The organism is Tenacibaculum adriaticum (assembly GCF_008124875.1).
Taxonomy (GTDB): Bacteria; Bacteroidota; Bacteroidia; order Flavobacteriales; family Flavobacteriaceae; genus Polaribacter; species Polaribacter adriaticus.
The window spans coordinates 1,088,762-1,146,432 of sequence record NZ_VNIA01000001.1; the positions used below are offsets into that span (position 1 = coordinate 1,088,762).

The 57,671-nt window shown below is 30.6% G+C and carries 54 protein-coding genes and 2 tRNA genes (2 of these 56 running past the window's edge); 25 read left to right on the plus strand and 31 right to left on the minus strand.

Annotated features, from left to right (window positions below; all coding sequences use genetic code 11):
* Positions 1-456, minus strand: the beginning of a protein-coding gene (locus tag C7447_RS05110; protein WP_148869397.1) for a hypothetical protein. 642 nt of this gene lie to the left of the window's left edge; the window shows 456 of its 1,098 coding nt (coding positions 1-456); it begins with the start codon at positions 454-456; the stop codon falls past the left edge of the window.
* Positions 457-602: 146 nt separating this feature from the next.
* On the opposite strand from C7447_RS05110, the gene proS reads away from it, so the two are divergent.
* The 4 genes from proS to rpsT all read left to right on the plus strand — a co-directional run bounded on the left by proS (position 603) and on the right by rpsT (position 2,705).
* Positions 603-2,081 (plus strand): proline--tRNA ligase, encoded by a 1,479-nt coding sequence (gene proS / locus C7447_RS05115; RefSeq protein WP_148869399.1) that lies wholly within the window; start codon positions 603-605, stop codon positions 2,079-2,081.
* Positions 2,082-2,153: 72 nt separating this feature from the next.
* Positions 2,154-2,225, plus strand: a tRNA-Glu gene (locus tag C7447_RS05120).
* 121 nt (positions 2,226-2,346) lie between these two features.
* Positions 2,347-2,418: transfer RNA gene (locus C7447_RS05125), tRNA-Glu, on the plus strand.
* Between the two features lie 35 nt (positions 2,419-2,453).
* Positions 2,454-2,705: a 30S ribosomal protein S20 gene (rpsT, locus tag C7447_RS05130; RefSeq protein WP_148869401.1), complete on the plus strand. Its 252-nt coding sequence runs from the start codon at positions 2,454-2,456 to the stop codon at positions 2,703-2,705.
* An 85-nt stretch (positions 2,706-2,790) separates the two neighbouring features.
* Here rpsT and rodA read toward each other — a convergent pair whose 3' ends face one another.
* The 13 genes from rodA to C7447_RS05195 all read right to left on the minus strand — a co-directional run bounded on the left by rodA (position 2,791) and on the right by C7447_RS05195 (position 15,863).
* On the minus strand, positions 2,791-4,068 hold the full coding sequence (gene rodA, locus C7447_RS05135) for a rod shape-determining protein RodA (RefSeq protein ID WP_148869403.1): 1,278 nt from the start codon (positions 4,066-4,068) through the stop codon (positions 2,791-2,793).
* Positions 4,031-5,929 carry a penicillin-binding protein 2 gene (mrdA, locus tag C7447_RS05140; RefSeq protein WP_148869405.1) on the minus strand — a complete coding sequence of 633 codons (1,899 nt, stop codon included), beginning with the start codon at positions 5,927-5,929 and terminating at the stop codon, positions 4,031-4,033. The genes rodA and mrdA overlap by 38 nt, the downstream gene beginning before the upstream one ends.
* Positions 5,930-5,932: 3 nt before the next feature.
* Positions 5,933-6,436: a rod shape-determining protein MreD gene (gene mreD / locus C7447_RS05145; protein ID WP_148869408.1), complete on the minus strand. Its 504-nt coding sequence runs from the start codon at positions 6,434-6,436 to the stop codon at positions 5,933-5,935.
* Positions 6,429-7,202: a rod shape-determining protein MreC gene (gene mreC, locus C7447_RS05150; RefSeq protein ID WP_317128789.1), complete on the minus strand. Its 774-nt coding sequence runs from the start codon at positions 7,200-7,202 to the stop codon at positions 6,429-6,431. Before mreC ends, mreD begins: the two co-directional genes overlap by 8 nt.
* Before the next feature lie 64 nt (positions 7,203-7,266).
* Complete coding sequence (locus tag C7447_RS05155) at positions 7,267-8,295, minus strand: rod shape-determining protein (protein WP_148869411.1); 1,029 nt, start codon at positions 8,293-8,295, stop codon at positions 7,267-7,269.
* A gap of 79 nt (positions 8,296-8,374) precedes the next feature.
* Positions 8,375-9,901 (minus strand): bifunctional phosphoribosylaminoimidazolecarboxamide formyltransferase/IMP cyclohydrolase, encoded by a 1,527-nt coding sequence (purH, locus tag C7447_RS05160; RefSeq protein ID WP_148869413.1) that lies wholly within the window; start codon positions 9,899-9,901, stop codon positions 8,375-8,377.
* Positions 9,902-10,249: 348 nt separating this feature from the next.
* A complete protein-coding gene (locus tag C7447_RS05165) occupies positions 10,250-10,702 on the minus strand; it encodes a GAF domain-containing protein (protein WP_148869415.1) in 453 nt (150 codons plus the stop codon).
* A gap of 10 nt (positions 10,703-10,712) precedes the next feature.
* Complete coding sequence (locus C7447_RS05170; RefSeq protein WP_148869417.1) at positions 10,713-11,546, minus strand: pseudouridine synthase; 834 nt, start codon at positions 11,544-11,546, stop codon at positions 10,713-10,715.
* A gap of 49 nt (positions 11,547-11,595) precedes the next feature.
* On the minus strand, positions 11,596-12,507 hold the full coding sequence (locus C7447_RS05175) for a geranylgeranylglycerol-phosphate geranylgeranyltransferase (protein WP_148869418.1): 912 nt from the start codon (positions 12,505-12,507) through the stop codon (positions 11,596-11,598).
* Positions 12,508-12,523: 16 nt separating this feature from the next.
* Positions 12,524-13,450, minus strand: a complete 927-nt coding sequence (locus C7447_RS05180; protein WP_148869419.1) for a mevalonate kinase family protein — start codon at positions 13,448-13,450, stop codon at positions 12,524-12,526.
* 53 nt (positions 13,451-13,503) lie between these two features.
* Positions 13,504-13,998, minus strand: a complete 495-nt coding sequence (locus C7447_RS05185; RefSeq protein WP_148869420.1) for a toxin-antitoxin system YwqK family antitoxin — start codon at positions 13,996-13,998, stop codon at positions 13,504-13,506.
* Positions 13,999-14,019: 21 nt separating this feature from the next.
* Positions 14,020-15,102 carry a diphosphomevalonate/mevalonate 3,5-bisphosphate decarboxylase family protein gene (locus C7447_RS05190; protein WP_148869421.1) on the minus strand — a complete coding sequence of 361 codons (1,083 nt, stop codon included), beginning with the start codon at positions 15,100-15,102 and terminating at the stop codon, positions 14,020-14,022.
* Positions 15,103-15,137: 35 nt separating this feature from the next.
* On the minus strand, positions 15,138-15,863 hold the full coding sequence (locus tag C7447_RS05195; protein WP_148869422.1) for a LytR/AlgR family response regulator transcription factor: 726 nt from the start codon (positions 15,861-15,863) through the stop codon (positions 15,138-15,140).
* A 23-nt stretch (positions 15,864-15,886) separates the two neighbouring features.
* On the opposite strand from C7447_RS05195, the gene C7447_RS05200 reads away from it, so the two are divergent.
* From C7447_RS05200 to C7447_RS05215, 5 genes are all read left to right on the plus strand, one after another.
* The gene (locus C7447_RS05200) at positions 15,887-16,096 is read left to right on the plus strand and encodes a hypothetical protein (protein ID WP_148869423.1); all 210 of its coding nucleotides are present in this window, start codon (positions 15,887-15,889) and stop codon (positions 16,094-16,096) included.
* Positions 16,097-16,110: 14 nt separating this feature from the next.
* On the plus strand, positions 16,111-16,269 hold the full coding sequence (locus C7447_RS14760) for a hypothetical protein (protein ID WP_170245916.1): 159 nt from the start codon (positions 16,111-16,113) through the stop codon (positions 16,267-16,269).
* An 80-nt stretch (positions 16,270-16,349) separates the two neighbouring features.
* Positions 16,350-16,586, plus strand: coding sequence for a hypothetical protein (locus C7447_RS05205; RefSeq protein ID WP_148869424.1), 237 nt, complete (start codon positions 16,350-16,352; stop codon positions 16,584-16,586).
* Between the two features lie 53 nt (positions 16,587-16,639).
* Positions 16,640-17,263, plus strand: a complete 624-nt coding sequence (locus C7447_RS05210; protein ID WP_170245918.1) for a hypothetical protein — start codon at positions 16,640-16,642, stop codon at positions 17,261-17,263.
* 56 nt (positions 17,264-17,319) lie between these two features.
* The gene (locus C7447_RS05215; protein WP_148869426.1) at positions 17,320-17,613 is read left to right on the plus strand and encodes a hypothetical protein; all 294 of its coding nucleotides are present in this window, start codon (positions 17,320-17,322) and stop codon (positions 17,611-17,613) included.
* On the opposite strand, the gene C7447_RS05220 is transcribed toward C7447_RS05215, so the two are convergent.
* From C7447_RS05220 to C7447_RS05230, 3 genes are read right to left on the minus strand one after another with little or no spacing between them, the layout of a single operon-like run.
* Positions 17,614-18,825, minus strand: a complete 1,212-nt coding sequence (locus tag C7447_RS05220) for a BaiN/RdsA family NAD(P)/FAD-dependent oxidoreductase (RefSeq protein WP_148869427.1) — start codon at positions 18,823-18,825, stop codon at positions 17,614-17,616.
* Positions 18,822-19,748, minus strand: coding sequence for a GYDIA family GHMP kinase (locus C7447_RS05225; RefSeq protein ID WP_148869428.1), 927 nt, complete (start codon positions 19,746-19,748; stop codon positions 18,822-18,824). Before C7447_RS05225 ends, C7447_RS05220 begins: the two co-directional genes overlap by 4 nt.
* Positions 19,748-21,481 carry a hydroxymethylglutaryl-CoA reductase, degradative gene (locus C7447_RS05230; RefSeq protein WP_148869429.1) on the minus strand — a complete coding sequence of 578 codons (1,734 nt, stop codon included), beginning with the start codon at positions 21,479-21,481 and terminating at the stop codon, positions 19,748-19,750. The genes C7447_RS05225 and C7447_RS05230 overlap by 1 nt, the downstream gene beginning before the upstream one ends.
* A gap of 144 nt (positions 21,482-21,625) precedes the next feature.
* Between C7447_RS05230 and C7447_RS05235 the strand changes: the two genes are divergently transcribed.
* From C7447_RS05235 to C7447_RS05250, 4 genes are all read left to right on the plus strand, one after another.
* Positions 21,626-23,848, plus strand: coding sequence for a S9 family peptidase (locus C7447_RS05235; RefSeq protein WP_148869430.1), 2,223 nt, complete (start codon positions 21,626-21,628; stop codon positions 23,846-23,848).
* Positions 23,849-23,851: 3 nt separating this feature from the next.
* Positions 23,852-25,384: a peptide MFS transporter gene (locus C7447_RS05240; protein ID WP_148869431.1), complete on the plus strand. Its 1,533-nt coding sequence runs from the start codon at positions 23,852-23,854 to the stop codon at positions 25,382-25,384.
* 25 nt (positions 25,385-25,409) lie between these two features.
* On the plus strand, positions 25,410-26,987 hold the full coding sequence (locus tag C7447_RS05245) for a peptide MFS transporter (protein WP_148869432.1): 1,578 nt from the start codon (positions 25,410-25,412) through the stop codon (positions 26,985-26,987).
* A gap of 94 nt (positions 26,988-27,081) precedes the next feature.
* Positions 27,082-27,600 carry a thioredoxin family protein gene (locus tag C7447_RS05250; protein ID WP_148869433.1) on the plus strand — a complete coding sequence of 173 codons (519 nt, stop codon included), beginning with the start codon at positions 27,082-27,084 and terminating at the stop codon, positions 27,598-27,600.
* Between the two features lie 6 nt (positions 27,601-27,606).
* Here the strand turns inward: C7447_RS05250 and C7447_RS05255 are convergent, their stop codons facing one another.
* The 4 genes from C7447_RS05255 to C7447_RS05270 all read right to left on the minus strand — a co-directional run bounded on the left by C7447_RS05255 (position 27,607) and on the right by C7447_RS05270 (position 33,124).
* Positions 27,607-29,631 (minus strand): ComEC/Rec2 family competence protein, encoded by a 2,025-nt coding sequence (locus C7447_RS05255; protein ID WP_148869434.1) that lies wholly within the window; start codon positions 29,629-29,631, stop codon positions 27,607-27,609.
* Between the two features lie 78 nt (positions 29,632-29,709).
* On the minus strand, positions 29,710-30,561 hold the full coding sequence (locus tag C7447_RS05260) for a ChaN family lipoprotein (RefSeq protein WP_148869435.1): 852 nt from the start codon (positions 30,559-30,561) through the stop codon (positions 29,710-29,712).
* A gap of 107 nt (positions 30,562-30,668) precedes the next feature.
* The gene (gene lysS / locus C7447_RS05265) at positions 30,669-32,366 is read right to left on the minus strand and encodes a lysine--tRNA ligase (protein ID WP_148869436.1); all 1,698 of its coding nucleotides are present in this window, start codon (positions 32,364-32,366) and stop codon (positions 30,669-30,671) included.
* 254 nt (positions 32,367-32,620) lie between these two features.
* Positions 32,621-33,124 (minus strand): DUF456 domain-containing protein, encoded by a 504-nt coding sequence (locus C7447_RS05270; RefSeq protein ID WP_148869437.1) that lies wholly within the window; start codon positions 33,122-33,124, stop codon positions 32,621-32,623.
* A gap of 185 nt (positions 33,125-33,309) precedes the next feature.
* On the opposite strand from C7447_RS05270, the gene C7447_RS05275 reads away from it, so the two are divergent.
* From C7447_RS05275 to C7447_RS05290, 4 genes are read left to right on the plus strand one after another with little or no spacing between them, the layout of a single operon-like run.
* Entirely contained in the window at positions 33,310-33,678 is a 369-nt protein-coding gene (locus tag C7447_RS05275) for a BlaI/MecI/CopY family transcriptional regulator (protein ID WP_148869438.1), read from the plus strand.
* Complete coding sequence (locus C7447_RS05280; RefSeq protein ID WP_148869439.1) at positions 33,675-35,168, plus strand: M56 family metallopeptidase; 1,494 nt, start codon at positions 33,675-33,677, stop codon at positions 35,166-35,168. Before C7447_RS05275 ends, C7447_RS05280 begins: the two co-directional genes overlap by 4 nt.
* Before the next feature lie 8 nt (positions 35,169-35,176).
* The gene (locus C7447_RS05285) at positions 35,177-36,430 is read left to right on the plus strand and encodes a tetratricopeptide repeat protein (protein ID WP_148869440.1); all 1,254 of its coding nucleotides are present in this window, start codon (positions 35,177-35,179) and stop codon (positions 36,428-36,430) included.
* A 35-nt stretch (positions 36,431-36,465) separates the two neighbouring features.
* On the plus strand, positions 36,466-36,936 hold the full coding sequence (locus C7447_RS05290; RefSeq protein ID WP_148869441.1) for an energy transducer TonB: 471 nt from the start codon (positions 36,466-36,468) through the stop codon (positions 36,934-36,936).
* Positions 36,937-37,011: 75 nt separating this feature from the next.
* Here the strand turns inward: C7447_RS05290 and C7447_RS05295 are convergent, their stop codons facing one another.
* Positions 37,012-38,517 (minus strand): GH3 auxin-responsive promoter family protein, encoded by a 1,506-nt coding sequence (locus C7447_RS05295; RefSeq protein WP_148869442.1) that lies wholly within the window; start codon positions 38,515-38,517, stop codon positions 37,012-37,014.
* A 57-nt stretch (positions 38,518-38,574) separates the two neighbouring features.
* Here C7447_RS05295 and C7447_RS05300 point away from each other — a divergent pair, with 57 nt between their 5' ends.
* Positions 38,575-39,369, plus strand: a complete 795-nt coding sequence (locus C7447_RS05300; protein WP_148869443.1) for a DUF2797 domain-containing protein — start codon at positions 38,575-38,577, stop codon at positions 39,367-39,369.
* 14 nt (positions 39,370-39,383) lie between these two features.
* Here C7447_RS05300 and C7447_RS05305 read toward each other — a convergent pair whose 3' ends face one another.
* The 3 genes from C7447_RS05305 to C7447_RS05315 form a co-directional block, all read right to left on the minus strand.
* Entirely contained in the window at positions 39,384-40,010 is a 627-nt protein-coding gene (locus tag C7447_RS05305) for a hypothetical protein (protein ID WP_148869444.1), read from the minus strand.
* Between the two features lie 268 nt (positions 40,011-40,278).
* Entirely contained in the window at positions 40,279-40,725 is a 447-nt protein-coding gene (locus tag C7447_RS05310; protein ID WP_148869445.1) for a KTSC domain-containing protein, read from the minus strand.
* Between the two features lie 186 nt (positions 40,726-40,911).
* Positions 40,912-43,029: a carboxy terminal-processing peptidase gene (locus C7447_RS05315; protein WP_148869446.1), complete on the minus strand. Its 2,118-nt coding sequence runs from the start codon at positions 43,027-43,029 to the stop codon at positions 40,912-40,914.
* A 270-nt stretch (positions 43,030-43,299) separates the two neighbouring features.
* Here C7447_RS05315 and surE point away from each other — a divergent pair, with 270 nt between their 5' ends.
* Genes surE through C7447_RS05340 form a run of 5 tightly spaced genes read left to right on the plus strand, consistent with a single transcriptional unit; the run spans position 43,300 to position 46,509 of the window.
* Complete coding sequence (gene surE / locus C7447_RS05320; RefSeq protein WP_148869447.1) at positions 43,300-44,070, plus strand: 5'/3'-nucleotidase SurE; 771 nt, start codon at positions 43,300-43,302, stop codon at positions 44,068-44,070.
* A complete protein-coding gene (locus tag C7447_RS05325; RefSeq protein ID WP_148869448.1) occupies positions 44,058-44,345 on the plus strand; it encodes a hypothetical protein in 288 nt (95 codons plus the stop codon). Before surE ends, C7447_RS05325 begins: the two co-directional genes overlap by 13 nt.
* Positions 44,346-44,348: 3 nt before the next feature.
* Positions 44,349-45,461 carry a lipid-A-disaccharide synthase gene (lpxB, locus tag C7447_RS05330; protein ID WP_148869449.1) on the plus strand — a complete coding sequence of 371 codons (1,113 nt, stop codon included), beginning with the start codon at positions 44,349-44,351 and terminating at the stop codon, positions 45,459-45,461.
* Between the two features lie 3 nt (positions 45,462-45,464).
* Entirely contained in the window at positions 45,465-45,992 is a 528-nt protein-coding gene (locus C7447_RS05335; RefSeq protein ID WP_148869505.1) for a C40 family peptidase, read from the plus strand.
* Positions 45,993-46,011: 19 nt separating this feature from the next.
* Positions 46,012-46,509, plus strand: coding sequence for a C40 family peptidase (locus C7447_RS05340; protein WP_148869450.1), 498 nt, complete (start codon positions 46,012-46,014; stop codon positions 46,507-46,509).
* Between the two features lie 274 nt (positions 46,510-46,783).
* Here the strand turns inward: C7447_RS05340 and C7447_RS05345 are convergent, their stop codons facing one another.
* From C7447_RS05345 to C7447_RS05355, 3 genes are all read right to left on the minus strand, one after another.
* Complete coding sequence (locus C7447_RS05345) at positions 46,784-47,620, minus strand: sulfite exporter TauE/SafE family protein (RefSeq protein ID WP_148869451.1); 837 nt, start codon at positions 47,618-47,620, stop codon at positions 46,784-46,786.
* Between the two features lie 108 nt (positions 47,621-47,728).
* Complete coding sequence (locus tag C7447_RS05350; RefSeq protein ID WP_148869452.1) at positions 47,729-48,757, minus strand: methionine synthase; 1,029 nt, start codon at positions 48,755-48,757, stop codon at positions 47,729-47,731.
* A 27-nt stretch (positions 48,758-48,784) separates the two neighbouring features.
* Positions 48,785-49,831 carry a DUF1852 domain-containing protein gene (locus C7447_RS05355; RefSeq protein WP_148869453.1) on the minus strand — a complete coding sequence of 349 codons (1,047 nt, stop codon included), beginning with the start codon at positions 49,829-49,831 and terminating at the stop codon, positions 48,785-48,787.
* Between the two features lie 136 nt (positions 49,832-49,967).
* On the opposite strand from C7447_RS05355, the gene C7447_RS05360 reads away from it, so the two are divergent.
* Positions 49,968-50,453, plus strand: a complete 486-nt coding sequence (locus C7447_RS05360; protein ID WP_148869454.1) for an Lrp/AsnC family transcriptional regulator — start codon at positions 49,968-49,970, stop codon at positions 50,451-50,453.
* A gap of 272 nt (positions 50,454-50,725) precedes the next feature.
* Here the strand turns inward: C7447_RS05360 and obgE are convergent, their stop codons facing one another.
* The 3 genes from obgE to secDF all read right to left on the minus strand — a co-directional run bounded on the left by obgE (position 50,726) and on the right by secDF (position 56,012).
* Positions 50,726-51,715 (minus strand): GTPase ObgE, encoded by a 990-nt coding sequence (obgE, locus tag C7447_RS05365; RefSeq protein ID WP_148869455.1) that lies wholly within the window; start codon positions 51,713-51,715, stop codon positions 50,726-50,728.
* Between the two features lie 125 nt (positions 51,716-51,840).
* Positions 51,841-52,959 (minus strand): adenylate kinase, encoded by a 1,119-nt coding sequence (locus C7447_RS05370; RefSeq protein ID WP_148869456.1) that lies wholly within the window; start codon positions 52,957-52,959, stop codon positions 51,841-51,843.
* A gap of 80 nt (positions 52,960-53,039) precedes the next feature.
* A complete protein-coding gene (secDF, locus tag C7447_RS05375) occupies positions 53,040-56,012 on the minus strand; it encodes a protein translocase subunit SecDF (protein ID WP_148869457.1) in 2,973 nt (990 codons plus the stop codon).
* Between the two features lie 258 nt (positions 56,013-56,270).
* Between secDF and C7447_RS05380 the strand changes: the two genes are divergently transcribed.
* Positions 56,271-57,671 carry the 5' portion of a formate--tetrahydrofolate ligase gene (locus C7447_RS05380; protein ID WP_148869458.1) on the plus strand. 276 nt of this gene lie beyond the right edge of the window, so only the first 1,401 of its 1,677 coding nucleotides appear in the window; it begins with the start codon at positions 56,271-56,273; its stop codon lies off the right edge, out of view.

Sequence of the window (57,671 nt, forward strand, 5' to 3'; positions counted from 1 at the left end):
GTAGCCCCACCTGTTATATCCCCAAGGTCTGTACCAGTAAGGATTATCCCAACTATTATATCCGTAACCTAAATTAACATTGATAACAACATCGGTATCAGATTCATATCCCCAAGGTTCGTTTTCATTATAAGAGATTTGTGTTTGAGGTTCTTCTTCAATATAATCTTCATCCTCGTAATCGTCAGATTTATATTCATCGATATCAGTAATAATATCAGTTCCTTTTAAATCTTCTAAACGTTGTAATTCCTTAGTGAAATAATTATCGTTATACTCCTTATATTCTTTTTCGTCGGCTATAACAACTCTTCGTTGTGGTTGTTCAACATCTTCATCATATATTCCATCACTACCAGTAGCAGTTTGTGCTGTTCCGCAAGAAACTAACAACGTCACCATTAGAAATGATAAAATATAAAATGAAAGTTTGGTGTTGGTGTAAGGTGACTTCATATCTTTTGTTTTTAGGATGAATGTATTCATTTTGTACTTCTTATGCAAAAAACAATTTCTTTGTTGGGCTTATTGCCTTTTTAATGTAGTTTTGCAAACACAATTTACGCATAAAAACTTACAAGATTTATGCCAAACTTTTGATTATGAGTAAACATTTAACGAAAAGAACAGAAGATTATTCGAAATGGTATAACGAATTAGTTGTAAAAGCTGATTTAGCTGAAAACTCAGCAGTAAGAGGTTGTATGGTAATTAAACCTTACGGATATGCAATCTGGGAAAATATGCAAGCAGAATTAGATAGAATGTTTAAAGAAACGGGACATCAAAACGCTTATTTCCCTCTTTTTGTACCAAAAAGTTTATTTGAAGCTGAAGAAAAAAATGCAGAAGGTTTTGCAAAAGAGTGTGCAGTAGTTACACATTATCGTTTGCAAAATGATCCTGATAATCCAGGGAAGTTACGTGTGGATCCTGAAGCAAAGTTAGAAGAAGAACTGGTTGTTAGGCCAACTTCGGAAGCTATTATTTGGAATACCTATAAAGGATGGATTCAGTCTTATAGAGATTTACCTTTATTAATTAATCAATGGGCAAATGTTGTTCGTTGGGAAATGCGAACTCGCTTATTTTTACGTACAGCTGAATTTTTATGGCAGGAAGGTCATACAGCTCATACCACCAAAGCAGAAGCATTAGCAGAGTCTAAACAAATGCAAGAAGTATATGCCAATTTTGCAGAAAATTTTATGGCAATGCCAGTCATTAAGGGCTCAAAATCTGAAAGTGAAAGGTTTGCAGGTGCGGAAGAAACATTTACTATTGAAGCATTAATGCAAGACGGAAAAGCTTTGCAGGCTGGTACTTCTCACTTCTTAGGACAAAATTTTGCAAAAGCGTTTGACGTAAAATATACCTCTAAAGAAGGAAAACAAGAATATGTTTGGGCAACTTCTTGGGGAGTTTCTACGCGTTTAATAGGAGGGTTGATTATGACACATTCTGATGATGCAGGTTTGGTGTTACCTCCAAAATTGGCACCAATACAAGTTGTTATTGTTCCTATATATAAAGGAGAAGAACAATTAACTGTAATTTCAGAAAAGGTAAATGTGTTTGTTCAGCAATTAAGAAAAAAAGGAATATCTGTTAAGTTTGATGATAGAGATACTTTAAGACCAGGAGCAAAATTTGCTGAATATGAATTAAAAGGAGTTCCTGTTCGTATTGCAATGGGAAATCGTGATTTGGAAAATGGTACGGTTGAGGTTGCGCGTCGTGATACTTTTGAAAAACAAACAGTAAATCAAGATGATTTGGTTAATTATGTAGCTAATTTATTAGAAGAAATTCAAGATAATTTATTTAAAAAAGCCTTGGATTATAGAAATACCCACATAACAGAAGTTGATACTTTTGAAGAATTTAAAGATGCAATTGAAAACAAAGGAGGTTTTGTTTCTGCTCATTGGGATGGTACGATTGAAACTGAAGATAAAATTAAAGAATTAACAAAAGCAACGATTCGATGCATACCAAATAATGCAAAGAAAGAAGAAGGAATTTGTGTACTAACAGGAGTAAAATCAGGCAGAAGAGTACTGTTTGCAAAAGCATATTAAAAAAAACAAAAAAGATGTTGTGCAAATTAAAATCTGTTTTTATATTTGCACCCGCAATTAACAAATTGCAATGGTCCGTTCGTCTAGGGGTTAGGACGCCAGGTTTTCATCCTGGTAACACGGGTTCGATTCCCGTACGGACTACAAAGTTTTATCAATTTTTTAAAAGTGAAAACTTTTTATTTAATTGATAATTAAAATTGAAATTAATTGCAGATATAAAAAAGAATTGTATATTTGCACCCGCAATCAGAAGATTGTTATTGGTCCGTTCGTCTAGGGGTTAGGACGCCAGGTTTTCATCCTGGTAACACGGGTTCGATTCCCGTACGGACTACAAAGTTTTTATAAACGTTTAAGAATTTAGAAAAAATGGCAAATCATAAGTCAACATTAAAAAGAATAAGAAGCAACGAAGCAAAACGCTTAAGAAATAAATATCAGCATAAAACTACACGTAATGCTGTTAGAAATTTAAGAGCTACGACAGATAAGAAGGAAGCAGAAGGAATGTTTTCGACAGTTGTTTCTATGTTAGATAAATTAGCAAAGAACAATATTATTCATAAGAATAAAGCAGCAAATTTAAAGTCTAAATTGGCTAAATACGTTGCAGCTTTATAAAGAGTTTTAAGGTTAGTTAATAAAAAGCGCTCCAATTTATTGGAGCGCTTTTTATTTTGTGTGATTTTTTGATTAAAAAATATCTCTACCAGTCGTATTTTTTGTGAGCATCTAGTCTTATAAAAATAAATAGGAGTAAAGTGAAACCCCACAAGCCAGAACCGCCATAACTGAAAAAAGGAAGCGGTATACCTACAGTTGGTAATAAACCAATTACCATACCTATATTTACAATTACATGAAAAAATAAAATGGAGGCAATTCCATAACCATAAATACGTCCAAATTTATTAGTGTGTTTTTCTGCCAAATAAATTATTCTGTAAAGGAGAAATATAAATAATATTATAACTACACTACTGCCTAAAAACCCCCATTCTTCACCAACAGTACTAAAGATGTAATCAGTATGTTGTTCGGGTACAAAATCGCCTTGTGTTCTATCTCCTTGTAAATATCCTTTTCCTAAAAAACCCCCAGAACTAATTGTTAATTCTGATTGATATGAATTGTAGCCAATGTTTTTTGTATCTACTTTTCTTCCTAAAAGGACATCAAAACGATCCCGATGTCTTTGTTCAAAAATATTATTATAAGCAAATCCTACTCCTAAAATAAATAAACCTACAGCACCATAAATAAATAAGAATCGTAATCCGTTGAAGCGTAAAAATTGTTTGTTTTTGTATATCCCATACAGTATAAAAATTGTAATTAATCCAAAGCTAACCAATAAGATTATTTTAGAGCCAAAAAATAGTGTTAGCAAGAATAGTAAAATAGCTAAAAAGCCTAAAATTATGTAAGATAATGTTAGTCCCTCTCTATTCAAAACAAAAAAGAAAGACAAATAGATTAGTGCAGATCCAGGGTCAGGTTGAAGAGTGATAAAAAAAGCTGGCGTAAAAATGATGATAAATGCTTTTATTTGATTTTTCATCAGTTTCAAATTGTATTGTCTATCACTCATCAGTTTAGCAACTGCTAAAGCTGTAAATGCTTTTGCGAACTCTGAAGGTTGTATACCAATACCACCAAAGTTATACCATGAGGTTGCTCCATTAATGTTTTTACCGAATAAAAACAAACCTATAAGGGAAGTAATAGAAATAAGGTACAAAAGACTTGCAAACCTTTCGTAAAACTTAGAGTTAAAGAATAAAATGAATATGATTAAAGGAATACTCAAAGAAATCCAAAGAAGTTGTTTACCATATTTGGTAGACATATCAAATATTTCTTGAGAAGTATCAGTTGAAGATGCTGCATAAATATTCATCCAACCGAAACCGACTAAAACAAAGTATAGTAAAATTAACAACCAATCAAGGTTTAAGAATATGTTGTTCTTTTCCTGTCTCAAGTGAATCTGGGATTTGTAATTGTTTATTGTATATTTCTTGCAAACTCAAATTTAGCATTCGTTCTTCAATATGCTTGCGTTCTGTAGTTCCATTTAAATATTTTTCAATCATTAAACTTGTAATTGGAGCAGCTATGGTAGCACCATAACCACCATTTTCAACAAATACAGCTAAAGCTATTTTAGGGTTGTCTTTTGGCGCAAAAGCTATTAAAATTGAATGATCTTGTAGTTTTACCTTTTGTCCATTAATCTTGGTAAAATTTTCAACAGTACCGGTTTTTCCACAAATATCAATACCTTTAACTTGACTCCATTTCCCAGTTCCAGTTTTAAAAACATCACTCATGGCTTCAATAGCTATTGGGAAATATTTTGCGTCTACAGAAGTTTTTTTAGGAATTGTATACGCGGTATCTAATATTCCTTTTTTATTTATACTTTTAACTATATGGGGGGTATAATAAAAACCTTTATTAGCAATAGCTGCAGTAGCATTTGCTAATTGTATAGGTGTTGTTTGAATTTCTCCTTGACCAATGGCGTTTGATATTGTCGTGGTTGCTCCCCAACTATACTTATTTCTATCAGAATAGTATTTTGCATCAGGTATTAATCCTTTTTGACCTACGGGTAAGTCGTATCCTAGAAAATTACCTAAACCAAAGCTTTTAACATGGTTGCTCCATATATCAAAACCAACCTCAGTATCTTCATATTTATCGATAATTTTACGATATATAGTAGCAAAGTAGCTATTACAAGATTTAGAAATTGCTTTTTTTATTCGAATTGGTCTCCCAACAATTCCACAATGGCAGCCCATGAATTCATTTTTTCGATGACCATAACGATAACCATGATAGCATTTTACAGAGAAATTTTCGTCGATTACTTCTTCTTGTAAACCAATTAAACCATTAATAATTTTAAAAGGAGACCCAGGCGAATATACACCTTGTAATCCTCTATCGTAAGTTGGATTGTTAATTGTATCACCAAATAGTCTAGTTGAGTTTACAGAACGATCCCTACCAACCATCATGTTTGGATCGTAGGAAGGAGCAGTGATTAAAGCTAAAATTTCTCCAGTACTTGGTTCTATGGCTACAATACCTCCTCTTTTTCCAGTCATTAATTTTTCTCCATATTCTTGAAGATTAACGTCTATTGTTAATGTTAAATCTTTACCAGCAACAGCCAGAGTATCATATTTCCCTTTTTTATATCTACCAGTTATTTTGTTAAGATTATTTCGCTTTAAATGCTTTTTACCTTTAATACCTCTTAATTCTTTTTCGTATTGTTTTTCTACTCCCCACCAACCTATAAGTTCTCCTTGTTCATAATAATCACTATTCTTAGCAACACGCTCATTAACTTCACTAATATATCCTAAAACATTAGCTGCGGATTTTATTGGATAGTTGCGAATAATACGTTTTTGAATATAAAATCCTTTAAACTTATGTAATTTTTCTTGTAAAAAAGCAAAATCGTCTTTGGCTAATTGTTTTACGAATACAGATGGAAGCCAACGAGCATAGTTTTCTGCTTTTTTTACTTTATGGATAAAATCTTCTTTAGTTATTTTTAATAAAGAACAAAATTGAAGAGTATCAATAACTTTTACTTCTTTGGGAATAATCATTACATCGTATGATAGCTGATTCGCTACGAGTAATTTCCCATTTCTATCATAAATATATCCACGTTCTGGATAATCATATTCAATTTTTACCGCAGCACTTTGTATCGGATTAGAATTTCCACCACGTAGTATTTGTAGTTGAAATAATCTACCAATGTATATAAAACCAATTATGGTTATTAAAAAAAGGAGTAAAAAACTTCTTTTCACTTTTTATTGTTTTCGGCTAAATATAAAACTTCCTAAAAAATATAATACTAACGTAAAAATACTTGATAAAAGTGTGTTGGTTATAACATTTGAAAAATTATGAAAACTAAAGTTAGTTAAACTAAATAAAATGAAGTGATGAACGACAGTTAAAATAACTGTAAAATTGAAAATTTTACCAAAAGGTTCTTGTTCTAGTGTAAAGAAATCAAAATCAGTATCTGTTTTTTGAAAAACCATTCTGAAAATATAGATACGAATAAACGCTATAAATAAAGTAGCGAAAGCATGAATTCCTCCAGAATTTGAGAAAAAATCAACAAAAAGACCAAGTAAGAAAGAAAGAGTTAACAAGGAAAATCTTTTCTTTTTAAAAGGAAACAAAAATACAAATACTATGTACAAATAAGGGTTTACATAACCAAACAATAAAATATTATTTAAGATAAGTACTTGTAAAAACAACAAGAAAAAGAATAAAAAAGTTAGGTAAAGGGTTTTATTCATCTGGTGTTTTTTCTAAATTTTCAATTTCTTTTTTGTCTAAGTTTTTAATAATATAAACATATCCTAAGTTGCTCATGTCGTTAAATAACTTAATGTTAATAGTGTTTAAAGCAGATGCCTTTGTTGGAATATCCATTACGGTTCCTATAAGAATTCCTTCAGGAAAAATAGTAGATTTACCACCTGTAATAATAGTATCGCCAACTTTATAAACAGCTTGTCTTGGTATATCAGTTAACTGCACAACATTATAATCTTTAGTATTCCAAGTAACACTTCCGAAAAAGTTATTTTTTATAAAACGTGCATTAATTTTACTATTTCTATTTAATATAGATTGTACTCTAGCATAAGAACTAGAGGCATCATCGGTAATGCCAATAATACCTTTACTATTTACTACAGCTAATTCTGTTTGAACTCCATGATTTTCTCCTCTATTAATGGTTAAAAAATTATAAGATTTATGAAATTCATTTTTCAAAATTTTGCCATTAATATATTCGTATTGTTGATTAAATATAGAGTCCTTAACTACAATATTTCTTACGCTATCATTACTAATAAGTTGATATTTAGCTAATTTATTTTTCAGCTTTTTATTTTCTTCTGATAAAATCTCGTTCTGAGATTTTAATTTTAAATATTCTGAAATAGCGTTAGTTTTACTGTAGATCGTACCTGTTATAGAGTTGGTAGAATTTATAAATTTACTTTTATGAAAGCTATGGTTATTTATTATTAAGACAAGCGCAATAATTTGCAACAGCAAAAAGTACAGAAAATACTTATACCTCTGAATGAAAAAAATAAGCTGTTGCATAAAACGATTACTTTATCAATACGCTTTTGTATTTGTTTAAATCTTTTAATGCAATTCCAGTACCACGAACAACAGCTCTCAACGGATCTTCTGCAACATAAACTGGTAAGTCTGTTTTACGAGACAAGCGTTTATCTAAACCACGCAACATAGATCCACCACCAGCAAGATAAATTCCTGTATTGTAAATATCAGCAGCTAATTCAGGTGGAGTTTTAGATAGAGTTTCCATAACTGCATCTTCAATACGAAGAATTGACTTATCCAAAGCTTTGGCAATTTCCCTATATGAAACCTGTACTTGTTTTGGTTTACCACTTAATAAATCACGACCTTGAACCATCATATCTTCAGGAGCATCGTCTAAGTCTTCTGTAGCAGAACCAATCTGAATTTTAATTTTTTCAGCAGTAGTTTCACCAACATGTAAGTTGTGTTGAGTTCTCATATAATACATGATGTCGCTCGTGAATAAATCTCCTGCAACTTTTACAGACTGATCACAAACAATACCCGCTAGAGCAATTACGGCAATTTCTGTTGTACCACCACCTATATCGATAATCATATTCCCTTTTGGCTCCATAATATCTATGCCTACACCAATGGCAGCTGCCATTGGTTCGAAGATAAGATATATTTCTTTTGCATTCATATGACGGGCAGAATCAATTACCGCACGTTTTTCAACCTCAGTAATACCTGATGGAATACAAATTACCATTCGTAATGAAGGAGGGAATATTTTTTTTCTAATTGCAGGAATTTGTTTTACAAATTCTTTAATCATCTCTTCAGAAGCTTGAAAATCCGCAATTACTCCGTCTTTAAGAGGACGTATAGTTTTTATATTTTCATGAGTTTTTCCTTGCATTTGGCGAGCATCTTGCCCTGTTGCAATAATTTTCCCAGTCATTCTATTACGAGCAACAATCGACGGACTGTCAATTACAACTTTGCCATTATGGATTATTAACGTGTTTGCTGTACCTAAATCGATAGCAATATCTTCCGTCATAAAATCGAAAAATCCCATAAATTATTTTTGTTTTTTCTAAAATTGATGTATTCTCACAAATCTATAAAAAAATATGTTAGAATTTACTTCAAAATTATTAATGTTTAAAATGTCTTGTTCCTGTTAATACCATAGAAATATTATGATTATTACAATAATCAATACTTAATTGATCTTTTATAGAACCACCTGGTTGGATAACACTTTTTATACCAGCGTTACCAGCAATTTCTACACAGTCTGGAAACGGAAAAAAAGCATCACTTGCCATTACAGCTCCGTTTAGGTCAAAACCAAAATTAGTTGCTTTTTCAATGGCTTGTCGTAAAGCATCAACTCTACTTGTTTGTCCTGTTCCGCTCGCGTATAATTGTTTGTTTTTTGTTAGAACTATAGTGTTAGATTTTGTGTGTTTGCAGATTTTTGAAGCAAATAGTAAATCGTCTAACTCATTTGCTAATGGTTTGCTGTTAGTGGCATAAGATAAATCTTCTAATTTATCTGTTTTAGCATCTTTATCCTGAACTAATAAGCCATTTAACGCAGTTCTTACTGTTTGTGTTGGTAAATTAACTTCTTTCTGAATTAAAATAACTCTGTTTTTCTTTCCTTTTAAGATTTCTAAAGCATCATCGTCATAACTAGGAGCTATAACTACTTCGCAAAATAATTTATGAATTTCTTCTGCTGTAGCTTTATCTATAGTTGAGTTTGAAATTAAAATTCCACCAAAAGCAGATACAGGGTCTCCTGCTAAAGCATCTACATAAGCTTGATGGACTGTTTCACGTTGTGCAAATCCGCAAGCATTATTGTGTTTTAAAATAGCAAAAGTTGGTGCTTCTCCAGCAAATTCGTTCATTAATAAAACTGCAGCATCAACATCTAATAAATTATTGTAGCTTAATTCTTTTCCATGTAATTTATCAAACATTGCATCTAAATCACCAAAAAAATATCCTTTTTGATGTGGGTTTTCACCGTAACGTAATGTTTTAGCTTTGGTTTCACTCACTTTAAAAACTACTTCTTCTTCGTTAAAATAATTAAAGATAGCAGTATCGTAGTGTGATGAGATATTGAATGCTTTTGAAGCGAATTTTTTTCTGTCATTTAAAATTGTTTCTCCGTTTGAAGTTGAGAGAATATTTAAAAATTCATCATATTGATCCATAGAGGAAACAATAAATGTGTCTTTAAAATTTTTTGCCGCTGCTCGAATTAATGAAATTCCTCCAATATCTATTTTTTCAATAATATCTTGTTCTGAAGCACCAGAAGAAACTGTTTTTTCAAATGGATATAAATCTACAATCACTAAATCTATTTGAGGAATATTATATTCTTTTAACTCTGTAAGATCATTTTTATTTTCTTGTCTGTTCAAAATACCACCAAAAACTTTTGGATGTAATGTTTTTACACGACCTCCTAAAATAGAAGGGTATGAGGTAATATCTTCTACAGGAACTACATTAATTCCTAATTCTTTAATAAATTTTTCGGTACCTCCAGTAGAGTATATAGTAACTCCTAATTGGTTAAGTTTTTTTACGATTGGCTCTAATCCATCTTTATGAAAAACAGATATTAAAGCAGATTTAATTGTTTTTGTATTGCTCATTGTTGTGTTGTTGTTAAGCAAACAAAATTAGTGAAAGAAAAAGGGGCGTACAATATAAAAATGAAATGTTATTACAAAAAAAATCGAAAAAACAGGCTTATTATTAAGTAATTGTTTTTTCGATTTTTTTTGTTGACTTTTTTGGTTTATTCAGCATTTTCTAAAAAATCGCGAAACCAAAACGCAAATTTTTGCAATAAAGTCAGTTTTTCAGTTTTGGCAGTATTGCTCAAAACTTCGTAAGTGGGGAATTGCTTACTCATTTTAATTGGGGATTAAATGGTTAGTATAAATATGTTCATCAAATTTATACAAAAAATATTAATAACCAAGCGTTTACGATTTTTTTTACAAAAATTTTGAAATTTCTTTACAAATGTATTCTAAAACTTCTTCATCTTTTGATGTAAAAGGGTTTACAGTATGTGAGTCTATGTCTATTTGTCCTATGTTTTTCCCATTCACGAAAATAGGAATAACAATTTCTGATTTTACTTTCCATCCACAAGAAATATAATTGTCTTGTTCACTTACATCTTGCACAATAAAATTTTCATTACTCACTGCTACCTGTCCACAAATTCCTTTACCAAAAGGGATTATAGTATGCTCAGTTGGTTCACCGGCAAATTGTGCTAGTTTAAGCTCTTCTTTATCTCCATTTCTAAAATAAAAGCCAACCCAATCATAATAATCAATTTCAGATTTAAGAAAATCGCAGACTTTTTGTAATTTATTTTCTAAAGTGCTTTTAGTTGAAATTATTACATCAATTCTTTTTTTTATATTTTCTGTATTCATCAGTAATTATTTAAGACATTTTTAAATTGTTTAATTCTAGTTCTGTAAGTTCTCTCCATCTACCTCTTGGTAGATTTTTTTTGGTTAAACCTGCAAAAACAACACGGTCTAATTTTGTAACGGCATAACCAAGGTGTTCAAATATTTTACGAACAATACGATTTCTTCCTGAGTGAATTTCGATACCAACTTCTGTTTTCTTTTCACCTTCTACGTACGAAACAGCATCAATAAAAACTTTTCTTCCTTCAATAATAACTTCTCCACGTAATTTATCTAAATCGGATATGGTAAGTTTTTTATCTAATGAAGCGTGATATAATTTTCTTACATTGTGTTTAGGGTGTGTTAGCTTTTTAGCTAATTCTCCATCATTTGTAAATAACAATAACCCCGTTGTATTACGATCTAATCTACCTACAGGATAAATTCTTTCTTTGGTTGAGTTTGCAATCAATTCCATCACTGTTTTTCTACCACGATCATCTTCCATAGTGGTGATGTAATTCTTTGGTTTGTTTAAAAGGATGTATCGCTTTTTTTCTATTGAAATTAGAGAGCCGTCGAAACGAACTTCGTCGCTAGGTTGTACTTTATAACCCATTTCGGTAACAAGCTTACCATTAATGGTTACACTACCATGTTCTATGTAGGTGTCCGCTTCTCTACGTGAACAAATTCCAGAATTTGCGATATATTTATTTAAACGAACCCCAACGTTATCATCTTTTTTTTGTGTAGAATTTGAAGTTGGTTTTCTAAAGTCTTTTTTGAATTGACCTTTTCCTTGAGGAGTGCTGCTCTTTCCAGCTTGTCGTCCTCTCGACGAGTTATTTTTGTTCATTTTTCTGTTTTTTTTAACGGCCGCAAATGTACGTTTAAATATTTGATTTTCAACCTAAATTAGGTATCACTTTATCTAATAATAATGATTTGTCAATAAAAAGCAGGCTAAATACTCCAATAAGTAATAAGATTTTTAAGATATTATGTAAAATTCTAAATTGATTTTTTGTTACAGCTTTCCATAGATAAATAGCAACAAAAACAAGAACAATGCCCGCTAGGTAAAAATAGTATTTCATATATTGAATCGCGGGATAGTTGTATAAAATTGCTACTGGGATTAGTGTTAAAACTAATAAAAATATAATTAACTTTTTCGTCTTTATCTCTCCGTAAACTACAGGAAAAGTGTTGTAATTGTTTGCTATTGCTCCTTTTATGTTCTCTAAATCTTTAATTAATTCTCTAACCATGATTACTAAAAAAAGGAAGAAAGCATGTACAAAAATTACTTTTGAAAAATTTTTGTAATGTACAAAAATGACAAAAAAAGGGAGTATTGTTAGAACAGTAGCGGTTATTAAACCAAACAAAGGGTGTTTTTTTAGTTTATGAGAGTAAAACCATATTCCAAAAATATAAATTGCAAAAAATAGAGCAGCCCTCCAAGAGACTAGATATCCAAAGCCAAAACCGATAAAATTTAGTAAGAAGTAAAGAGATAGTTTTGTTTCTTGCTTTAAAAATGAATCTAATCCTGATTTTAACGGACGATTAATTCTATCAGCTTTTACATCGTAAAAATTATTGATAATATAGCCAGCAGCAACAACAACGACTGTGGCCAAAACCAGATAAAGTAAATGCCAATCAAAAATAACTGGTTTTAGTACCTTTTTTTCTGAAAAAATGAAAATAGCTGCTAAGTATTGAGCAGCTATTAAAACTAATATATTATATCCGCGAATTACAGATAATAAACTTAATATTTTTCTTGTTAATGTTTTAGGATTATTCATGTCGAATCCTGAAAATTTAGAAACGATATACTAATTCTAATTTATAGTCTTTTAAGCTTTTTTGAGCTTTATCGTAATCTTTTGTAAACCCTAAAATATAACCGCCACCACCTGAGCCACAAAGTTTCAAATAGTAATCATTAGTTTGTATACCATGTTCCCAAACTTTATGAAAAGCAACGGGTATCATCGGTTTGAAATTGGTTAACACAATTTTTGATAAGCTTTTTACATTTCCAAATAATGATTTAATATTTCCTCTTAAAAAATCCTCAATACAAGCATCTGTATATAAAGAAAATTCTTCACTAATCATTTTTCTAAAACCTTCGTTTTTCATCTTATTCATGAAGATGTTAACCATAGGTTCAGTTTCTCCAATTTGTTCAGAATCTAGTAAGAAAACAGCACCTTTCCCTTCTTTTTGAGATGGAATTCCAGCAGGTTCTATATTCTCTTTTGAATTAATTAAAAGAGGTAAACTTAAATATGAATTTAGAGGGTCTAAGCCAGAACTTTTTCCATGGAAAAAAGATTCCATTAGAGAGAAAATAGTTTTTAAGTTTAATAATTTATCTCTTGTTAAGTTTTCTAGAACAGTAATTTTATCTGTAGCATATTTATCATAGATAGAGGCAACTAATGCACCAGAACTTCCAACTCCATATCCCTGAGGTATAGAAGAATCAAAATACATGCCCTCATCTATATCTTTTTTTAACTCTTCAAGGTTAAAAGTGACTAAATCTGTTTTTAATTTTGCTAAATACTTATAAAAGCGAGCTAAACTTTCGTTAGATTTTTTAGCTTCACCACTTATATTTTTAGCAGATTTTAATGCGCCTTTATAAGAGTTAAATGGAATTGCAAGTCCTTTCGAGTCTTTTATGATACCATACTCACCGAAGAGTAAAATTTTAGCGTAAAATAAGGGTCCTTTCATTTGCTATTTTATATTGAGACAAAAATACACGGAAAAAGCGATTAATCAACGAATTAGTATACGTTTTTGTAAAAAGTTTTCCATATACCTACTTTTTCGCCATCACGATATTTTCCTCGACTTTCAATTTTTCCATTTTTGTAATAGGTTTTCCATACTCCTTCACGTTTAGATTCTGTGTATTGCCCTTCCTCCTTTAATTCGCCGCTTTCATAATAGATTTTTCTAAAACCATCTAATTTTCCATTTTTATAATTAACTTGATGAAAAATATTTCCATTAGGATGATAATATGTAACCAATCCGTCAAATTCTTCTTTAAAAGGAGAGTCGATAGTACTAAATCCTTCCATTTGTTTTTGACCGCTTTTGTAATAATCTGTGAGCCAATAACCGTTTTCTACTTTTTTTGGTTTAGGGCGATAGTATTCACCTTTATCTTTTGTAGTGATTTGCCAATTGATATCAAACCAAGTTATTTCTTGAGCTATTAACGAGGTAGACAAAAAACCAAAAAACATAGCGATTAGCAATGTTGGTGTTTTCATAATAAGATTAATAAGATTCTTTTAATATTGCAATTTTTTAGGTCCAAAACCCAAAACATCGCAAATATACTGATTTTTTTGGCAATATTTTGATAAAATATCTTTAATGAATTGATCAATAGAGTCTTTTTCATTTTCTGGATAAAGTACATGAACATTAGCTCCAGCATCCAAAGTGAAACAGATATTGCTATTGTTTTCAGCTCTGTATTCCCAGATTTTATTAATAATTTCTATAGTGTTGGGCTTCATTAAAATAAAATACGGATTACTAGTCAGCATCATTGCGTGTAATGTTAAAGCTTCACTTTCAACTAAATTGATGAATTCTTTAATCTCCCCATTTTGTAGGATTTTAGAGAGTATAGATAAGTTTTCATTTGCTTGTTTAAAGCGATTCTCTGCATATGGGTGGTTATGCATTAAATTATGACCAACGGTACTTGAAACCTGTTTTTCACCTTTGTCCACTAATAAAATAGCATCTTGATAATTTTCGAAAACTGGGTGTATTTTGTAAGGGAATTTCACTCCGAATAAATCCGAACTTTCTTCAATTTCAGGATGTTCTCCCCAAACTACTAACGGACCTTCAATACTTCTACTGGCACTTCCAGAGCCCAAACGAGCTAAAAAGGATGCTTTTTTATTGAAAAAATCTTCAGAAATAGTTGGATTTAATACTTTTTCTAAACTCATTAAACACATGGCAATTGCACTCATGCCGCTCGCAGACGAAGCAATTCCACTACTATGTGGGAAAGAATTTTCTGAATTTATAACCATACTATATTCAGAAATATATGAACAGTAGGCTAAAATTCGCTCAAAAAACTTAGCTATTTTTGGCTTGAAATCGTCTTTCTTTTTTCCTTCAAAAAACAACTCAAACTCAATATTGTTTGATGATTTTTTTTCAAAATCTATAGTTGTAATTGTATGGCAATTATTAAGTGTAAAGCTGATAGATGCATTTTTGGGAATTTGAGGATTTGATTTTCCCCAATATTTTACCAAGGCAATATTACTAGGTGTTTGCCAAGTAAAACTAATTTTTTCTACTGATTTGTTTGTAGGTGTGTATATAAAATCTGATGTGTTCAAAGCTAAAAATTTGCACAAATATAGCTGTTTTAAGGCTAAATATCTTGTAGCTTTTTAAAGACATCTTCTTTGTAGCTTCTGCTAATAGGAATTGCTTTTTTATTAATTTCTATAAATTCGTTTGTGTAAGATGAGATTTTGGAAATAGTTATAATATAAGATCTGTGTATTCGTAGAAAACTTTGTGAAGGTAATTTGGTTTCAATATTACTAATAGTTTCTCTTGTAACAGTTGTTTTTTGTAGAGTATGTATTTTTATGTAATCACTCAGGCTTTCAATATATAAAATATCATCAAAGTTTGTTTTGATCATTTTACGATCTGTACGAACAAAAAAGAAAACGTTTTTTTGATTATCACCTATGGAAACGTTGTCTATTTTTAAGGTATTCGCAAGCTCGAAAAGTTTATATATAGCTTGTAAAAAACGATCGAAAGCGATGGGTTTAAGTAGGTAATCAACAGCATGTAAATCAAAACCGTCTATTGCGTATTCACGGTAAGCGGTTGTGAAAATTATTTTTGTTTTTTTATTGATGGATTTAGCCAAAGACAAACCAGATACTTCCGGCATGTTAATATCTAAAAAGAGTAAATCTACTTGTTGATTGTTCAAAATTTCAAAAGCTTCCATAGCATTTGAACATGATTTCAATAATTCCAACTTCGGAACTTTAGCTACAAAAGAGGAAAGAATTTCTCTTGCCATTGGCTCATCATCAACAATAATAAGAAAAGGTTGTGTATACTTTTGAAACATAATAATTTTAAAATTTACTATTTATGATTACTCAATTTATGAAGCCGTTATTTTTTGGACAATTTTTTGATAGATTAAATGAAGGAGGTCCTTTTTTTATGTATCCACTATTTTTAATGTTATTAACCTGTGTAGGTTTAACAGTGTATGCTTATGTAAAAGGGGATGCAAACGAAATGTTACAAAAATTAATTAGTTCTATTAGTTTATTTGCTTTGGTTTGGGGTTTTTAGGTCATATGATAGGTATGATTACAGCACTGGACACATTATCTGTAAATAGTGATATAGCTTATGATGTTTTAGCAGGTGGTATTAAGGTAGGCTTGTTGTCGCCAGTGTTTGGAATGATAGTTTTCTTAATTGCTCGATTGGGAATTATTGGGCTCATTTTAAAAAAGAAATAAAATCATTTTTTTGATTAGTTGATTAAAATACCTATTTCTGAATTCAGAAATAGGTATTTTTGCGTTTTAAACTAGCAATTGTGAATAGAAAAATAAAACTGATTTGGGATTTCAAAGGTCCTGACGGATTAGAAACCGCAAAACATCATTGCATTCATTTAAAAGAGTTTTCTCAAATAGAAAAACTACATTTTCACGAAATAAATCATAATCAACTAAACGATTTTCATTCCTTAGCGTATATCATTGTAGATGAGGTCTATATGAAAACATTTCGCGATGCTTTAAAACCACATCGTGGTGAGTTAGCAGACTAAAATTAATAATTTTAAGAAAATTACCCTATATTTCTAAAGTTTTAATGAATGCTATGAAAATCAAAATCACATTTCTTTTTTTTATTGTTTGTGCAAGTTTTAATTTAAATGCGCAACACAATTTTTCTACGTATTCAGCACATCATTCTATAAAAGAAGCGATAAATGTTAGTAAAGATGTTATTAAAGCAAGAACGTTAGATTTTGAGAAAAAAGCAGAGGATAAGCCCCTTATGTTTTTTCAAGTGAAGCAAAAAATTGGTGAGTTAAATAGAGTGTCAAATAATTTGAGTAGCTACATCGAAATAATACAAAAAGAAGTAGATTCGGAAAGAGTACTGTATGAATTGTTAGAAGACGATTTTTATGAAAAAGTACTCTTTACAAATAGAGGAGGTCTATCCTTAAAAGGAAGTCAATTGAAGATAAAAATTGATAGTTTATATCAATTATCTACAAAAATTAATGTTCACGGTTTAACACACTTAAATGATTTTGCAGACAATCATTTTAAGACCAATGTAGATTATTATGACGGTGAGGAAAATAAAATAGATTACTTTAATTATTTGTTTTACGACAAAACTAATTATGGTATGATGATGGCGATGAATTACTTATTATTAGATGTTAAAACATTTCAATTGTTATATTTTGGAACGGTAATGAGTTATTAATTTTTTAACACATTCACATAAAAAAATAAGTATCTTTATCCTTAAAAATTTCTCTTATGTATTTAATAAACGTACACGCAATTCCAACCAAAGATTCAGAATATTACGATAAGGTAGTTGGAGCCTATGTAAGTCTTTATATTGATTATGCTGATATTGAAGGTGCAATGCAACTTTCTAAATTTTATATTGAAGAAGAAGGTTGGAAGGTAGAAAGTATCGACGAAGAATATTATGATCTTGAAGATGAAAATGATGTAGATGAAGATCAAAAAGAATTTTATATTGAAGCAAAAGAATTCGGTTATACTTTGGTGTTTAATACTTATGAATCTGATGAGGAAGAGTAATTAGTCTTCCGCTAACGCATTTGCACAAATAAAACCACCAGTCCAAGCGTTTTGAAAGTTAAATCCGCCAGTAACGGCATCAATATTTAAAATCTCACCTACAAAAAAGAGGTTTTTATGAAGTTTACTTTCAAAACGTTTAAAATTTATTTCTTTTAAATCTATTCCGCCAGCGGTTACAAACTCTTCTTTAAAAGTAGTTCTTCCATTAGCTAAAAACGTTGCTTTAGTAAGCTGATTAGCTAAGTTTTGAAGCTGATTTTTATTTAAATCTGCCCAATTTTGATTAATTTTTATGTTTGAAGCGGGAACAAGTCTTTCCCATAGACGTCTAGAAATTTCAACGAAAGGTGATTTTAATCCGATCTGTTTTTTAGCATTTACTTTTTTTAACTGATTTAGTTCTTCTAAAATCTCTTCGGATGATTTAGATAGCCAGTTCACTTCAACTTTGTAATTGTAATTTTTCTCGGCTAAAATTCTCGCTCCAAAAGCCGATAATTTTAAAACTGCAGGACCGCTTAATCCCCAATGTGTAACTAACAACGGACCGTAATTTTCTAATTTCGTGTCTAAGATTTTAACAGTAGTATTAGGTACTGAAATTCCACCTAAATCAATAAGCCTTGCATCTTTAATATTGAATGTGAATAACGACGGAACAGTATCAATAATGGTATGTCCTAAGTCTTGAGACATCTCCCATATTTTCTTACTGCTTCCTGCTGCAATAACCAATTTATCAGTTATAAATCGCTCGTTTTTTGTGTTAATAATCCAAGTTGAGCCTTGTTGATAAATTGAAATGACTCCATGATTTGTTAACACTTTTATATTTAGTTTATTAACAGCTTTTTGAAAACAGTCAATAATAGCTTGAGATGTATTAGCTTCAGGAAAAACACGATTGTCTCCTTCAATTTTTAAAGGAACGCCATGGTTTTCAAACCACTCAAAAGTGTCACCTGTCATAAATTGATGAAAAGGACCTAATAACTCTTTTTCTCCTCTTGGATAGAACTTTGTTAATTCCTTTGGCTCAAAACAGGCATGAGTTACATTACAACGACCACCACCAGATATTTTTACTTTTTGTAAAACATCTTTTCCTTTTTCAAGAATAGTGATGTCTAAATCAGGATTCTGTTCTTTAGCATTTATGGCTGTAAAATATCCTGCTGCACCACCTCCAATAATTATTACTTTACTCATAAAACCATTTCGTTGTAAGAAAGAATTGTATTGAATCCTTTTTGATTAAAATATTTTTTGGAGTCCTCGTTTCCTGTGACTAAAACAAAATCACCACCCCAAGCACCTAAACTTTTTACTTCACCAAAATAATCAGAAAATAAATTGTTTTTAACAGGTTGTAATTTGATGATTGAGCTGATAATTCGTTCGTGTTCTACAATAATTTTATTCAGGTATTTTGTTGAATTTGTTTTAATAAGCTCATCAGATAAAGCAGAAATATCATTTATTTCTTGCTGAATATTTTGATTGTATTTTCTGTATTGAGCAATTCCTTCTCTACTATCTTGCTTCTGATTTAAATGCACAAAAAACAATTCATCAGCAAAACTAGGATTGAAATCTACTGGTTCAATTTTGGGTTTCTTGTTTTCTAACTGATAAAAAATAGGCGAGTCGTTTTGTGCACAAGCAATATCATATCCACTTCCGGAAAAAGCATTCCAAAGTAATTGAAAAGTAATCACTTTCGCCCAAGAAGCAATATTGTTTATTAAAGTAGATGAACTTCCTAATCCCCAATTTTGAGGAAAAGTCAAGTTCGTTTTTACTACAAAACCGTTTTCAGTTTGTAAAAAATCAGGATTCAATTTTTTAGCTTCTTGTAAGATATTATGTAAAGTTTCTGCAATGAATTCTGCGCTTCCTTCTTTATCTGAGTTAAATGTTGCAGAAGTTAAACGAAGTTTAGGTAAATCAAAAGAAGCTTCGAACCAGCAGTCTCCAGTATTGGTGAAACTAGCCCAAATAAGCTGGGGCTCTTTAATGGTTTCAACAATTAAATCTTGTCCGAATTTAGTAGGAATTGCTAACGATTTTGCACCGTCTAACACTACATATTCGCCAGTTAATAAAAGTTTTCCGTTAGAATAGTGTCGCATTATACCAATCCAAATTGTTTAAAATGATGAGTGAAATGTTTTACTTGAAATTTTTTCCAGAAATCGTAATCTAACTCTCCAAAAAAAGGATGAACAACAATTCTGTTTTTATCTTCAGTAAAAACTTTTGTAAAATGATTTACTTGATTTATTAAATCTTCAATAGCCTCATCCATCGATTTAAATTTTAATGGAGTTGGATCTTCTGATAAAAAAGGAGCTTTAAAACCTACCTGCAATTCACCATCAGTATTTAAATAAGGTCTTCTTCGTGCTTGTTTTTCTTCAGAAACATAACTATCTACTTTCCAATTTCCATTAGCAATTTGTGTAACAGTACTCAAATGCTCTACCATTTGTTGCCCTTTCATTTTACCAAATAATGGTTTTGCTTTAGCTGGTAATTTGCTTAAGCTTTCTTTAATTTTTATGTTGTCTGAAAAATCTACCCAATTTATGGCTGGTTTTCTCATACTATTTAGTTTTTCAACTACAGCGCTATGAGAAACTGTTCTTCCTTCAAAATAATGAGTAACTTCTTCCTTTTCTTGCTCAGTAGCATGATGTTGATTCAAAATATTCATCAAATGCATTTTCATATGACCATGTTGAATTCCTTTGGTGGTTAATGCACGCAAAGCACCAAAATTTTGAGCTAAACCAGCTGCAGCAATAATTTGCATTAAAGTTCTCGCGCTAGGTTTTTGCATCATATCTAACGATAATTTTGCCATTGGATGTAAAGCCGTTAATCCGCCAACGGTTCCGAGAGCTAATGGAAGTTCAATCCAAAATCTAAAAACCCCGTCTTTTATTTCACAGTGTGTTAAACTTGAATATTTTCCATTTCGAGAAGCATAGGCGTGTGCTCCTGCTTCAATAGCTCTAAAATCGTTTCCTGTTGCTAAAACTACAGCATCGATTCCGTTCATAATTCCTTTGTTATGGGTAACGGCTCTGTAAGGTTCAATTTCAGCTATTTTAACAGCTTGTTCAAATTTTTGAGCGAATTTTTCAGGATTTTTACCACCTAATTCTTCAACTTTACAGCTAACTTCAGCTCTAACTAAACACTCAGGAACGTAGTTAGAAAGAATACTCATTACAATTTCAATATCATCCTTTTGAAACTTTCTTGCGATAGCTTCTAAACACGAATTGATGAAATTGGCCCCCATACTATCCTTGGTTTCAAAAGTAACATGAAGTTGGTAGTAATTGTCTAATTGATTCGTTTTATCAATCAATTCTATGTCTAAAATACCACCACCACGTTTTTCCATATTTTTGGTAATGGAAGCAGTAGCAGATCTTAATTCTGTTTTATTTTTTGTAAAATAATCTTGTAAACTATTCTTGTTGCCCGCATATATAAAATGAACCTGTCCGATTTTGGTGGTAGAAATTACTTGAGTTTTAAAACCACCACGAGTACTCCAAAATTTACCAACCAAAGAAGCAGCAGCAACTACCGAACTTTCTTCAACCACCATAGGAATTACGTACTCTCGTCCGTTAATTACAAAGTTAGGAGCCACTCCGTAAGGCATGTAAAAATTAGAAATTGTATTTTCTATAAAGTCGTCATGAAGCTGTTGTAATTTTTCATCTACATTCCAATATTGTTTTATAGTTTTTATGATTTCAGGTTGATTCTCAAAATAATTTTTTGCTAACCAATCTATTTTTTGCTCTTTTGTAAGTTTTGAAAATCCAGAAACGATTTTAGACATTTATCTACATCTTTTTATGTGTCGACAAAGATAATTGATTCACTTAAAAAGAGGACTATTAACACAGATTTCTGTTAATTTAATGTAAATTTTGGTGATTTTTACGTAAACTTGGCCTTTCTTTATAACAAACAACATATTCTGATGAAAAAAATATGCTTTCTAGCAATTTTCAGTATCTTTTTATTATCGTGTAAGAACGATAAAAAATCAACAACAAACTTTACCACAGGAACTAAAGAGATTACACTCGAAGAAATTTGGGACGGGACATTTTCTCCTGAGCGAATGAATGCTTTAAATTCTATGAATGGTGATTTTTATTCGTTGTTAAATACTGATAAAAAAACAAAATCAACAACTGTAGATAAGTATAGTTATGAAACTTTAGAAAAGGTCGCAACTATAGTTAATAGTACAGATTTAAAAGAGATCGATAGATTCTCATCATACGAGTTTAATAATGACGAAACAAAATTGTTATTAGGTACAGATTTCAAAAAAGTATATAGACATTCTTCAAAAGGAAAATTCTTTGTTTATGATATTACTTCAAAACAAGTAACATTAATTGGAGAAGATATTCAAGAGCCTACATTTTCGCCAGATAGTAAAAAAGTGGCTTATACAAAAAATAATGATTTATTCATCAAAAATTTAGTAAACGGGAAAGTTACACGGGTTACTTCTGACGGGAAAGTTAATTCAATAATTAACGGGACGACCGATTGGGTGTATGAAGAAGAGTTTGCTTTTGTACGTGCTTTTCGATGGAATAAAAATAGTAATTATATTGCTTTTTTACGTTTTGATGAAACGAATGTTCATGAGTTTTCTATGGATATTACCGGTAATTCTTTATACCCAAGTCAGCAAGTTTTTAAATATCCAAAAGCGGGTGAAAAAAACGCAAAAGTGTCTTTACATTTGTTTAATATCAATACTAATTCTACTAAAAAATTAAGCGTAGGAGAGTATGAATATATTCCAAGAATTCAATGGACAAACGATGCGAATACACTTTGTGTAACTACATTGAACCGCCATCAAAATGATTTGAGTTTGTATTTTGTAAATGCTCAAAATGGAACTTCAAAGGTAATTTTAAATGAAAAAGATGATGCTTATGTTGATATTCAAGATAATCTAACATTTTTAGAAGACAATAGTTTTATTTGGACCAGTGAGAAAGATGGATACAACCATATTTATCACTATGATGCCAATGGGAACCTCAAAAACCAAGTGACAAAAGGAGACTGGGAAGTAACTAATTATTATGGTTTTAATAATGAGAACAACCAAGTTTATTATCAATCTGTAGAAAACGGATCCATTAACCGAGGTGTTTATTCAATTGGGTTAGATGGGAAAAACAAAAAAATATTAAGTAACGAAGTTGGTCAAAATACAGCATCTTTCAGTAAAAACATGCATTATTTTATCAATACACATTCAACATCAGAGATTCCTCCAATTTATTCTTTATATAATGGAGAAGGAGAGATGCTGAAAGTAATTAAAGATAATGCCAATTTAAAAGAGCAATTATCTGAATACAAAATGAGTCCAAAAGAGTTTTCAACAATAAATGTGAATGGAAACGACTTAAATATGTGGATGATAAAACCTGCGAATTTTGATGAGAATAAAAAATACCCAATGTTAATGTTTCAATATTCTGGTCCAGGATCACAACAAGTCGCAAATCGTTGGAATGGGAGTAATGATTATTGGCACAATATGTTAGCACAGCAAGGAATGATTGTTGTCTGTGTTGATGGGAGAGGGACAGGATTAAAAGGACGCGATTTTAAAAAAGTAACTCAAAAGGAATTAGGAAAATACGAAGTTGAAGATCAAATAGCAGCAGCAAAACAACTTGCAGAAAGAAATTATATTGATAAAAATAATATTGGTATTTGGGGATGGTCATATGGTGGTTTCATGAGTACTAATTGTATTTTAAAGGGGAATGATATTTTTACTACTGCAATTGCCGTAGCCCCAGTTACATCATGGCGTTTTTATGATACTGTATATACAGAACGCTATATGCAAACACCACAAGAAAACGAAAGTGGTTATGATGATAATTCACCAATAAACTATGCTGATAAATTAAAAGGAAATTATTTGTTAGTTCATGGTTCGGGAGATGATAATGTACATGTTCAAAATACCATGAGAATGGTGAATGCTTTAGTAGAGGCCAATAAACAATTTGACTTATTTGTGTATCCAGATAGAACTCACGGAATTTACAAAGGGAAAAATACGAGATTGCATTTATTTACTAAAATGACAAACTATATTCAAGAAAACTTGAATGTAAACAAAGACAAACCAACAGAAATTAAAGGATAATATATGGTAGATTCGATTAGTACATCAGAAGAAAAGCAAATGTTCGGGCATCCAAAAGGGTTGTTTTATTTGTTTTTTGCTGAATTATGGGAGCGTTTCTCTTTCTACGGAATGAGAGCATTGCTAACACTTTACATGGTGCAAGAGATTTTTAAAGCGATTTCTGAACGAGATGCAGCAACAGCTGTTGTTTATGCATCATATGGATCTTTAGTATATGCTTCTACTGTAATTGGAGGTAGAATTTCTGATAAGATTTTAGGAATGCGAAGTTCTATCTTTTTAGGTGGAATTTTAATGGCAATTGGGCATTTTGTATTGGCGATTGAAAATAATACAGCTTTCTTTTTAGCATTGGCTTTTATTGTGGTGGGTAACGGGTTCTTTAAACCAAATATATCGACGTTTGTTGGTGCGTTGTATAAGGAAGGTGATGTTAGAAAAGATTCTGGTTTCACTATTTTTTATATGGGAATTAATATTGGTGGTTTTGTAGCTCCTTTACTTTGTGGATGGTTAGCAGCCGAATATGGTTGGCATTACGGATTTGGTTTAGCTGGTATAGGAATGCTTACTGGATTAATTTTCTTCTGGAGTGGAATTAAGAAAAATATTTTTGGAGATAAAGGATTACCTCCAAGCAAAGAAGTTTTTGAGAAGAAAATTGCGGGGGTTCCTCAAAAAACATTAATTCCAATAATAGCTGTTCTTTGTGTGCCGTTAATTGCATATATTTTAGCTTCTTATAAATCTATTGCTGGAGGAGAATCTTTTTTAGGCGATGAAACAATTGTTGGTTTAATTTTTAAATTAATAGGGGTTGCAGTTGTACTTTACCTAGGGAATATTTTAATGAAAGCGACTTCAGATGAGCGTAAAAAATTGTTTATGGCAATTTTAATTACATTTTTTATGACATTATTTTGGGGCTTCCATGAGTTATCTGGAAGCGTAATTACCTTATTTGCGTCTAGAAATGTAGATCTAACTTTAATGAACGCCAGTCAAACTAATGCATTAAACTCTATGTTTATCATTATTTTAGCTATTCCTATATCCTTATTGTGGGCATACTTATCAAAAAAGAATTTAAATCCAAGAACTCCTTATAAGTTTGGTTTTGGTTTAATTCTGGCAGGTTTAAGCTTTTACATTTTGTCAATAAGTGGAGCAAGTGCAGATGAAAAAGGAATGGTTCCTTTTGCGTATTTGTTTATTATGTATTTTGTGATTTCTATAGGAGAATTATTTATGTCTCCTGTTGGACTGTCAAAAATTACTGATTTATCACCAAAAAGAATTGTAGCTTTTATGATGGGTATTTGGTTCTTATCATCTGCTTATGCTTTTCAAATTGTAGGATTTATTTCAAAACAATTGGCAGTAGAAAGTACAGATGCTAATGTAGGAGGATTACAAACCTTAGCGATTTATACGGATGGTTTTGGATTAATAGCTCAATATGCTTTAGGTGCTGGAGTGCTAGTATTATTATTCTCGCCGCTAATGAAAAAATTAATGGGTAACGTACATTAAGAACAATCAATCAAATTAATTATATATGAGTACAGATATAGAAAATCTATTTAAAGACAAAGTTTTAGGACACCCAGCAGGATTATTCGTGCTATTTTTTACAGAAATGTGGGAACGTTTTTCGTACTACGGAATGCGGGCACTTTTAGTTTTATTTTTAATAACATCTATAAGTGAAGGTGGTTTTGGTTGGGAAAAAGCAGAAGCTTTATCTTTATATGGAACTTATACAATGGGTGTTTATCTAACACCAGTTTTTGGTGGATTAATTGCTGACAAATTATTAGGGTATAGATGGGCGGTTATTTTAGGAGCATTAATAATGACTTTAGGTCATGCGGCGATGGCAGTTGAAACACCACTTTTTTTATATATCGGGTTAGGTTGTTTAATGGTTGGTAATGGCTTATTTAAACCTAATATGACCTCTATTATATCTAACATGTATAAAAATCATTCAGATAAAAAAGATGGTGCTTATTCTATATTTTATATGGGGGTAAATGCTGGTGCCTTTTTAGGTATTATGCTTTGTGGATATATTGGAGAAAACTATTCTTGGTCATTAGGTTTTGGTTTAGCAGGTATTTTTATGTTCATAGGAATGTTACAGTTTTATTTTACTCAAAATATTTTCGGTGATATTGGTTTGTCACCAAAAAAAATTGAAGCTATAAAGCTAGAACAAATAGGAAAAGATGGGGATCAAGATTTGAGGTTAAAGGAATTATCAGAAGAAAAAACACCTAAAAAAATCATCATAGATAGATTAATAGCAGTAGGCGTATTTTGTGTTTTTACTGTTTTTTTCTGGGCTGCTTTTGAACAGGCTGGGGGGTCGATGACAATTTTTGCTAATGAATACACGCAAAGAAATTTAATAGGAGGTTATGGAACCCTATTTAAATATATTGATGCATTATTGACTATTATTCCTCTTGGAATTATTACTTATGTTTTATATATGTTGTTTAAAAAGACTTTTTCAAAATATGCAATAGGTAATATGATATTATCAATTAGTTTTATTATTATTTGGGGAATTGTTGGATGGAAAATATATGTAGATTTTTCAAAAGAGAGTGTTGAGGTACCTGCTACTTGGTTTGGTATTTTAAATTCTTTATTCATAATTACTTTAGCTCCTTTATTTTCTAAGTGGTGGGAAAGTAAGTATAATATGTCAGGTCCAATGAAATTTGGTTTAGGACTTCTTTTACTAGGATTAGGTTTTGGATTTTTATCAATGGGATCTCAGGATATAGTTTCTGGACAACCAATTTTAAAAGTGAGTATGTTCTGGTTAATTGCAGCATATTTATTTCACACAATGGGAGAGTTGTGTATTTCACCAGTAAGTCTTTCGTACATAAGTAAATTAGTTCCAGCAAAGTGGATCGGATTTATGTTCGGTTTCTATTATTTATTCATAGCAATGGGTAATAAATTAGCAGGAACAGTAGGGAGTTATATAGAGGAGATTGAAAAAGCATATTCTATATCTGGTTTTTTCCTAATTTTTGCTATAATACCTGTTGTTGCTGGTTTGATTATAGCAGGATTAAATCCATTGATGAGAAAGTTAATGCACGGTGTAAAATAGTTTGTAATAGAATAAAATATATTAAAGCTACTAGTTTTTAAAAACTTAGTAGCTTTTTTTGTAATTTTGGAATACTTATTGAGACAAAGAAGATATGAAGAAAATAATTTTAGCGGCATTTTTTATGATGAGTGCCATTGCGATACAAGCACAGGAAGATGTGAAATGGGTGTCTTTTGAAGAAGCTTTAGTGTTGAATAAAGCGAATCCAAAACCTATTTTGGTAGATTTATATACAGACTGGTGTGGTTGGTGTAAAAAAATGGATGCTTCTACATATAAGAATAAAATTATCGTAAAGTATATTAATGATAATTATTATGCTGTTAAGATGGATGGAGAAGGCAAAAAAGACATCAATTTTAAAGGAAAGACTTTTAAATTTGTGCAACAAGGTAGAAGTAAGTATCATGAATTAGCAGCAGCTATCATGAAAGGTAAAATGAGTTATCCTTCCACTGCTTTTTTTGATGCAGAACAACAATTAATACAAACAGTTCCTGGTTATTTGGCAAAAGAAAGATTTGAAAAAATATTAGCTTTCTTTAGTGGAGATACCCATAAGAAAACACCATGGCCAGATTTTGAAAAGAATTTTAAAAGCGCTTTGTAAACGTTTTTAATTTATAATATAAGCACCATCTTGTCCCGTATAGCAAAATGGTGTTTTTTGTTTTAGACAAGTTTCTTGCCAACGATTTATATAACTTTTATAATTCGTTCCGTCAGCAATTATTTGCTTTGGTTGAACTTTATTAATTAAACGATTCAAATTGATTTTAGGAGAGTATTGAAGGATTATGATGGGGTTTTCAAGCTTTGATACTTTATAAATACCTAAACTATCAATAAATAAAATTTGGTCTTTTTTAAATTTAAAAATATTGAGTTTCTTAGTATTAGTTTTTGGTAGAATATTCTCTCCAATTTCATAAGAAGTCAGTAATTTTTGTTGTTTAATTTTTATGCTATCAAAATCATGATACACTAAAAATTGATTTCCATTTCTATTTCCGATAATAGCATTTCTACTTTTATGAAATACAATCAATTCTTGTTTTGTGTTTCTATGGTGTTTTTCATATACATATACTGATTGCACTAACAGAATTGAAACTAATAAGTTTATAAGCTGTTTAGGTTTTTTCTGTATAATAAAATGAAAACATGTTATAATAAAAATATACCAGACAAGCATTAACCAAAAAGACATCGAAATTCTAGTAAAAAGAAATGATTCTTGAAGTGAAACCCAGTTAACAACATTATTCATTTGTTGAATTATGAACCCATAGAAGTCTGCTAAAAATTGTGGTAAAGTATTTAATAAAGCTAAAATGATAATGAGGATTCCTCCAAGTAGAATTGCTCCTAAAAAGGGAATTATCACTAAGTTTGATATTAAAAACAATCCTGGAAATTGATGAAAATAAAATAAACTAATAGGTAATATTCCAGCTTGTGCAGCTAAAGAAACAGTAGTTAGTTGCCAAAATTTATCCAATAACCAAAGTTTAGGCTTCCAAATTTGATAGATTATAGGTTGTGCCCAAATAATTCCAAAAACAGCCAAGTAACTTAACTGAAAACCAACATCAAAAAGGAACAAAGGTTTTACGAGTAGAATTACAAGCATGGAAGTTATTAAAGAATGTTCAATGATTTTCTTTTTCTTAAAAGAATCACCAATAGCTATAAATGTAAACATCGTTACAGCTCTAACAACAGATGCGGTTAATCCAGCAATAAAAGCGAACGACCAAAGTAGTAAAACAATCAAAATTGTTTTAAAAATCGTCCCATATTTAAAGGTCTCTAAGGGTTTTAAGATAGTAGATAATATTAATAATAGAATACCTATATGTAAACCAGAGATAGCTAAGATATGTATCGCTCCTGCTTTTGTGTAATTTTCTAATAGATCTTTCGAAATATCTTGCCGTTGTCCTAATAATAAGGCATTTATAACGGCAAATTCATTATTAGAAAAGTTATGTTTTAATAGTGATTGTTGAATGTTATTTCTAAAAGCTGCGGATAATCCAACAAAAGAAAATTTTCGTTGACCAACAATTTTAAAGTCAGTGTTATTCACAAAAACCTGATGATGAATTCCTTGTTTTGCTAAGTAGTTTTTATAATCAAATTGGTGCGGATTTAATGGTGGAATTAATTCTTTAAACGTTGGCTTTAGAAGAAGCTTATCATCAACCTTCAAATTGTTAATAAGTGAGTCTTTTTGAATGTTAAGAAGTATCTCTCCGCTAGTTTTTTGACTGTTGACTTGTGAAACTACTGCTTCGTATTTATCATAGTAATTACCAGGCTTTAATACTTTATTAATAGTTAAAACAGCTGAATAATTTGAATTTATATGATTAGTATAGTAGCTTTTGTAGTTTGTATCATCGTTTATAAAAACGGAAGTTATTCCTATAAACGAGAAAAATAAAAGGCTCGTTATTACAAATAGTTGTTTTTTAGCTAATCGATGAAAAGTCATTAATATCACTAGAAAAATAATAAAACCTAAAATTGAGTGTAGAAAATTAAAATCCCAAATCCTGGTGTAATGTTGTATGCATATACCTGCAATAAGGCATGTCAAGAAATGAAAAGGTAAGTAGTTCAATAATTTTTTCATAGCCTAGTAAAGTTATGAAAAAATTAAATATCTTATGAAGTGATTTTTTATTTAGTTATTTGATTATTAATGCTTTATTTAGTAGGTGGTTGTCATATTGTTATCTACACAAATAATAAAATCAGCTTTTTTGTGATTTTCTTCTAATAATTTATCTACATTTTTCTGTAAAATAGTGGTTATTGTTACATATTTTAAATCATTTCGTTCTTTTTTTAAATACCATAAAATCCCCTCATAATTATCGGAATGATAGGCACCGTTATAATGTATTGATAAATAATTTGACTTGTAGTTTTTCAATATAAAATGAGCCATGGTTGCATCTTTTATTGCTTGCGCCATTACCAATTTAGGTGAACCATGATCTCCCATCATTTTTAAGATGTTTTTATAAGTTGGTAATTCACTATCAAAAGTTATTGGAAGAGGAGCTATCCATGTTTTTTCTTCTAAAGAAAGGGAATCTAGTACCTCAAAGCCTTTTTTATATACTTTGTTTGCATAGCGTCTAGGAATATTGGTTGCCACAAACGGAAGTTTGTTCTTTTTGGCAAAGTTTACTAATGGAGCGTAATCAGTTTTATAATTTGGCCATAATCTAGCTAAAGAATCCAATGCTTTAGAGTTAATAGTTCCTTTTAGATAATCGTTTAATTCATTTTGATTATCTGCTTCAAACATTTCTGCGCCAAGGATAAGTTGTCTTTGTTTGTTTAGGTCTTCTGTAACTTCATACTGTAACCAATGAGAAATAGGATTGTTATGTAGCTCACCAAACAAGACAATATTATTTTTAGAAAGCACTCTAATCATTTTTTTATAAGATACTTTCTTTCCTTTAGAATTATAAATTACATAGGCTTTCTTCTGACTAAATGTGTAGTTTGAAATGAATAGAAGGAATAATATGAATATTGATTTTTTCATAATGAGTTTTTACCAGAAATTGATCTTTATGAGAAGATAAAGTTAATTAAAACAGATGTAAAAAGAAAAGCAACCTCGAGTGAGATTGCTTTTTAATATATATAAAATTATATGATTTCTACAAATAAACCATCATCCGTTTTTTCGACTTTAGCTAGTTTGTGTTTGGTTAAGCCTTTAATCGTTTTATCCCATTTTTTATTACTTAAACCAGATTGTGTTTTTAATTCGTTTAAATCAATTCTTTCTGACTTCTCAATTAAAGCTAACAATGCTTTTTCATCATCATTTAACTCTACGGAAGGAGCTTTTTTCTCCGGACGCATTTGCGGGAAGAATAATACCTCTTGAATAGATTGGTTGTTTGTTAAGAACATAATAAGTCTATCCATTCCTATTCCCATACCAGAAGTAGGAGGCATACCATATTCTAAGGCACGTAAAAAGTCATGATCTATAAATTCAGTTGCTTCATCATCTCCTTTAGCTGCTAATTTTAACTGATGTTCAAAACGCTCACGTTGATCGATTGGGTCATTTAATTCTGAATAGGCATTTGCTATTTCCTTACCACAAACCATTAACTCAAAACGTTCAGTAAGTTCTGGGTTATCTCTATGTTCTTTACATAATGGAGACATTTCCTTAGGATAATCTGTAATAAAAGTTGGTTGAATGTAATTACCTTCACATTTTTCACCAAAAATTTCATCAATTAATTTCCCTTTACCCATGGTATTGTCCACTTCAATCCCCATACCTTTTGCAGCATCAAAAATCTCAACTTCCGTTTTTCCTGTAATATCAAAACCAGTAAAATGTTTAATTGAATCTGCCATGGTAACACGAGCGTAAGGGGCTTTGAAATCTATTTCATGCTCCCCAAAAGTCGCTTTAGAAGTTCCGTTAACCGCAATAGCACAATACTCTAATAATTTTTCGGCAAAATCCATCATCCAGTTGTAATCTTTGTAAGCTACATAGATTTCCATTGCTGTGAATTCAGGATTGTGTGTTCTATCCATTCCTTCGTTACGGAAATTTTTAGAAAACTCATACACACCATCAAAACCACCAACAATTAAACGTTTTAAATATAATTCGTTTGCAATACGCATGTATAATGGAATATCTAATGCGTTATGGTGTGTAGTAAATGGTCTTGCCGCTGCACCACCAGGAATAGGTTGTAAAATCGGAGTTTCAACCTCGAAATACCCAGCATCATTAAAAAACTGACGCATTGCATTGAATAACTTGGTTCGTTTTACAAACACTTCTTTTACGTGTGGATTTACCACTAAATCGGCATAACGCTGACGATAACGTAATTCAGGGTCGTTAAATTCATCATGTTTTTTTCCTTCAGCATCTGTTTTGGGTAATGGTAAAGGTTTTAATGACTTACTTAATAAGATGAATTTTTTAACTAAAACTGTTTTTTCACCTACTTGTGTAGTGAATAATTCACCTTCTATACCAACAAAATCACCAATATCTAATAACTTTTTATAGACTTCATTATATAAATTTTTGTCTTCACCAGTACAGATTTCATCACGATTAAAATAAACTTGAATGCGACCTTCACTATCTTGCAATTCAGCAAAAGAAGCTTTTCCTTGAATACGACGAGACATTAATCGACCAGCAATAACAACCTGTTTTCCTTCAGAAAAATCAGCTTTTATTTTTTTAGAATTTGAATTTAAAGGATATAAATCCGCTGGATACGGATTAATCCCTAATTCACGTAATCTTCCTAGTTTTTCTCTACGTACAACTTCTTGTTCTGATAATTGCATTAATCTTCTTTTTAATGATTGATTTTAAAGGCGCAAAGATACAATCAATTGCAGAATTAAGCAACGTTGCCTTAAAAAGTACTCAATAAAAAAAATAAAAATTTGTTTGGTAGTTTTTTAAAAGGTTGTATATTTGCAGGCTGTCAAATTTTAAAGACAGCATTTAGTTGTGTTGTTAAGCACTTGATTGTGCTAGGTTTTGTTAACCGATGGAAAGCTTCCCTGAGATGGGTTGCTTTTTTTTTATCCATATTTTAGGTTAAGAAAGCATCTTTATACTCCCAAAATTTAATAAAGAACAAAACAAAATACACTGTAGCTACGGAAAACTTTATAGTTACCGAGGCTAAAAAACCAAGAAAAGCCCCGAATGAAGCTTTTAATGCTCTATTCGTATCTTTTCCATCATACATTAACTCTCCTATAAACGCACCCAAAAAAGCACCAATTAAAATACCAAAAGGAATAGGAGAGAGTAAGCCAAGAATTAATCCGATTGTGGTTCCGTAAACACCGTATTTAGTTCCTCCAAAACGTTTGGTTCCCATTGCAGGAATAAAATAATCTAGAACAAATATTATTACCGCAAGTACTAATGTGATTCCTAAAAATGTCCAATCTTGAGGCACAACTTCAGTGAGATGCAATAGTAGTAAACCTGCCCAAGCCGTAATTGGACCAGGTAAAACAGGTAGAAAAGAACCTAAAATACCTAAGCTAACAAAAACAAATCCAAGAAGTAATAAAAATATATCCATAATTTTTAAATAAAATTTTAATAGTTAACAGTTTTCAATAACTGAGCCAAAACCTATAATTACTAAGGTTCGATGGCTAATTAGACGAATATATAATGACTTTGTTACAAAATTTTAAACTAAAAAATTAGTTTAAACTAATTTTTTAGTTATATTTGTTGTGTTGAATTTCAAGAGATTATAAAATGAGTAAACAATTAACAAAAGCAGAAGAACAAATAATGCAAGTGTTATGGCTGTTAAAAGAAGCATCTGTAAAAGAAGTGATAGCTGAATTAGATGAACCCAAACCTGCCTATAATACCGTTTCTACTATTATAAGAATTTTAGAAACTAAAGAATTTGTTGGACACAAGGCAAAAGGAAGGGGGTATGTATACCATCCGCTAATTGAAAAGAGGGAATATAGTAATCAAAGTTTACATAAGTTAATGGACGGTTATTTTGGTGGTTCATTTAAAAGCATGGTATCTTTTTTCATGAAAGAAAATAAGATGGATGTGAATGAACTAGAAAATATTTTAAAAGAAGTTAATAAAAACAAGAAGTCATGATTAATTATATTATTCAAGTTTTATTTTTTCAGGTATTGTTTGTAGCGGTTTATGATTTCTTTTTAAGTAAAGAGACTTTTTTTACTAAAAATCGTTTTTACCTATTATCAACAGCAATTGTATCTTTTGTATTGCCTTTGCTTAAAATACCAACTATACAAAAAGCTGTTCCAGAAGAGTACACCATTTTGTTGTCAGAAGTGGTTTTGTCGCCACAAAAAGTGATTGAAAAAGCAGCATGGTATCAGTCTATCAATTATTTAGATATTTTATTTTGGATTGGGTGCATTTTATTTTTTATAGTCTTTCTCTTCAAGTTAGAAAGAATTATTCGATTGATTTTGAAATATGAAATTATTCAGAAGAAAGATTACAAATTGGTATTGTTACCTAAAAATTCAAAAGCATTTTCATTCTTCAATTTTATTTTTATTGGTAAAGAAATTCCAGAAGAAAAAAAAGAGAAGATTATTCAGCACGAGTTAGTGCATAGCAAACAAAAGCATACTCTAGATTTATTATTCTTTGAGTTTTTAAAAATTGTTATGTGGTTTAACCCGATGGTTTATGTATACCAAAACCGTATTTCGTTGGTGCATGAATTCATATCTGATGAGGTAGTAACTAAGTCAACTGAGAAATCTAATTATATAAACAATTTGCTCTCAGAAATTTTTCAAGTAGAACATATTTCCTTCATTAATCAATTTTATAAACATTCATTAATCAAAAAACGAATACTTATGATGACAAAAACTAAATCAAAACAAATCAAGCAACTCAAGTACTTATTGTTAGTGCCAGTATTAGCAAGTATGTTGTTGTATACAGCATGTTTAGAAAAAAACTCTAATGATCTAGAGCCTACATCATTAAGACAAAAACTCTATAATGATTTAGAAAAAGAACCAAAGGTAATGTCGAAAGAAAGTTTTTTTGACGTTTACATAAATAAAGAATTACCTAAAACTAAAGAATTATCGGTTTCAGATTTAAGTACTGTCGAAGAAGAAGAATTTTTACAAATAAAAGAAAGGCTTATTAAGGGGACCAATATTCAATTAAAAATATTTGAAGGATTAGAAGGAAGAAAGTTAATCGTAGTGGTTCCACCTATTACAGATGGTAATTCAATAAAAGAAGGAGATAATGTACCTTTTGGATTTTTAGAGAAAGCTCCTGCTTTTCCTAATCAAGGAGAAGGTAAAGACGCTTTTAATAAAAATATGGCGCAATTTGTTAAAGAAAACTTTGATGCAAAATCGGCAAATAATTTAGGTTTACCTTCAGGTAAAAAAAGAGTATATGTACAATTTAAAATAGACAAAGAAGGTAACGTAACGGATGTTAATGTACGAGCTCCTCATCCGGAGTTAGAAGTAGCAGCAAAGCAGATGATTGCTAAATTACCACAGCTTATCCCTGGAGAGCATAATGGGAAAAAAGTGAAAGTAGGATATACTTTACCAATTACCTTTAATGTTGAATAACAAAATCTATGAAAAAGAAAATTTCACTACTATTAATTATTATTACCTTTTTAAAAGTCGAAGCGCAAACTTCGACTTTTATTCAAATAGATAGTCTGGTCCAAACTGGTCGATATAAAATTGCATTATCAGAATTAGAGAAGCTACCAGCTACATTTTTAACAAACATTAAAATTGCTTCTATTTATGACGCTATTGATGATCATAAAAGAGCGTCTGACTATTATCAGAAAGCATTATTGATAAAAGATGATTATCTAACAAAAATAAAATATGGAAAATCATTAAAAAAAGAGGGAAAGCGATTAAAAGCAATCCAGGTTTTTGAAGAAATTAAACAAATTGATGAGGATAATTTATTAGTGAATTACGAACTTGGTAAATTATACTTGCAAACCAAACAAGGACAAAAAGCGAAGCAGATTTTAAAAAAAATGATAGCTCAAGATCCCAATAATGCAAATTATTCATATCAATTAGGCTTAGCGTATTCGTTATTGAAAAAGCGAAATTTAAAAATTAATAATTTTTTAAATGCCTACAAAAAAGACAGTTCACATTTTAAATCGATAGAAAAATTGGCTAGAGCTTTTACAAAGTTACGAGATAAAGATTCGGCTAATTTATTTATAACTAAAGGATTATTTTTGAATCCTAATCATATTGATTTAAATCGTCTAAAAATCAATAATTTATATAGAGAAAAGGAATATGAAAAGGCACTAACTTATCTTAAACACATAGATTCTTTAGAACCTAAAGAGCATTACACTCAAAAAATGTTAGCAAAAGCGTATTATAATTTAGAAGATTTAGAAAACGCTAAAAAACATTTTAAAACAGCATATAAATTAGATCGTAATGATTATAAAAGCCATACTTATTTAGGGCATGTTTTTTTGAAAGAAGAAGATATGACAAGAGCTATATATAGTTATATGGCTGCCACTCTTATAGCTAAAGAACCAAGAGATGAAGAACATTTAGGTTTGGCTAATGTGTATTATAAAATGGAGTTGCCAAAGAAGGTTTTAGAACACTATAAAAAAGCAACAGAAGAAAATAGTAATAATTATAATGCCTTATATTTATTTGCGAAATTTTCTGATGATTACTATAAAGACAAGAAAATTGGATATAATCTGTACAAAAAATATTTGAATCGATTTGAAGGTAAATCGGCTAAAAATGACGAGTTTATTAAACATAGAATTAGCACAATTAAAAAAGAATATTTCTTAAAAGGAGAAGAGTTAGAGTAGTTAAAATTTTGTATTTTCACTCTAAATTAAGTTAAATGCTATCTCGAGTTGTTTCTTTTTTATTCCTACTGATGATTTGCACTTCGTGTAATTATTTTTCATCTCATATGAATAATACATTTCAAGAGATAGATAGTATTATAGATTTTTCTAAGGTTGATGTCTCTCCATCTTTTGAAGTATGTGATAAGTTAATTGATGATGCTAAAACAAACTGTTTTAGGACTAATATGCATCATCAAATGGCAAAATACTTACAAGACGTTCAGTTAACTATTAAAGAGCCAGTTAATACCGTAGTAATAGTGGTCTTAAATATTAATAATGAAGGAAATGTGACGTTGAAAAAAATTAAATATCCTCCTTTCTTTATTGAAAAAAATATAACAATAGGTAAAGAGGTTAATAAGGCGATAAATAATCTGCCGAAATTAGCTCCAGCAATAAAAAGAGGTGTTCCTGTAGCTACAGAATACAAGTTGCCAATTAATATTGTTTCTAAGTAAAGTCAGTTGTAAATTTTATAAATACTAGTTTACTTATTTTAATTCAACTCAAAGTATTTATCTCATTTATACAATTTAGTTTAATAGCTCTTCAATAAAATTTCTATCATTAGAAAGCCTAGGTACTTTATGTTGACCACCCAATTTACCTTTTTGTTTAAGCCAATTATAAAATAACCCTTTAGGAGCTTTATGTATTTTAGGCATTGCCAATGTCATATTATTATAACGTTTGGCTTCATAATCAGAATTACAGTTTTTTAGAGCATTATCTAATATTTCTGTAAAAAAGTTAATATTCTCCGGCGCTTTTTCAAATTCAATAATCCATTCGTGTGCACCTTGCTTTTTACCATCCATAAAAATAGGGCCAACAGTATAATCTTTAATAACAGCTCTGGTTTTTTTACAAGCAGCTTTTAAAGCTTCTTCTGTATTTTCTATAATTAACTCTTCTCCAAAAACATTTATATGATGTTTTGTACGCCCCGTAATTTTAATTCTATACGGATGTGTAGATGTAAATTTAATGGTATCTCCAATTAAATATCTCCATAAACCACCATTGGTAGTTATTATTACAGCGTAGTTTATGTTCTTTTTAACCTTAGAAAGAGGAATAGCAACAGAATTTTCACCATGATATTCACTCATCGGAATAAACTCATAAAAAATTCCGTAATCTAACATGAGTAATAATTCATCAGAATTATTACGATCTTGAATTGCAAAAAAACCTTCCGATGCGTTATAGGTTTCGTAATATCTAAAATCTTTTTTCGGAATTAGTTTTTGATATTGATCACGATATGGATTAAAATTAACTCCTCCATGAAAATACACTTCTAAATTAGGCCACACCTCAAGAATATTATTTTTACCTGTTTTTTCTAAAACACGGTTTAGAAGAACTAGCATCCAAGAAGGGACTCCAACTAAACTGGTTATGTTTTCATTGATAGTTTCATCAATAATAGCTTCCATTTTAGTTTCCCATTCACCCATTAAAGCAGTTTCTTGTCTTGGAGCTGAGCTAAAATCTGCCCAAAAAGGCATGTTTTCAATAATAATAGCAGATAGATCTCCGAAATAAGTATCGTTGTCTTGATATACAGCAGAGCTTCCTCCTAAACGTAATCCTTTACCAGTAAACAATTTTGCATCCTCATTATTATTAATGTATAAACACAACATATCTTTTCCAGCTTTTAAATGACAAAACTCAATAGCTTCATCGCTTACAGGAATAAATTTACTTTTTGCATTGGTAGTCCCGCTAGATTTAGCGAACCATTTAATTTTCGTTGGCCAAAATAAATTTTGTTCTCCTTTTCTACAACGTTCTATTAAAGGTTCTATACTTTCATATTTTTGAATAGGAACAAGATTGGTAAAATCGTTATAAGTATTAATAGAAGAGAATTCATGTTTTTGTCCAAACTCAGTATTTTTAGCCATACTTGTGAGTTTCAATAATAATTCATCCTGAACATCAATAGGATATTTTAAAAATAATTCTATTTGATGTTTTCGTTTTTTAAGAAACCATGAAATGATAGAATTTATAAATTGAATGGCCATACTTTAACCGTGAATTTGTAAGTTTGTTTACCAGCTAAAAATAGTAAAATTTACGGGATGGAATACACAGGAGTTTTAAAAAAAATGAAAACTGAAAATTTAGACACAGTTCAATATTATTTAGATATGAAAACTGATTTTTTAAATATGAATCAGTTATTGCAAAGAGAGATTGAATTGGCTTTTGTAACTTACGAATGTTTACACTGCCATTTAGAAAAAGAAATTTACCGACAAGGATTTTGTAAATCGTGTTTTTTTGATATTCCAACTACAGGCGATTGGATTATGCGTCCCGAATTAAGTAAAGCACATTTAGATGAAGAAGACCGTGATTTAGAATATGAAAAAAAAGTGCAATTGCAACCGCATATAGTGTATTTAGCAAATTCTAGTAATGTAAAAGTGGGGGTGACGCGTAAAAGTCAAATACCAACACGATGGATAGATCAAGGAGCACACGAAGCGATAGAAATAGTTGAGGTTCCTAATCGTTATTTGGCTGGTATTACAGAGGTTGCCTTAAAAGAACATGTGGCCGATAAAACTAATTGGAGAACAATGTTAAAGAATGATATTGTTGATGAAGATTTAACAATATGGCAACAAAAATTACGCGGCTTTATTCCTGAGGAAGCACAAGAGTATTTTGTTGAAAATAACAAAGAAACTAATATTCAGTTTCCTGTGAATAAATATCCAGTGAAACCTAAAAGTTTAAATTTAGTTAAAGAAAAGACTTATAAAGGAAAATTAGTTGGAATTAAGGGGCAATATTTGATTTTTGAAGACGATACCGTTTTTAATATTCGTGCAAATGAAGGGTTGGTAGTTAAAATGGTAATAGCATAAGAAAATAATAGTTATTAGAGTGTTTCAAGCAATTCAAACACCGCTATGCGTTGCTTATTTAATGAATGAAATTTTAAGATCTCTTTTTGGTTTTTTAAATAATCATAAAAACCATGATTTAAAGAAAAATAATATATCGAAAATGAAACCTCATTATCAATTTTTAAAAAACTATTATTGGCATCAGCTATTAATTGATTTTTAAAATCAATTAACTTATTTCCTTTAAAATATTTGTTTTGAACTTGATTTTCAATTTCTTTCGTGTAAAAAGAAAATGGGAATGTATACTTATAAAAGACTAATTTTTTTTTAAAAAAATGTAATTCTATGTCTATTTTATAATTGCTTATTTTTGTTTTATAAAAAAGAATATCACAAAGGTTTAAGTTTTTTATAAATTTATAAGGGGTCCCAATTTCTTTTTTTGCAGTACTAATATCAGTTCCAAAAGAGATATTTGAAGAATGACTTATTCTTTCTGATGTTTTTATTATATCATTGGAGGATAAAAAATCCTCGTAAATGTTTATATAGCTATTTATATCTTTGTATTTCGAGATAGATTTAGTATAATAATAGTTGTTATAATATTTCTTACTATTTAGCAAGCCAAATAATTTTTTTTTTATTAGTAGCATATTTTTTTAGATTTTATGTCTTTAGAATAAGTGGTATTTGGTTGACATAAAAATACAATCCACAAGTTATATGTAAAAGAGTGTTTTAACCGTTTAACAAAAAGGGCTTTAACCTAATTTTTGTTATTTTGATTTATTCTGATAACAAAAAAAGACCCTTTTTAATGTAAAGGGCCTTTTTTATTATGTTATATATAGCTTTTATTTATACATTTTTTGAATTTTTATTAAATTTTGATCCAATCACTACCATTCAAAGTTTCATATTTTAAGCTTCTACTAAAGCCTTTTTTGACTTTCTGTAAAGAAAAGAATTAAAAATATTTCTTTTCCCAAAATTATTTATCGATTTACTATTTACGAACTTGTTAAAAAGTTTATGGTTTACTCCAAAATATTCGTATGTATTACCATCAGTAAAAGTAACTTCTAATAGCATGCTTTTATGATAAAAATCGGCAACTTGATACTGTGTAATTGTAGTAGCATATTCTTCTAAATTAGCTTCTTTAGTTTCTGGAGCGATGCTTACTAGAAAATGATAACCTTCAATAATTTTCTGACTTATCTCTCCGGCTTCTTCTTTTTTCTCTTCATCCTGAAATTTATCTGGATGCCATTCTTTTACAAGCCCTCTATAAGTTGTTTTTAATTCTTTTAAATCAATAGCTTTTTCTACTTTAAAAAGCTTTTTATATTCATTAATACGCTTCATGGTATTGTTTTCAAATTAGCGTGCAAAAGTACTGATATTAAATGAAATAAGTATGAATATTTTTACTTTTGATAATGAATAGGCCTGTTAGTGTATAAACCGAGAATTAATTAACAAAATTCAAAAATAAAAAAGATATTGGAAGTGAAAAACAATAAAAAAAGCGGCCATTTGGCCGCCTTTTTTTTAGTTCTTAACTATGTGATAGTTTTTATTCATTTTTAGTTCACTAAGCACATTTAAAGCTTCGTTCATATAAATGTCTTTCTTTAAATTTTTATGCCATGTTATACGTTTATCTTTTAAAACTGTATCTTTTTTAAATAAAGATAATTCGTATTTTGGAGATGTAAAGCTTAAATCAGATTCGTATTTAAAAATATCTTTAAACTTTTTACTCTCTTCTTTCCTATCATCATTTTCTTTTTTATAATCGTTATAATTTAAAGAATAAATATTGTCGTCCTGATTTTTCTTTAACCACTTTGCATATTCATTTATAGAGATAAATTTTTCATCTTTATTAATTCTTTGTTTGCTGTTATATACAACATCTGCAAAATTTAAATATGAGTTTGTTTTGGTATAATTTGCTTGTGGAACCTTATCCCAAGGCAATGCACCTTCTAGATCGCGTTCTCCATAATCCATATAGCTATAACGATCTGGCATAGCAATGTCTGAATACACACCTTCTATTTGTGTAGAGCCACCATTAATACGATAGAATTTCTGAATTGTCATTTTTAAGGCACCTAAATCTTCAGGATACTTTTTTACATAATAATTTAGTGGTAATACATTTTGAACAGTCCCTTTACCATAGGTTTGTTTACCGCCAATAATAACACCACGTCCATAATCTTGCATTGCTGCAGCAAAAATTTCTGAAGCTGAAGCTGACATTTCATTTACCATAATTACCAAAGGTCCTTTCCATTGCGTTTTAGGGTCTGTATCATTTTTAACATTAGCAGGTTCATCTCTATACTTTACTTGTACAATAGGACCTTTGTCGATAAATAATCCGCCAATTTCGATAGCTGTTTTTAAAGAGCCTCCACCATTATTACGTAAATCAATAATTAAGCCTTCAACTTTTTCTGCCTTTAAACGAGCAATTTCTCTCTCCATATCACTGGTAGCATTTCGTTTGTTTACATCGTTAAAATCGATATAGAACTTGGGTAAATTAATAACTCCATAGAATTTACCATCTTTCTTTACAATACTAGATTTTACAAAGGTTTCTTCCAATTCAACTACATCGCGAATTATGGGAATTACAACGGTAGATCCGTCTAGTTTTTTCTTAACTGTTAAACGAACTTCTGTTCCTTTTTTACCTTTAATAAATTTAATAGCATCGTCTAAACGCATTCCTACAATATCTAAAGGTTCTGCTTCCCCTTGAGCAACTTCTAAAATGATATCTCCTGGTTCAAGTTCTCCTTGTTTCCATGCTGGACCACCAGAAATTAATTCAACAATTTTGGTGTAAATACCATCCTTTTGTAAACGTGCTCCAATTCCTTCTAATTTCCCAGACATGTCTTGATCAAAACGTGTTTTAATACGTGGAGACATATAGGTTGTATGTGGGTCAAAACTACTTACAACACTATTTAAAAAAGTAGAATACCAATCAGAATTTTCTAATTCATCTATACGCATGTATAAATCATTCATGTTTTTTAACACGGCTGTACGAGCTTCAAATTCTAAAGTTTCAAAGTTTTTTATTTTAAAAGTAGGATCTTTTTTAAGCTTTTCTTCTTGTTGTTCATCAGCCTCTTGAATTCTACTTAAAACTTGTAGTTTTAATTGTTGACGCCAATAATCTAACAATTCATTTTCGTTTTTAGCAAACGGAACTTTTTTATAATCTAAATCGATGACTTCTTTTTTTGTGTAATCGAAAGGTTGTAGCAAGAAATTTTTATAAGTGATTTTAGCAGTTTGAAGTTTTTCTAAAAATCGACCATATACCAATTTATAAAAATCAATATTAGACTCTTGTAATTGGTTATCAATTTCATATTTGTATTGTGAAAATTCCGTTAAATCTTCTTGTGTAAAATAACGTTTACTAGGATCTAAACTAGTAATAAAATCATTGTATACGTGTTCAGAAAAATCATCATTTAGTTCTTTTTGAACATAATGGCCACGAGTCAAAATATTTTTTAAAACGTAGATAATAACTTTATCCTTTTCTGGATCTTCTTGAGGCAAAGGAGTTGCATTTACTAAATTACCGAATAGTAATACGGTTAATAGTGAGGTGAAAAATTTCGTCTTCATAAATCGTCAGTCGTTTAAAATTACTGTTATTTACAGCTATACTGCTAAGCTACTAAAATAATGCCAATTTTGTTTTAGTTAATTTATTTTTATATAGAATACTTAAAAAAATAAGTGTTCATATAATTTTATAGTAATAGTTAAGTAGTTGTAGTTTTTAACTATACAAGTTTACGCAGAATCATAAAGCTTTTGTCTTTACAAAATGTTAAAAAGAACCCCCATATTTTTACCTTATATTTGTTTCTATATTTTTATTTCAAAAGAACAATGCGAGAAAAGCCTTTAATCTTAGTAACCAATGATGACGGAATTACCGCACCTGGTATACGTATGTTAATTAAAATAATGAATACAATTGGAGATGTTGTAGTGGTAGCTCCCGATAATCCACAAAGTGGAATGGGGCATGCAATAACTGTAAATAATGTATTGCATTGTGATCCTACAACGGTTGATGATGGACCTCAATTAGAGTATAGTTGCTCAGGAACACCTGCCGATTGCGTAAAAATGGCAAAAAATGAAATTTTAAATAAAACACCAGATTTATGTGTTTCAGGAATTAACCATGGAGCAAATTCATCTATCAATGTAATTTATTCGGGGACAATGAGTGCTGCTGTAGAAGCAGGCATTGAAGGAATTCCTGCCATTGGTTTTTCATTGTTAGATTATGAGTGGAATGCAAACTTTAACGAGTGCAAAGAGTTTGTAAAGAAAATTGCTTTAAATGTGTTACTAAACGGATTACCAGACGGTGTTGTTTTAAATGTAAATATACCGAATCTTAAAAAAGAAGAAATTAAAGGGGTAAAAGTTTGTAGACAAGCTAATGGGAATTGGAAAGAAGATTTCGACAAACGTAAAAGTCCGTTCGGGAAAGAATATTATTGGCTTTCGGGTGAATTTGTAAATAAAGATAAAGGACAAGATACAGATATTTGGGCTTTAGAAAATGGTTATATTTCTTTAGTACCTGTTCAATTTGATATGACTGCGCATCATGCAATTCAAAAATTAAATACATGGGATTTATAAAAAAAGAAATACTCATAGGTGTTTTAGTGTCATTTTTTGCTACTTTTTGTGGCATGTTTATTTACTTAGAATATATTTCTCGTTTTGGCTTTTATGAAACCATAGAAATGATTAGAGAAAGTGGTATGTTGGGTTCGGTTATTGCATTAGCTACGATACCTAATCTTTTTGTCTTTTTTATTTTCTTACGAAAAAATCAAGAACATAGGGCTCGAGGTGTTTTAATAGCGACCATTTTTACAGCTTTAGTTACTTTTATTATAAAGTTTTTTTAATAGATGAAATATTACATAATTGCTGGAGAAGCTTCGGGTGATTTACATGGGGCTAATTTGATGAAAGCCTTGTATAATGAAGATACTAATGCTGATATCCGATTTTGGGGTGGAGACTTAATGCAGGAAGTAGGAGGTACTTTGGTAAGTCATTACAAAGAACGAGCTTTTATGGGGTTTGTAGAAGTGTTATTTAACCTTCGTAAAATCTCAGGTTTTATATCTTTTTGTAAAAAAGATATTGCTGAGTTTAATCCAGACGTTATTATTTTTATTGATAATTCAGGATTTAATCTTCGAATTGCAAAATGGGCAAAACAAGAAGGATATAAAACGCATTACTATATTTCTCCTCAGGTTTGGGCAAGTAGAGCGAGTCGTGTAAAAGATATTAAGAGAGATATTGATGAAATGTATGTAATTCTTCCTTTTGAAGAGGATTTTTACAAAAAGTATGATTATGATGTCCATTTTGTAGGGCATCCGTTAATAGATGGAATAGAAGGTAGAACTCAAGTAAGTGAAAAGAACTTTAGAAAAGAGCATAATTTAGGTGATAAAGATATTATAGCATTACTTCCAGGAAGTAGAAAACAAGAAATTACGAAAATGCTATCGGTAATGTTGTCGTTGGTAAATGATTTTCCTCAATACCAATTTGTAGTTGCTGGTGCGCCAAGTCAAACAAAAGAGTTTTACCATCAGTTTATTAGAAATAATAATGTAAAATTTATCAATAATAAAACCTATGATTTGCTGAGTATTTCACATGCAGCTTTGGTGGCTTCAGGTACGGCAACTCTAGAAGCAGCGTTGTTTAAAGTACCACAAGTAGTGTGTTATAAAGGAAGTTGGATTTCGTATCAAATTGCAAAACGTATTATTACGTTAAAATTTATATCTTTAGTAAACCTAATTATGGATAAAGAGGTTGTTACAGAATTAATTCAGGATGATTTTAATAAGAAAAAATTAAAACAAGAGCTTACCAAAATCTTAGATACTGATTATAGAAAGCAATTATTTTTAAATTATTTTGAATTAGAACAAAAATTAGGTGGTAAAGGTGCTTCAAAAAAAACAGCTAAATTAATTGTAAACGGAGCAAAAAATTAAATGATGATTAAAAAATTACTACTTTTTATTTTTTCAATAACATTGATGTCTTGTGGATCTTCAAAAAAAATAACCACTTCACAAAATAGTATTAATGCTAATAGAACTATTGCCAGTCGAAGTACAACGGAGTATTCTACAGAAGTTTCTATTGCAGATAAAATTGTTTGGACAGCGGTTACTTATAAAGGGATTCCTTATAAATATGGAGGGACAAATCGTTCAGGAATGGATTGTTCAGGACTAATTTATACTTCTTTTAAAAAACGTGATGTTAACATTCCTCGCACTTCACGCCTAATGTATAATGATGGCTTTCCAATTAAATTGAAAGAAGTGAAAAGAGGTGATTTGTTGTTTTTTAGAACTTCTAAATCTAGAAATAAAGTTAATCATGTTGGGTTAGTCACTTCTGTAGATGGTAATGATATTAAGTTTATCCATTCAACATCCTCACGAGGAGTAATTGTTACTTCTCTAAACGAAACATATTGGAATAGAGCTTTTATAAAAGCAAAGAGGGTTTTATAAATATACTTGAAATCTGTTTATGATAAAAAAAATACCTTTATTCTTCATTGTTTTTGTCATTATATTACTTTATTCTTTTATCAATGAAAGTGCTAATTCGGATGGCTCAAAAGAAAATGTTAAAAAAGAAAACCCATTAGTCACTAAAGTTATATCAACCGCTATTTCATATAATAAGGTGCCATATAAATATGGAGGAACAACACGTGTAGGGATGGATTGTTCAGGTCTTGTTTATACTTCATTTAAAGAAATAAACAGAAAGCTACCAAGGTCTTCTAAAAATATGAGTAAAGAAGGTGAAGCCGTATTATTATCAGAGGTACAAATAGGGGATTTGTTGTTTTTTGATATTGCTAAATTTGAAGGAGAAATTAATCATGTAGGTTTGGTGACTTCTATAGATAATGGTGAAGTTTTTTTTATTCATGCTACAACTTTTCGTGGAGTAATTATAACATCAATAAACGAACCGTATTGGAATAAAGCTTTTGTAAAAGCAAAGAGGGTTTTGTAGAAATTTCGCTATCGGTTTCGGCTATGATTAGTACGGGAATAAATAAGCGATTAATTTCTAATTAAGTATTTAGCCAAAACTTTTCATTTTTAAAGCTAAATCAAAAGATTTGGCGTACATTATAAAAAGATACTAAACTTTGGATTAAACACTAAACCCCATATTAATTATAGTCTTCCTTGTTGTGCTTAGTTATTATTTTCAATTATCTTGGTAATATACGTCGATGTATTTAATATTTATATTATTTTTTTTAAGTTAATAATTAGGGTAGTTAAATTATAAAAACGTCAGAATTTAACACTAACCTAAACCCTACAATTAGCAACAATACTGCAAATGCTTTTTTCAATGTTGATGCAGGTAATTTGTGTGTAATTTTTGCTCCGATACGAGCGGTGAAAAAGCTAGCTATACTCACACAAGTAAATGCGTAAATGTGGACAAACCCCAATACGCCACTAGGTAATGCTTCTTTTACACTGGCATCAACAAATTGGCCAAAAGCAAGAAATCCAACAGCACCAGCACCAGCGATAGGTAAGCCGCAAGCAGCTGATGTACCCACAGCATTTTGAATTTTTAAACCATAATAACTCAATATCGGAACGGTTAATGTGCCTCCGCCAATACCAAAAATAGCAGAAATAATACCTATAAAACCTCCCAGTCCAGTTTGTCCAACAGGCGATGGTAGTTTACTAAAGTCGTTTTCTACCAAAGATTTGTTTTTCATAAACAACATTTTTAATCCAACCAGAAAGGCACCTATACCAATTATTGCCTGAAGTGAATTGCCGTGAATAACAGATGCAACACCTGCACCAATCAATGAACCGATTACCAATCCTGGAGCCATACGTTTCCATACACTCCAATTTATGGCTCCTTTATTATTGTGTGCACGAAGTGAACTAATAGACGTAATGATTATAGTTGCAAGAGATGTACCTATGCCAATATGTGTAAGTGCAGCTTCTGGAACGCTTTGTGCTTCAAAAATGTAAATTAATGCTGGTACAATTATCATACCGCCACCAATACCAAACAAGCCTGCAAGTAAGCCAGCGAAAGCACCAGCAGCGATATAGTAAAGAATAAATATATCCATAAGTAAATTGTTTTTTTATAGGTTTATTAGTTTTTAGTTATCTATTTGGTGAGGTAACGGGTTTAAAATGAGTGTCTAACGTGAAAATTTTTAATTAATTACATCTGTTCAAGTTGCAATTTCTTTGCGTATAATTTCTGCTCCTTCACTTAAAGCACTTAATTTGCCTCTTGCTACATTTCGAGATAAAGGAGCCATACCACAGTTTGTGCAAGGGTAAAGATTTTCGATATCTACAAACTCAAGAGCTTTACGCAGCGTATCAGCTACTTCTTCGGGTGTTTCAATCCTATTGGTTGCCACATCTATTGCACCGACCATTACTTTTTTTCCACGAATGAGCTCAATTAAATCAATAGGTACACTAGAACCGTGACATTCTAATGACACCATATCAATATTAGAATTTTGAATTTTCGGAAAAATTTCTTCGTATTGTCGCCACTCAGAACCCAATGTCTTTTTCCAATCATTATTGGCTTTTATTCCATAACCGTAACAAATATGAACCGAAGTTTCGCAGTTTAAACCTTCAATAGCTTTTTCCAATGTAGCTATTCCCCAATCGTTTACTTCTTCAAAAAAAACATTAAATGCAGGTTCATCAAACTGGATAATATCTACTCCTGCATCTTGCAGTTCTCTTGCTTCTTCATTGAGTGCTTTCGCAAATTCCCAAGCTAATTTTTCTCGGCTTTTGTAATGGTTGTCGTATAATGTGTCTACCATTGTCATCGGTCCTGGTAATGCCCATTTTATAGGCTTATTAGTCTGTTTACGTAAAAATTTGGCATCTTCCACAAAAACAGCCTTTTGACGTGCAACCTCATCTACAACCACAGGAACACTGGCTTCATAACGGTCACGAATTTTTACGATTTTACGATTTTCAAAATCTACACCACTTAAATGTTCTATAAAAGTTGTTACAAAATGTTGACGTGTTTGCTCACCATCACAGATGATGTCAAGCCCTGATAATTGCTGTTCTTGTAAAGAAATACGCAATGCATCTTGTTTTCCTTCAGATAATTTATCACCTTCTAATTTCCATGGAGACCAAAGTTTTTCGGGTGTTGACAACCAAGTAGGTTTAGGTAAACTGCCAACAATTGATGTTGGTAATAGTTTTTTCATAATAATTAATGTTTTATTTTATATATATTAAACAGAGAAACTAGAAGACCACTGTTCTAGAAAACTTTTGTAAGGCTTGATGAAATGTTCCTCAGCAAATTTTCCTTGCTCAACTCCTAACTTAGTTCGTTCTTCTCTGTCGTATGAAATCTTTGTTAGAGAATAGTCTTGATTTTTTAAACTAGGATTATAACAAAGTCCTGCGACAACATTAGCGTTATAAATTTCAGGTCTATAAATTTTTTGAAAGGTTTCCATTGTGCTAATGGTACTAATTAATTCAAGATTAGTATAATCAGATAATAAATCACCAAAGAAATAAAATGCCAAAGGAGCAACACTATTAGGTGGTATAAAATAACGAACTTGTAAGCCCATTTTATCAAAATACTCTTCTGTTAAAGAAGACTTGTTGCTTTTGTATTCAAAGCCTAATATAGGATGATGATTTCCTGTACGATGATATGTTTTGTTGCTTGATACACTTAAACATATAACAGGTGGTTTTGAAAATTGTTCTTTGTAAGTTTCTGAATTTACAAAACACTTAAATATATTGCCGTGTAATTCACCAAAATTATCTGGAATACTAAAGCTGTCTTTATTTTTATTATGTTTTGATAGCAAAATACTAAAATCATAATCACGCACATAAGAGGAAAAGTTATTGCCAACTATACCTTCAATCCGTTTACCAGTTTTATGGTCGTTTATATGTGTTTTTAAAATCTCAATTGATGGAAATGTTGTGCCAGTATCATCAATATCTATATCAACAGAAATAATTTCTAATTCAACGGAATATCTATCGTGATTAGGATTGTCCCATTTCGCCAAGTTATTAAAACGATTATTAATCATTTGAATAGTATTGCGTAAGTTTTCTTGACGATTCATTCCTCTTGCCAAGTTAGCAAAGTTGGTTGTTTTACGTGTACTGTTGGACGGAATATAGTTTTCGTTAAAATAATTACTCTTTATTATGAATACAAAATCATTCTTGATTGTATTCTGAGGGCGTTCAATTACCTTCTTTTCGTTTGTCCCTAAATTTTTTAATACGACCGATTTCATCTGATGAAAATTTGTAGTTTTTATGTCTTACAAATTTGAAAATAAAAGAGGAATTAATTAAATAATAGTTAAAAATTAGATAATTAATCTTTTTAATGTATTTTTGAAGATAATTAATCTTTTTGAGAATATAAAAATGAAAAAAACAGATAATTATTCTTTAGAACACTTAGATATGATTGATTTGAAGTTGCTTACAATACTTCAAAAAGATGCTAAATTAACTACTAAAGAAATAGCGACTCGTGTAAATTTATCTCCTACACCTGTATATGAAAGAATTAGACGACTCGAAAAAGAAGGTCTAATAGAAAAGTACACAGCTATTGTAAATGCTGAAAAAGTTGGTAAACAATTAACAGTATTTTGTAATATCACTTTAAAGGAACACACTAAAGAAATAGGAAATAAATTTGTAAGAGATATAGTTTCACTTAAAGATGTAGTTGAATGCTACAATATTTCGGGCGATTATGATTTTTTATTAAAAATTATGGTTGAAGATATGAAACATTATCAATCTTTTGTGATTAATGAGTTAGGCTCTGTAAAAAATATTGGAAGTGCACATAGTACTTTTGTTATTGGGGTAATAAAACATAGCTATGCTGTGCCGATATAAATTTTAATACCCTATAGAATAATTATCTGCTTTAAATTTAAGAAACATAAGCCATTGGTTTTTGATGTTAGCTTATAAATTCAATTATGAAAACTACAAAACCTTGTTTTACCCAAGATTTTTTTAGGTAATTAAGCACAACGATTAAGGATATGTATTGTTTTAATAAGGTATATCCACCGATAGCGAATTTAACTTAAATTGATTTAAGAATCAAACTAAAAAAGCAACCTCATTTGAGATTGCTTTTTAAAATTATATTATAATAGAGCTTAGTTTAACATTCCCCAAAGCTTGTCTTTCAACTCCATTAAACCAATTTGTGCTACTGATGAAATAAATACGGTTTCAATTCCTTCGGGAAGATCTTGTTTTATTTCTTCTTGAAGTTCTTCATCTAACATATCACATTTAGAAATTGCTAGCAAACGTTGTTTGTCTAACAATTCTGGGTTGTGTTTACGAAGCTCATTTAATAAAATATCGTATTCTTTTTTAATGTCTTCACTATCTGCAGGAACCATAAAGAGTAGGGCAGAGTTACGTTCAATATGACGTAAAAAGTGATGTCCAAGACCTTTTCCTTCAGCAGCACCCTCAATAATTCCAGGAATATCTGCCACTACAAAACTTTTATGATTACGATATTCTACAATCCCTAAATTAGGTTTTAAAGTTGTAAATGCATAATCTGCAATTTTGGGTTTTGCTGCAGTAATCACTGATAATAAAGTTGATTTTCCTGCATTAGGGAAACCTACTAAACCAACATCGGCTAATAATTTTAATTCTATACGATACCAACCATCTTTACCTTCAATACCAGGTTGTGCATAACGAGGTGTTTGATTGGTAGATGATTTAAAATGCCAGTTACCAAGACCACCTTTACCACCTTCTAATAAAATAACATCTTCTCCATCTTCGGTAATTTCAAATAAAATCTCATCAGTATCTGCATCGCGGACAATAGTTCCTAGAGGTACTGGTACTATAATATCTTCAGCATCGCTACCACTACTTCGGCTACTACCACCATCTCCTCCTTGCTCTGCTCTAAAATGACGCTTGAATTTTAAATGGAAAAGTGTCCACATATTTTTATCGCCACGAATAATTACGTGACCACCACGACCTCCATCACCACCATCAGGACCTCCTTTGGAAATGAATTTTTCTCGGTGTAAGTGTGCAGAACCTCGTCCGCCCTTACCCGAAGAAGCGTAGATTTTTATGTAGTCGACAAAATTTCCTTCAGTCATTTTTATGTGTTTATTTTTTCTGGTTACACAGAATTCAAATTTTTATAATTGTTACTCCAAACAAAGTGAAAGAATCTTTTAAGAGATTACTTCCTCTTTGTTGTTTCTCGGAACGACACTTATAATTATAGTTTATCAAAAACTTCTGATAAACGTTTAGTAATATCTTCTATAGAACCTACTCCGTTTACTCCGAAATAATTCCCTTGAGCTTCGTAAAAGTCTTTTAAAACAGCTGTTTTAGTATTGTATTCGTTAAAACGGTTACGAATTTTACTTTCATCTGTATCATCCGAACGACCACTTGTTTTTCCTCTTTCTAACAAACGTTCTACTAATAAATCTTCTGGCACCTCTAAAGCCACCATACCATTAATGCGTTCTCCTTTTTCAGCTAAAAAAGTATCTAAAGCTTCTGCTTGAGATTGAGTACGTGGAAAACCATCAAAAATGAATCCTTTAGCAGCTGCATTTTTATTTACTTCTTCTTGTAACATATTAATAGTAACTTCATCAGGAACTAAATCTCCTGCATCCATATACGATTTTGCAAGCATACCTAATTCTGTTTCGTTTTTAATGTTGTAACGAAATACATCTCCTGTAGAAATGTGAACTAAATTATATTTCTCTTTTAATAAAGTTGCTTGTGTTCCTTTACCAGCTCCTGGAGGGCCAAATAATACAATGTTTGTCATTTTAGGTTGTGTTGTTAATTGATAAATAGAAGGTAAATTTCTTCCTAAACCGTCGTAATCTAATCCGTAACCAACAATAAACTTGTCGTCTATACTTTTTCCAATATATCCTATTGGTAACTCTTTGCGATATACATCGGGTTTAAAGAAAAGTGTTACTATTTTAAGTTCTTTTAAATTTTGATGGCGGAAGATTTCATAAATTTCATGTAAAGTTTTACCAGTATCTATAACATCTTCTAAAATAACAACAGTTCTACCTGTTAAATCTTCATTAACACCAATCAGTTTTTTTATATTTTCTGATGAAGAAGTACCTTCGTAAGAGGCTAACTTTACGAAAGATATTTCACAATTACCGTTATATTCTCGAATAAAATCCGCAGCAAAGACGAAACATCCGTTAAGAATACCTATAAACATAGGAACTTCATCAGCAGGTAAATCTTTTCTTACTTGCTGTGCTAATGTTTTAACTATTTGTTGAATTTCTTTCGCAGAAATAAATTCTTTAAAATATAAATCGTTAAGTTTTGTAATTTTCATCAGACTGTAAATATAATCATTAAATGAAAAAACCGTCTTGATTGTTTCTCAAAACGGTTTTAAAATATATAATATTTAAATTATTTTTTATTGTTCTCTTCTGTTTTAGACGTATCAAACATTACTGGAGTTGCTACGAATAAAGATGAATAAGTACCAACAATTACCCCCACGATTAACGCAAACATAAATCCTTTAATACTATCTCCACCAAAGAAGAAGATTGCTAACATTACTAATAAAGTAGTTAACGATGTGTTAATCGTTCTACCTAAAGTAGTGTTTAATGCTTTGTTTACTAAATTAGCAGTGATTGATTTTTTACCTTCTGTAAACTCTCTAATTCTATCAAAAATCACTACGGTATCATTTAATGAGTATCCAACTACTGTTAAGATGGCTGCAATAAAAGATTGATCAATTTCCATATCAAATGGCATAAACTTATATAAGATAGAGAATACTCCTAATACAACTAATACATCATGGAATACTGCTACTACCGCACCGATAGAATAAGACATTTTTCTAAAACGTAATAAAATATATAAGAAAACCACGATTAATGAACCAATAACTGCCCATAATGCAGATTTCTTAATATCATCTGCAATCGTTGGCTCTACTTTCATATAGCTCATTATTCCGCTACCCGCTTTTTCAAAACCAGGTTTAAAGTCTTCATAAGAAGTAGTACCTAAGTATGATTTTAATCCGTTGTATAACGTGTTTTGAACTTGATCATCAATTTCTCTACCTTCTTCATCAATTTTATAAACTGTTGTTATTTTTAATTGATTATCTGCTCCATAAGTTTTAACCTCTGGTGCAGTACCGAAAGCATCTTTTAACGTAGAAGCAACTTCAGTAGCACTCATTGGTTGATCAAAACGAACAACATAAGAACGCCCACCTTTAAAGTCAACCCCTTGTTTTAATCCAATAGATAAAATAGAGATTAGACCTGCTAAAATGATTCCTCCAGAAATAAAGTAAGCTACTCTACGCTTGCTTAAAAATTCAAAGCTTAAATTATTAAACCATTTTTTAGAAAGATTAGTATTAAATGTTAAGTTGGTTCCTCTTGCAATAGCCCCATCTACGAATAAACGAGTAATAAAAATGGCTGTAAATAAAGAAGTAGCAATACCAATCATTAATGTTAAAGCAAAACCTTTAATTGGTCCTGTTCCAAAAACGTATAAGATAACACCTGTTAATAAAGTGGTAATGTTTGCATCGATAATTGCAGATAATGCTCCTTTAATACTAAATCCTTCAGTAACTGAAGTAAGTAAGCTTTTTCCTTCAGTAATACCTTCTTTAATTCTTTCGAAGATGATTACGTTAGCATCTACCGACATACCAATTGTTAAGATAATACCTGCAATACCAGGTAATGTTAAAACAGAATTGAATGATGCTAACACACCAAAAATGAATAAGATGTTTACAACTAATGCAATATTAGCAAATAAACCAGCTTTTCCATAGTATAAAATCATCCATCCTAAAACTAATAAAATAGCTAATCCGAAAGACCACATACTTGCGTTAATAGATTCTTGACCTAAAGATGGTCCTACTACTTCTGCTTGAATAATACGAGCAGGAGCAGGTAGTTTACCAGCTTTTAATACTGTTGAAATATCTTGTGCTTCAGTTACCGTCATAGAACCTCCAGAAATTTGAGTGCTTCCTCCAGTAATTGCTCCGTTTACAACGGGTGCTGTATACACATAATCATCTAAAACAACAGCCACGAACTTACCTACGTTTTCGCCTGTCATTTTAGCCCATTTTTTTGTCCCTGTACCGTTCATTAACATAGAAACAACAGGCTTGCTTAATTGGTCATAATCTTGTTTAGCATCAGCAATAACATCTCCTTCAATAGGAGCTTCATCATTTCTGTTAGATTTAATAGCATACAAACCTATAACCTCGGTTGTTTTATCAGCACTCAATTGTGCTTTGTAGTCCCATAAGAACTTAGTATATTTTAAATTATTTGGTAATAAAGCACGAACTTCTTTATTTGCTAGTAAGCTATTTACCATTGCAGTATCAGCAACCTTAGCTTGCGCTACTAAAGAGCTAACTTGTTGTTGGCTTTGAGCTACATTAGGATATAAATAGGTAAATAAATTTTTTTCTTGACTTACTTTTGTAGAATCTGCAGATTCTCCTAATAAATCATCAATACTTTCAGTTTTTGTTGGGTCTTTAGCTTGTGTAGTTGCTGAGTCATCTTTTAATAATTCGGCCACTTTAGCATTAGCTTCAAAGAAAAAGTTTTGAACTTCAGCATTAGAATAAACTTCCCAAAACTGTAATTCGGCAGTGCTTTGTAATAATTTTTGAACACGCTCTATATCTTTAGCACCTGGTAATTCAACTTGAATTCTACCAGAAGTACCAATACGTTGAATACTTGGTTGTACAACTCCAAACTTGTCAATACGGCTACGTAATACCTCAAAAGCAGTATTAATAGAAGTATTTATTTCTTCTTGTAAAGTAATTTTTACTTCACTGTTAGTTTTGTTAAAGTCAATTTTATCACGTAATAACTTAGTACCAAAAATTGATGGATCACTTAATTTAACAGAACCTTTACTTAATTCTTCAAACTTATCATAAAATAAATCTAAATAATTATCTTGACTCTCTTTTTGTGCCTCATCAGCTTTTGCTAAAGCTTCGTTAAATACAGCGTTTTTAGAATTGTTAGACAATCCAATTAAGATATCTTTTACAGATACTTGTAAAATTGCATTAATACCACCTTTTAAATCAAGACCCAAGTTCATTTCCTTGTCCTTAATATCATTGTAAGTAAATCCTGCAATTACTTCTTTATTAGCAACACTGTCTAAGTATTTTCTTTCAAAATTAGCAAGTTCTCTACCATTGTTATCGGTAACGTTTGCTTTCGCATACACTTTTGCCTCGTCTTCAACTTTGTTAGCGAAAAAAGTAAATGATAATTGAAATAAACTCACTAATCCGAAAAGGATTGCAAATAATTTAATAAGTCCTTTGTTTTGCATCTTTTATAATTTAAATCGACTTGTTTTTTTAAAACGTGCAAATATAGTATAACAAACAAGAAAACCCAATTTTTTATTGTATTTCTCATAATAAAAGGCACGTTATAAAATGTTTAATTTATGTATAAATTACTCTCACTCTATTTTATTTATATTTACTCGTATTTTTTTAAATTATAAAAAATACAGCCTGAGAGAGTGGAAGTAAAATTACGAATGTTATAGCTTAAACTATACAAACAAATTAATAAATATAAAATGTCACATAAATCAGATATTGAAATTGCACAAGCAAAGCAACTTAAGCATATTAAAAAAATTGCAAAAAAGCTTGAAGTAGATGAAGATGATATAGAAATGTATGGAAAGTATAAAGCTAAATTACCACTATATTTAATAGATGATGAAAAAGCAAAAAACAACAATTTAGTTTTAGTTACTGCATTAACACCAACACCAGCAGGTGAGGGGAAAACAACAACTTCTATCGGACTTACAGAAGGGCTGAATAAAATAGGAAAACAAGCCACGGTTGTATTAAGAGAACCATCACTTGGACCTGTTTTTGGAATTAAAGGAGGTGCTGCAGGAGGGGGATACTCTCAAGTAGTCCCTATGGAAGATATCAACTTACACTTTACTGGAGATTTTAATGCAATTGAAAAAGCAAATAATTTATTATCGGCTTTGATTGACAATAATTTACAAAGTAGAACCAATAATTTAAATATTGATCCACGTACTATTTTGTGGAAACGTGTTATTGATATGAACGATCGTTCTTTACGCCAAATTACCATTGGTTTAGGAGGCACTGCAAACGGAATTCCCCGTGAAGATGGGTTCAATATTACACCAGCATCTGAAGTTATGGCTATTTTGTGCATGGCAACTTCTTTAAGTGATTTAAAAGAACGATTGGGAAATATTTTTATTGGTTTTACTTTTCAAAACAAACCTGTTTTTGCACGCGATTTAAAAGCGCAAGATGCCATGGCAATCTTATTAAAAGACGCAATTAAGCCAAACTTAGTGCAAACGTTAGAGGAAAACCCAGCGATTATTCATGGAGGCCCATTTGCAAATATTGCTCAAGGAACTAATACAATTATTGCTACTAAAATGGGATTGTCATTGTCTAATTATGTTGTTACGGAAGCTGGTTTTGGAGCAGATTTAGGTGCTGAAAAATTCTTAAATATTAAATCTCAGTATGCTGGTTTAAACCCAAAATGTGTGGTGCTGGTAGCCACGATTAGAGCATTGCGTCATCATGGAGGTTCACCAAAAGAAGAATACAATTCTCCTAATTTAGAACGTGTTAAAAACGGATTTAAAAATTTAGAAAAACATATAGAAAACATTCAAAAATTTAATATTCAACCTGTGGTGGCAGTAAATGCGTTTACCTCGGATACAAAAGAGGAAATAGGTTTTGTAATTGCTAAATGTGCGAGCATAGGAGTGCAAGCTGTATTGGCAGAAGGTTGGGCAAAAGGAGGGAACGGAATGACAGATTTAGCTGCAGCAGTTGTAGATGTGGTGGAAAATAAAGCAACTGTTTTTAAACCATTATACAATTGGAAATCTCCTGTAGTAGAAAAAATAGAAAAAATAGCTAAAGAAATTTACGGAGCGGTTGCTGTCGATTTTGATAAT

What these genes read in the sequence shown, in the direction of transcription:
- proS (WP_148869399.1), top strand. Translation starts at nt 603, where the DNA reads ATGAGTAAACATTTAACGAAAAGAACAGAAGATTATTCGAAATGGTAT.
- rpsT (WP_148869401.1), top strand. Translation starts at nt 2,454, where the DNA reads ATGGCAAATCATAAGTCAACATTAAAAAGAATAAGAAGCAACGAAGCA.
- mreD (WP_148869408.1), bottom strand. Translation starts at nt 6,436, where the DNA reads ATGAATAAAACCCTTTACCTAACTTTTTTATTCTTTTTCTTGTTGTTT.
- C7447_RS05155 (WP_148869411.1), bottom strand. Translation starts at nt 8,295, where the DNA reads ATGGGATTTTTCGATTTTATGACGGAAGATATTGCTATCGATTTAGGT.
- purH (WP_148869413.1), bottom strand. Translation starts at nt 9,901, where the DNA reads ATGAGCAATACAAAAACAATTAAATCTGCTTTAATATCTGTTTTTCAT.
- C7447_RS05165 (WP_148869415.1), bottom strand. Translation starts at nt 10,702, where the DNA reads ATGAATACAGAAAATATAAAAAAAAGAATTGATGTAATAATTTCAACT.
- C7447_RS05170 (WP_148869417.1), bottom strand. Translation starts at nt 11,546, where the DNA reads ATGAACAAAAATAACTCGTCGAGAGGACGACAAGCTGGAAAGAGCAGC.
- C7447_RS05175 (WP_148869418.1), bottom strand. Translation starts at nt 12,507, where the DNA reads ATGAATAATCCTAAAACATTAACAAGAAAAATATTAAGTTTATTATCT.
- C7447_RS05180 (WP_148869419.1), bottom strand. Translation starts at nt 13,450, where the DNA reads ATGAAAGGACCCTTATTTTACGCTAAAATTTTACTCTTCGGTGAGTAT.
- C7447_RS05185 (WP_148869420.1), bottom strand. Translation starts at nt 13,998, where the DNA reads ATGAAAACACCAACATTGCTAATCGCTATGTTTTTTGGTTTTTTGTCT.
- C7447_RS05195 (WP_148869422.1), bottom strand. Translation starts at nt 15,863, where the DNA reads ATGTTTCAAAAGTATACACAACCTTTTCTTATTATTGTTGATGATGAG.
- C7447_RS05200 (WP_148869423.1), top strand. Translation starts at nt 15,887, where the DNA reads ATGATTACTCAATTTATGAAGCCGTTATTTTTTGGACAATTTTTTGAT.
- C7447_RS14760 (WP_170245916.1), top strand. Translation starts at nt 16,111, where the DNA reads ATGATTACAGCACTGGACACATTATCTGTAAATAGTGATATAGCTTAT.
- C7447_RS05210 (WP_170245918.1), top strand. Translation starts at nt 16,640, where the DNA reads ATGAAAATCAAAATCACATTTCTTTTTTTTATTGTTTGTGCAAGTTTT.
- C7447_RS05215 (WP_148869426.1), top strand. Translation starts at nt 17,320, where the DNA reads ATGTATTTAATAAACGTACACGCAATTCCAACCAAAGATTCAGAATAT.
- C7447_RS05220 (WP_148869427.1), bottom strand. Translation starts at nt 18,825, where the DNA reads ATGAGTAAAGTAATAATTATTGGAGGTGGTGCAGCAGGATATTTTACA.
- C7447_RS05225 (WP_148869428.1), bottom strand. Translation starts at nt 19,748, where the DNA reads ATGCGACACTATTCTAACGGAAAACTTTTATTAACTGGCGAATATGTA.
- C7447_RS05230 (WP_148869429.1), bottom strand. Translation starts at nt 21,481, where the DNA reads ATGTCTAAAATCGTTTCTGGATTTTCAAAACTTACAAAAGAGCAAAAA.
- C7447_RS05235 (WP_148869430.1), top strand. Translation starts at nt 21,626, where the DNA reads ATGAAAAAAATATGCTTTCTAGCAATTTTCAGTATCTTTTTATTATCG.
- C7447_RS05240 (WP_148869431.1), top strand. Translation starts at nt 23,852, where the DNA reads ATGGTAGATTCGATTAGTACATCAGAAGAAAAGCAAATGTTCGGGCAT.
- C7447_RS05245 (WP_148869432.1), top strand. Translation starts at nt 25,410, where the DNA reads ATGAGTACAGATATAGAAAATCTATTTAAAGACAAAGTTTTAGGACAC.
- C7447_RS05250 (WP_148869433.1), top strand. Translation starts at nt 27,082, where the DNA reads ATGAAGAAAATAATTTTAGCGGCATTTTTTATGATGAGTGCCATTGCG.
- C7447_RS05255 (WP_148869434.1), bottom strand. Translation starts at nt 29,631, where the DNA reads ATGAAAAAATTATTGAACTACTTACCTTTTCATTTCTTGACATGCCTT.
- C7447_RS05260 (WP_148869435.1), bottom strand. Translation starts at nt 30,561, where the DNA reads ATGAAAAAATCAATATTCATATTATTCCTTCTATTCATTTCAAACTAC.
- lysS (WP_148869436.1), bottom strand. Translation starts at nt 32,366, where the DNA reads ATGCAATTATCAGAACAAGAAGTTGTACGTAGAGAAAAACTAGGAAGA.
- C7447_RS05270 (WP_148869437.1), bottom strand. Translation starts at nt 33,124, where the DNA reads ATGGATATATTTTTATTACTTCTTGGATTTGTTTTTGTTAGCTTAGGT.
- C7447_RS05275 (WP_148869438.1), top strand. Translation starts at nt 33,310, where the DNA reads ATGAGTAAACAATTAACAAAAGCAGAAGAACAAATAATGCAAGTGTTA.
- C7447_RS05280 (WP_148869439.1), top strand. Translation starts at nt 33,675, where the DNA reads ATGATTAATTATATTATTCAAGTTTTATTTTTTCAGGTATTGTTTGTA.
- C7447_RS05285 (WP_148869440.1), top strand. Translation starts at nt 35,177, where the DNA reads ATGAAAAAGAAAATTTCACTACTATTAATTATTATTACCTTTTTAAAA.
- C7447_RS05290 (WP_148869441.1), top strand. Translation starts at nt 36,466, where the DNA reads ATGCTATCTCGAGTTGTTTCTTTTTTATTCCTACTGATGATTTGCACT.
- C7447_RS05295 (WP_148869442.1), bottom strand. Translation starts at nt 38,517, where the DNA reads ATGGCCATTCAATTTATAAATTCTATCATTTCATGGTTTCTTAAAAAA.
- C7447_RS05300 (WP_148869443.1), top strand. Translation starts at nt 38,575, where the DNA reads ATGGAATACACAGGAGTTTTAAAAAAAATGAAAACTGAAAATTTAGAC.
- C7447_RS05305 (WP_148869444.1), bottom strand. Translation starts at nt 40,010, where the DNA reads ATGCTACTAATAAAAAAAAAATTATTTGGCTTGCTAAATAGTAAGAAA.
- C7447_RS05310 (WP_148869445.1), bottom strand. Translation starts at nt 40,725, where the DNA reads ATGAAGCGTATTAATGAATATAAAAAGCTTTTTAAAGTAGAAAAAGCT.
- C7447_RS05315 (WP_148869446.1), bottom strand. Translation starts at nt 43,029, where the DNA reads ATGAAGACGAAATTTTTCACCTCACTATTAACCGTATTACTATTCGGT.
- surE (WP_148869447.1), top strand. Translation starts at nt 43,300, where the DNA reads ATGCGAGAAAAGCCTTTAATCTTAGTAACCAATGATGACGGAATTACC.
- C7447_RS05325 (WP_148869448.1), top strand. Translation starts at nt 44,058, where the DNA reads ATGGGATTTATAAAAAAAGAAATACTCATAGGTGTTTTAGTGTCATTT.
- lpxB (WP_148869449.1), top strand. Translation starts at nt 44,349, where the DNA reads ATGAAATATTACATAATTGCTGGAGAAGCTTCGGGTGATTTACATGGG.
- C7447_RS05335 (WP_148869505.1), top strand. Translation starts at nt 45,465, where the DNA reads ATGATTAAAAAATTACTACTTTTTATTTTTTCAATAACATTGATGTCT.
- C7447_RS05340 (WP_148869450.1), top strand. Translation starts at nt 46,012, where the DNA reads ATGATAAAAAAAATACCTTTATTCTTCATTGTTTTTGTCATTATATTA.
- C7447_RS05345 (WP_148869451.1), bottom strand. Translation starts at nt 47,620, where the DNA reads ATGGATATATTTATTCTTTACTATATCGCTGCTGGTGCTTTCGCTGGC.
- C7447_RS05350 (WP_148869452.1), bottom strand. Translation starts at nt 48,757, where the DNA reads ATGAAAAAACTATTACCAACATCAATTGTTGGCAGTTTACCTAAACCT.
- C7447_RS05355 (WP_148869453.1), bottom strand. Translation starts at nt 49,831, where the DNA reads ATGAAATCGGTCGTATTAAAAAATTTAGGGACAAACGAAAAGAAGGTA.
- C7447_RS05360 (WP_148869454.1), top strand. Translation starts at nt 49,968, where the DNA reads ATGAAAAAAACAGATAATTATTCTTTAGAACACTTAGATATGATTGAT.
- obgE (WP_148869455.1), bottom strand. Translation starts at nt 51,715, where the DNA reads ATGACTGAAGGAAATTTTGTCGACTACATAAAAATCTACGCTTCTTCG.
- C7447_RS05370 (WP_148869456.1), bottom strand. Translation starts at nt 52,959, where the DNA reads ATGAAAATTACAAAACTTAACGATTTATATTTTAAAGAATTTATTTCT.
- secDF (WP_148869457.1), bottom strand. Translation starts at nt 56,012, where the DNA reads ATGCAAAACAAAGGACTTATTAAATTATTTGCAATCCTTTTCGGATTA.